A 43,743-nucleotide genomic window follows, 5' to 3' on the forward strand; every position below is an offset into this window, starting at 1 on the left:
GATGTTTTTGGTTAGCTCATCGTCCGGCTGCTGCCTCATGGCGTCCCTTCGCCTCATTTTATGGGTAGGTCAATGGATGGGTAAAACTTTCCTCAAGCCCCCTCAAACAAGCCTGGGCCGAGTCAAAAAGACCGACGTCTTGGCAACGCTGTTTTACCTGATCACCGACCGTGGGCAGATCGTCAAATTCCAGGGGTTGTTTCATCCCCTCCTGCCAATAACGGGCAGGCTTTATCGTCGTAATCGGCCCATCCTGGACTTCCGGTAAAAACAGCAATTGCAGTTTGCCACCCTGACCGTCATTGCCCAAAATAGCAGTATAGAAACCATCTATTGTCTTTGGATCTACTAAAAAAGGGCGCCAGCTAAAACTGATGATAATACTCTTGGCACAAGCTTCAGGATAATTGTAAGAATAATCGGGATAATCCAATTCTGGACAGAAACCAATTCTTATAATCGCTTGCCCCTCATCCCCGCTTTCTCGAACCTGGATACCAATGTTATTGACCAATTGGCGGAATTGTTCTTTGGTTAAAAGTTGTTGTAAAGCGGGGGCAACGCGCGGATGCATAAAAAAACCGCCTTTTTGGATGGCACCTTCATCCCAGCATTGCACCATCATCACACAACTGATAAAGCCTTGTTTATCTTCCATTTTCACCGGTACCGCTTCTTGGGCGTTGAGATTTGGTATCCAACCCAGCAGCCAAAAAACAACCAGGTATTTTTTCATCATCATTTCCTCTATTAACTTCCTTGTTTGAAGAGATTCTATTGATTCGCTTTATTCCAACTAGGGGAAACCTTTACTTAGTTCTTCCATACAATGATGGATGATCTTAAGATCATCTGTTCTCTGACACTTATCCTGCAACAGTTTGCTGACAGCGGGGTCAGCGGACAGGCTGACCATTTTTACCATCCCTTCCTGCCCGTAGGAAAGGTGGGTTTTACTGCCCTTTTCCACCAGCATCACCTGTAATTCGCCACCCTTTTTATTGGCGCCCAAAATGGCCGGTGAAATATCATAAAGCTGGTCACGATCGGTCAAATCCAGGGCCACTGGTTTCCAATGGAAACTGATGATCAGGCTGCGCGGGCATCCGGCCGGCTGTTGCCGTTCCTGCTGGTTGCGGGCAGAACAAAGCCCCAGCTGGATGGTGACCCGCTGCTTATCACCGTCAACTGCGGAACGCAGTTCAACACTATGTTGGACGGCTTGGTAATCAGCCGGGCTTAAGATTTTCTTTAAGAAAGGGTCAATGCGGTCAAGCCTTAAGAAATCCCCGCCTTCCTTTGAGCCATACACACATTGATGGCGGGCGATGCAAACACCGAAATTCACCAAATCCCAATCTTCCTGGGTTAAGCCCCCATCTTCGTCATCACTATGCCATGCCGTATAGGCCGCAGGCTGCCAGTCCGATGACCATATTTCCCTTAAGATCCCCAGGCACGTCGTAAGCTGCGCCTCAAATGAATGCTCAGGGGTATCCACCAAGCTTAAACAGGTTTTCGTTGATAGGTGATCAAGGCCCAAATCTTCCTGAAGGTAAATATATTTTTTCATTCCTTCCTGCCAATATCTCATAGAGGGCCGGCCATCTATTTTTTGATATTTCAGAATCTGAATGAAGCCGCCCCGCCCATCGGCGCCGACCATCGCGTCGTAAAAACCCTCCATCGATATCCTGATCCGGCTGCCTTTTTCCCAAGAAGGCACCCAGGCAAAATTGAAAATATCGACCCCATCGCAATCCTTGAACCATTCAATCGGTTTCTGGTGATCGATATTAACGGGGCAGTAGCCCCAGATATTAATGTTTTGCTGCAGGCGCCCACGGGCTTCGGTACCGGCCCGATCTTCGATATAAAAACGCTTTTGGATGACGCCTTGCCACACACTTCTTACATCGTAATCCCGCGAATAGTCCGGATTCAGCATATGGTTCAAGGCATCCCGCACCCGCAGATTCTTGAAAAAATCGCCCTTGATGTGATCATTCGGCCAGCATTCCCCGTTGTTCATGCATTGCACGAAAGCCTCTTTATCTTCTTTGGTCACTATCGGCGCTTGTGCCAAAGCCAGTGGTGTGATCAGCAAAAATCCAAGAATTGCTAAAATTTTCTTCATGTTATCTCCTAATACATGTTCGCATTTGGCTTATTTTCCTTTTCCAAATGCCTGTTCTAAGGCCTGCATACACTCCGCTGGACTTTTGAGTAGGGGTTCTAAGTCCACTAGGACCTTACTACAGATACCCTTAAATAGGTCAGAGTCTTGTTTTTATGATCATTTTTTCTGCCATGCCCTCTTGCCAATACGCAGCTTCTGTGGGCGAATATACATACAGGATTTGCATCTTGCCACCCTGGCCATCTTTCCCTAACATACCCCTGATAATCGCTCGATAATTAATAGGTCTTTCGGACCTAAAGTCGGTGCCTTCAGCGTCTTTTTCATAGACATCCCAAATTTTCCAGGAACTACCCCAACTGAAAGAAACAACCAGCGTGCGGCCGCAAGGCTGGGGCGGACAAAAACCAAAAGCCACAGCATCAATTCGGTCGTCTCTAGTAAAGAATTCCAATGCCACGCCTTTGTTGTCATCCAGAACGTAAAGCGACACGCCTGTGTTAGCAACCAGGGCTCCGTATTCAGCCGGGGTTAAAAATTTCTTGAGTGCCGGGGCAAAGCGATCCATTTCAAAGAAATTGGGATGCTGGCGCGCTTCCCAACATTGACCACCTATTACACATTCGAAGAACCAGTAGGATTGATACGATGATAAGCCCGTTTGCGCCTGGGCAGAACTGTAAAAAACAGCCCAAAAACCGACAATAATCCAAGTAATATTCTTTTGCATCTGAATTCCTGTAGGTGAATACGGGTTAAGCAAATAAAGCGCTTCTTATGGTAAAAGAACAAAAAATATTTTACCTGATTTGATCAAGCTTAACCAGCGTTTTCTTCGCCCACCAACCACTGCACCTGCCATGGTTCTGCAAGCTGCTGATTGTCTGGCTGACCTTCCCCATCAACCAAGCCATATTTCTTGGGCGCCAAGCGGGCAATCAGCCATTTGCGGGCATCAATCCGCAATTTGGCTCGCTGCACATGTTCGGTGTTAAAAACCAGCTGCTCATCAATTGAGCCGCGTTTAGCTTTTTTCAGCCAATCCTCCTCATTTTGATCGGCGATTGCCAAAATTTCCTCAGCCAGCAAATCCGCCTGAATTTCGCGGGCAGCGGCATATAGCTGGCGAAATTCCTGCTTGTTAGCCAGCCAATACAAAATGGTGCGGCGCACCGCCGGAGGCTCATTGCCCGCGCAAATTTGGCGCAAACTTTCCCCCTGCATCAGACGGTTACAAATATCCTCAGCCAATTTGTCATTATAAGGGCGCGGTTTTTTACCCGTCCTTTTGGTAGGGGGTTGGCCCCCAAACAAATCGGTGGCTGGCAATGGGTCGGTTAACCCTATATTAGCCAGGGGTTTCGTCATATCTGCCAATTTCATCTCCTTGAACGGAACTTTGATCTTAATCTGGGTGTGGCATTCATTTTTTGAGTTTTTACGTAAGCTTTTATTTTTTTTGGGAAGGCAAGCAACAGCCAGACCGCCCGGTTGTGAAAAAACCCGCTGGCAACCGATCATCCTAAAATTTGGCAAGCTTGACCTGGGCAAGTGGGCTAATTTCAAGCAAAATTATACCTTACTGATAAGTTAAGCTTACTTTGTATTAAAAAACGTGATATGAATGGATACTATCCATTTGCTTTTACCCAATTACTTTTAAAAGGATTTTCTCATGCTTGCCATATTATCAACGACGGCACGTTCCCGATTCGCCATCGCCCTAGCCTTATTCCTAGCTTATTTGGGGGTATCGCAGGCCGTTGCCCAACAACCAACCGTACCCACGCCGCCAGTGGTTGCAACCGCCCCAACCATTGCGGACCCGAAAGTTTGGGTAGGAAAATTTTTGCAAACCTTACACAAAAACGGGGTTATCCCGGCGGTTGAAATGCTGATGAATGAAAGTTTATATAATGTTCGCAACAACAAACCTGAAATCCAAAAGCAATTGATCAACGCCTTGAACAATGCAGGCGCCTTGCTTGGGCAAATTGTCCGCACGGAAATGGTGGAAGTGAAAAATTTTGGCACAGGCCTTACCCGTTACCGCGCCCTGGTTCATTACCAACAAGGGCCATTGCTGGTTGAAATCACCTTTCATAAGGCCGAAAAACAATGGGTGTTGATTGGTTATAATATCAATGGCAGCATCTCGGTCAGCGCGTTTTAACCAAAGTTCTCATGATCCCTGCCAACCAACAGGTTGGCAGGGATCAATCCCACTGTTGCCCGTATCATACATGATCCTTTGATTTGCATTGCACCAACCGCATGCAACATGACGTGGTACACGGTGTACCCGGTAATTTGACAGGGAATAAGCTGTCCGGCGCCTACACGAGTGCTAGTGGTCGGCCAATGACCCATCAACGCACTGGGAGGAGATGTTGTGCGAACCGGATCATGATGTTGAAGGTTTGACCAATTGTTTCATCATGCCAGCAAGTTCACACTTGGTCAAGCCAGGGCATGTAGGGGTTACCCGGCATATTAACCGAAAGGCAGCATCCGGGTTGGTAAGTATCTACACCGTGACACATAATGCGCACAACCCCTATTTGGTTGGCAGTACTGATAGATAAGGGTTCAGTCACAAGATGGGTGATAGGAGGCCTAGCAATATTTTGTGCCCCAGACAACAAACACCCGCCAGCTTGAAGGCCGGTGGGTGTTTGTTGGTAAGTACGGGCAACTTAGTTTATCTATAGACTAGTCACTGCCACCCGTGCCATTGGGCGCATTTGGTTGTAGGTTGACATCCGTGGCGGTATTGCCACCCCGGTCTTCCATCACACCCACATCATCCCAGCTATACCCTGTATCCCAGATGTTGAGGATAATCCCCTCAAAACTAACGGTTCCCGATGACTGGGCACCGATAACCACAGCGGTCGTACCAAACCGCCTAGTCTGGTGCGTCCCTTGCAACGTGATATTTTTCAACTCTACCGCCCCGACGTTACCGTCAAGAACGATCCCACGTGAACGCTCGCCAGAAATTTCCATTAACCCATCTTCTATTTTGATCCCCTCTCCGCGCACAATCTCGATACCTATAGAACCACTGATCTGGAAATTTTTGACTAAGATGTCCCGGCTACCCTCAACCACCAAGCCTTTTGACCCTTCTGACATATTAAGTTTAACATCCTCGACCACCACCTGATCACCCTTCAAGATGTTCATACCCACGGAACTTCCGCTTAACCGCAAATGATCAACATACACATTTTTGGCATATTGGACATCAAGCAAGTTTAGCTCAATCGTCCTACCTGCCCCTTCGGTAATATCTCCTAAAGTGCCAGGCGCGGCATATGTAGCGGAAAGCCCACTGGTTACACCTTGGAAAGACAGGTTTGTTCCACCCCCCACCACCCCACTATTATTGGCCGCAATGAGCAGGTTTTGATCGGTAGCCAACGTCACCGGCCCATCGATCAGCAAGATGCCGCCATCGGCCAGCGCGGCTGCTTGCTCATGCGCCAAACTTTGGTTAGCCGCATTGACATAGCGTAATTCGGTAACCACCGCATCCGTCTTATCCCATTTCACCGCTTCTTCAATATGGGTAACCACATTGGTAACCTCAGATCTCACTTCAGGACGGGCACGGTCTTGCAAGGCCATCCTTCTTGGGGCTTGCGATAAGAAGCGTTGACGGGGGTCATTGATAATGGCTGCAGGCCCCAGATTTACCCGCAACCCTAAGCCAAACGAGGCAACCGTACCAATTTCGCGGTCACGCCGCCCATGGGCCGACATCGTGAATTGCACGCCGCCAGCCAACGGCAAGGCCACATCAAGCCCAGCCTCAACCCCCCTCAGCTGTTTGCCGTCACGGTCCATCATATACACCCCAACATTCGGCGTGATATCAATGGATTGGAAAAACGGCAAGCGGTAGGCAATTTGCAGATCAGCGCTCCAACGGTTCCGTTCCGTAACCTGTGTGGTACTGTTGACATTCTCCCCTACCAATATTGGTACGCAAACTTGTGGGTTGCTTGGGTTACAAGAACCCGGCGTTTTGTCACGCAGCGCCAACGCAGTTGTTTGGGTGTTCACGGATGAGGAGGATACGCCCCTCTCTTTCTGCAATACGGGGATATACCCGTTCAGGCTGATCGCAAGACCGCCCGGGATGAAAATTTCCAAGCCTGCGGTGGCCCCGTAAAAACGATTGCGGCTGTCGCTTTGACTGATATCAAAACTGCCGTTTAAGCCGATGCCCACCCCATCAACCCCCGCTGGCAAGAAGCGGTATCCCGCCCCGAACGATCCGACCGGGCTGCCCCCATGGTTGAACCCACCCCTCCACCCTCCCTCAATCATGGTATAGAACATGCCGGTGGGTGCGGAAAACAACGGCATCATCAGGCCAGCATTCGCCCCGAACCCCCCATTGCCTTTCTCATAAATGCTTTCCAAATTTAAGCTGCCCGCGAACTGCGCCTGGGCCCCCCCACTGATTCCGACCGCGCAAACGGTTGCCAGTAGCATCTCTTTCATTCCTAATTGTTTTTTCATAATCATTCTCCTCATTCTGCCTTATATCGTTATATTTATGTGATAGATTGTTGATCTCATCTGTCTGATCCATCCAACCTCACGGAAATCCTGTGATCTACCCTGTGTGTGATCTCGTTCTTCTCGTTACGATTGATTTTTATCCCTGAACCTTTAACAAAAGGTTAACAAAAAATATTTTCTTGATATGGTTTTAGGAATCATTGATAGGTGCCGTTGGTGCCATAGCTTTCAGGTTATCCAACCGAAGGTTTTTTTTAAGGGGAATGGCCCTTAACAACCGTGATCGCCATCGGTCACCAAAATACCGACCGATCTATCATCAGATAAGTTTTCCTAAAATATCCCAAACCCTAGTTTTATGGGTATGTTATAATTGAGCGCGATTGAAAGGATTGGTGCAAAAATACAACAATTATCCCCAATCATGTCTATCATGCTAAAAAACATTAGACCGAATATGATGAATCAGCTACAAGGGGTAAGATTTACTATTAAATTACTTAATAACTGACTCATATCTTAATGAATAAATCTTAAGGAATAATCATGGAAATTTTAAGAAAAGATTTGAAAAAGATGCTGCTGCAAAGTGGCTGTGCCATTGCTTTGCTGGCGGGTGTGGTGGGGTCTGCGAATGCCCAATTGGCAGGTTCCTTAGGCGTTGGCGCCACCGGTATTACCAATGGCGGCGGCTTCGGCATGAATGCGAATGCCTGGGTCCCTTTCATGGGCTTTGGCGCTTATTTGGAGGGCGGTTTCCAAGATGGCAACCCTTACGGTGACGTTGGTTTGGGTGGCAGGTTTATGGTTGGTGGCAACATCGGCCTGGGTGGCTTGGTATCTTTCGCCATGCAAAAGGGTGATGGAAGCGACAAGATGTTCTATGCCATAAAACCCACTTTCGAAGTTGGCTTTGGTGGCTTGACCTTTAGCTCCACCTTGCAAATCCCGGTTGGCAAAAAAGAACGGAATGTTAAAAACTCCGGCTCCGCCCAAGGGGAATTGCTTAACCAACCTGGCAATACCAATTGTAGTGCTCCTCCCATGGGTACGGTTAGCCGCGTTTGTAATTTATGGTTAGTTGGCCGTGAGCAAAGTGTTGAGGAAAACAGTTTTGGGGTTAATTTGAATGCCCAATATGAATTGAATTTAGGCGGCTTTGCCGTGACCCCGAATGTTGGGGTGTATGTGTATGACCGTCAGGGTAAAAACCTGGTTGGGGTGCAGGGCGGCGTGAAAGTTGGCCTTGCCCTTGGCAATGGTTTGGCAATTGAAGGCGGCATTGGTTTCCGCCATGACAACAAAAACCAGAACTATGACAACAACAACCGTACCCAAGCGATCTTTAGCGCCGGGTTAACCTGGCATTTTGGGGGCAATGCCGCCAGTGCTAGTACTAACTTCGTGGATCGTCCGTTCAGCCGTTCGGTGTTTGACCGCGGCATCCATACCCAAGAAAAACTGGGCAATTCTTTTGTTGAACGCGCCCGTTTACAAGACAGCAACAGCAATGCCCCGATTGACCAGGTTGAGTTTGTGGATAGCACCGTTATGAACCCCTGGAATAAGATTGGCAATTTGGGTCCAAACCGGATGATTATCGTTCAAGGTGGGGTTAATTTTGGCAACAACACCTCCAACATTGACAGTAGCAATGTCTATATTATTGGTGGTGACTCCAATGTTGGCTTAGTGGGCATGAATGGACATACCGGCACTTTCCATACCCCCGGCACCCGCCCCACCATTACCGCGGGTAACGTTGCGGCTGTATTTAACATCAACAACCGTAGCAATGTCATCTTCAAAGGCTTTGATATCACCGGCACCGCCTTCACTACCCGTCACTTCCACTTTGAAAACAATGCCCATTATGGCATGGTGGATGATGTGTCGGTGACCAACGGTAACACGCATGTTGCCGAGATTACTTCTTCGGATAATGTTCGCCTCAACAATGTTCGCGGAACCAATATTGGACAGGCTGGTGTTAGTAACATTGCTGTTAACAACAGTATGAGTACCAGCATTACCAATCTGACCCTCCGTCAATTGGCCAACAACAGTTTCGGTGTTACATTCACTAACAGCCGCTACAGTACGATCAGTGGCTTTGACATTGATGATAACGATAATAACTATGACACCGCTATTAGAGTTCTGGGCACATCTGATCATGTGAAGATTGAACATGGGTCCATCAGCAACTTTGATGTCCATGGGATCGTGATCGATGGGGCTGGCGCTAGCTTTGCCAGCGTAGATGATGTCACCATTAAGGCGCACGCAACCGCCACCAATGGTCATGGCATTTTCTTGATGAATGGCCCGGATGATGTCAGTCTGACCAACATCACGGCCACTGGCCGTGGGGCTGCTAATTTCCGGGCCTTGCAGGTTGACAATGGTTCCTTGAGGCTTAGCGTCGGCAACTTCCATGCCGAAAATTGGGAGCGTGGTTTTGGTTTAACCGCTGCTAATACTACTGTCATTGACCTCAGCGGCAATACTTTCAACCCAGGGGCAGCAGGACTAACAGCTTGCGATAACACCAATGATATCGATGCCATGAGCGGCAGTTTGAATGTCACCACCACCACCACCGGTGTTGGAACGCCTTGCCGTTAATTACCATATCTTGATAACCGGAAAAGGGGGGAAGGCAACTTCCCCCTTTTTTATGGTAGAACAGGATTTAACCCCCACCAAACCAATGCTCTCATTTTAACAAGGCCTTATATTTATTGATGTTCCTATGGCCTTATCAAGCAAACTTGCGTCATTTTTTGCCCATTGACTGCCGTTCCGTTATGGTCATATTCTTTAAAAAATAAACCCCTGCCCTCAAAAAACCTACCATCATGAATTATTTTCCTCAACCATTAAAAACTATTGGACAATTCCCAAAAAAAATTAATACTTATCACACACAAATCATCACACATAGGAAAGTTCACATGTTGCAATTCAAGAAATTTTTATCTTATAGCGGTTGTACGGTAGCCCTTGTCAGCGGCCTGATGGGCACATCATACGCCCAGGTCGGCTCAACATTAGGGTTACAAGGGGTATCTGAAACGAGTGGCGGGGGATTTGGCTTAAATGGCTCTGCCTGGATACCGCTTGCTCATGGATTGGGAATATTGGCTGAAGGTGGCAACCAAGATAAAAATCCCTTCGGTTCCCTAGGCCTCAGTTATCGCTTCATGGCCGGTCCGCAGTTGGGGCTTGGGATTTTCAGCACACTGGATATCCAAGAAAGCAGCCATAAAAATACTTTTTACGGCACGACCCTGGGCTTTGAGGCTGGCTTAGGGGCCCTTACTGTACGCAGCAACTTGTATATTCCCCTAGGCGACCACAAAAAAGAAATCAAGAATAGCGGCCATTCCGACGGCGTGTTCGTCAATCAACCTGGAACAAACACTTGTACCAATCCAAACAATACCAACAACCGGGTTTGTGATTTGCATTTGCGCACCTATGCAAACAGCATCGAAAAAACCTATTTCCGTTTTGATGCCAGCACTGAATATGTGTTGAATTTAGGCAAATTCCGCCTGGTACCAAGTGCTGGGATATATGTTGATGACCGCCCCGGCAAAGCTTTGGTTGGGTTTCAAGGGGAGATGGGGGTAGCTTTCAATATCACTGATAGCATGATGCTGAAAGCCAGCGGCGGATTCCGCCATGACCGCGAAGAAAAAACCCGAGGTGTTTTCAGCGTTGGGTTAAGCTGGCAGTTTGGTGGCACAATTGCCCATTCAACCCCTGCCTTTATGGCCAGCGCCCCCAAACATCTGCAACGCCGTAACCGCCCCTATGTTAGCCAAGGCAAAAGCTTCGATGAGCAAGCCATCCTGCAAGACAACACCAGCGGGATTGCTGTGCAACAGGTACAATTTGTTGATGCCAGCAATGAAGGCCTGATAATTGGCAAAATTAATGCGATGGCCGCCAATACCATGGTAATTGTCAACGGCACCGTTCGTCTGCCTGGTAACAATCCGATCATCTTTGGCAATGACCATGTGGCCGTGGTAGGGGGTGGCGCCTCCGTGCACCTGCGCGGTGCCAGCAGTGGCCAGCAGGGAATATTTCATGTTCCCGGTGATCAGGGGCGGATTATTCAACCAGGTACCAATGACCTCTTTAATATTTTTAACAACCGCAATAATATCATGCTGCAGGGGTTGCATCTAGACGGCAACGGCACTGCCAGATCTGCTATTTTTGCCAACAATAATGCCGATGAGTTGCGCTTGCGCGATTTGACCATCGATAATTTGCAAGATGCTGGGATTATCATTGCAAATACCAGTGATAATGCCATTTTAAGTAATATAAGCATTAACCGTGGCGGCCAAGTCCGTGCCATCGCTATTGAATCAGGTTCCACCAACGCCACAGTGGAGCACATATATATCCAAAATGCAGGGGGTGATGGTATTGGCATAGCGGGGGCCAACGGCACGGTGCTTAATGATATTCACATTGATACCGCCGGTGATGATGGGATTGATATCGCCAATTCAGCCAATGTTACAGTGACGGGGGCAGATATTCGCAATGTCGCGAATGATGGTATCGAAGTATTTGGACCAACCACGCAAACCATCACCCTGCAAGATGTCCAGGTGCATAATTCCCAAGGGCACGGCATTCACATCCTTGCCAGCGCTGATAATGTTACCTTAAGAAATATTTTGGTGGTTGGTAATAATACGGCCATGCGACGCGGGGTGAATGTCTCACCTGGCTCAATGAACATTGCGCTTGAAAATGTGCATGCGCAAAACTGGCAAATTGGCTTTGAAATCTTTGGCACTGGCCTTAATCCAAGCTCCGTCACTGATGTAGGCGGTAACCGCTTTACCCCCGGTGCCGCCGGACAAACCGCCTGCGATGGCATGCCCGACGCTGGTGGCAGCTTGCAAATACAAGTCACGGGTAGTGGCGTTGTGACCTGTAATTAACTAATCAATTTGGTAAGAAAAGGGGGGAAGGCAACTTCCCCCTTTTTTGTTTTCCACCTCCATCGGCTTTAGTTAGGCTGTTCTGATTCCAGCCCACCTTCAAGAATCGAAAGCCTCCCGCGTGTATCCCCACAGATGATGGAGGTGCAAGCCACAACCAAAGCCATCGATCATTGGGTTTATTTCTTCCTATTGATACAACTTGCATCCCTTGATTCTAAAGGAAATGTTGACCCGTTGCGGCGTTGCGGGCCATACAATTTTATGATCGCCCAACCTGCCGGAATCACTAAAAATTGGGACTCATGAACTACCCATACCAAGCTTGCCTAACAAAAAAACCCCGCCACAATATTACTTGGGCGGGGTTAAAGGCATCGTCGTTAAGACAATAACCGATAGCGGTTTTAGTTAGTTGCAACTCTCATTCGTGACCATCATCCCAACTGTTCTTTGAACCGCCAAAGTATTCGCAATATCAACGACACCATCACAGGTTTGGGTATCATTGGTGGAGGTATTGCCCGTGCTCATGGCATTAATGTTAGTTATAACCCCTGTTAGAGCATATCCCACCCCCCAATTACTGGTCCGGATATTACGGATCGTAATATTATTGGCAGTGTTGATAATCAGCGCTGCTGTCACCCCTGTCTTCCCCTTCAATTGCAAATCATTTAAGCTGACATTGTCGCTGCTAAATATTTCTACCCCTTGCGCGCCAGCGGTCATCGCAGATTGGTCAATCACCACCTTTTCAAGTTGTACCCAGTCGGATGCCGTCACTTGAATACCCCCCCCCTGCCCCTGGGCATTTTCAATATTGATGTTTGAGGCTTTAGCGTTGGTAGAACCGAAGTTAAAGAACAAGCCGGTAGCACCCGTGTTTTTAATAGTAATCCCATCCAAGACAGCACCCGTAGAGCCAAAGAAAACAATACCGTTACCACCGGTCGTGGTGGTGTCCACCGATACTTCCTTCAGCGATGCAGTTTTAGAATTATTAAAAGAAATACCGTCGGTTGTTCCGGCAACCATAGCCTTGCCGGTGTTACTAACACCCACATCCGCCAACTTTAGGTCGTTTGAATTGGTCACATCAATGCCCTGTCTACCCGTTCTGTCAATACGCACATTGGTAAAATGCCCATTCATGCCAGCATCCGAATCTCTGACCCGAATCCCACTTTGTAAGGCGTCAACAATGGTGACTTTTTCTAATTGCGTTCCGGTAGAAGTGTTGATGATGTTAATACCGTGATCCTTAACAAAGCTAATGTTAGCATTTTGCACCAGGATGTTTTTTGCATTAACCAAATCAATCCCGTTTCCGGTGATATGGGCCATGGCATCGCCACCAATAATAGTGATATTTTTTAATTGGGCATTGTCAGAATTGTTCACGAAAATGCCACGCCCCGGTGCCCGGTCAACCTGCATGCCATCAACCACGGCGTTGTGGGAGCCAGCGTTTAACTCCAAGCCCGCACTAGCGGGACCCGCATTGGTGCTTTTAACATTGGTTAGACGGGCACCCAGTGAACCGCTAAAAACATAACCGCTGCCGACCGTATTGGCACTGGCAATGTCAAACAACTGGGCATTATTGGAGGTTGTAAAGAGAAAACTATTAATCCCGCCCCGAACATCGAGACTGCGGAAAACCACATCATTGCGATTGGTGATAGCAAACCCATAATTCGTTACCACTGTTTGCCGAATAGTTGGTCGGGTGCCATCCATCGTAAACTGATAGGTTTTGCCGTCAACCGCCCCTTTCAGGGTCATCCCCGCACCGCCACCCATAATCAGCACATTGGATTTCATAACACTCAAGGTGTTAGCTACTTCAATCTCCCCCCTGCTGCCATCAAACACCACCACCCCATCCTGCGGTATGCCAACAAGTATATTTTGAGCATTGGCGCGGTTGTCCCGATTGACGAACTGCACCCGGGAAACCACCCTATTAGATGGGTTATCCGTTGAGATTGCCCCTTGCCTGCCGATCACCCCGCCCTCGATGACCTGCTGGCTATAGCTATGGTCCAAACGCCTTGGGGCCTGCAGCAGTTTGCGCTTTAAATAATCCGCCGTGGCCTCGCCAGCCCCGCCCCATTGATAGGTAAAGCCCAGGTTAAATAAGGCATCGGTCCCGCGGCCACCACTGCTTTCCCGCCGCATTTTACCGCTGGCATTCAGGGTAAAATTTTCACCAAGTGGCACAATGAAATCAACCCCACCGGTAAGACCGGTCAAATTCCGCTCCCCCTTGCGGTCAAACATATATCCACCCATCGCCACTTCAATATCAATACTTTCCAAGAAGGGCAGACGGTAGCCCAGCTGGATATCCGCCCCCCAATTGTTACGTTCGCGGTCACGTCCCCAATTCTGAATGACTAAATCACAGTCACGATTGGTTTGGGTTGGATCACAAAAACCGGGGGTGGTTGGCCGGTCCACCAACGCAGGCTTGCTATAGTCCGTTCCTTTCACACTGCGGGTGGTTTTGCCAACGGGCACATACGCATTGGCACTGACCGACACCCCCCCCCACACCACTTCAACCCCTGGCACAACACCGTAAAACCAATTTTTGCCACTGCTGCGCCACGATTCACCCCGTATATTCGCCCCCAACATCATCTCGCCATATCCAGGCGTTACGCGGTATCCTGCCCCTAAGCTGAAAGTCGGGTTACTGTCTTGATATCCCACCCCAACCAATCCGTAAAACATTTGGCTTAAGCCGTCGGTGGCGAAAGGCAGCATCGCATCAGTGCTTAAACCCCAGCCACTGCCGTCGGTGGCTTTCGAACCCTGGCCGCTGACCGAACCGCCAAATTGCCCGTAAGCAACCCCACCCATCATGGCCATCAAGGCGCCCGCACACACACTGGCCTTTAATATGTTGTTGATACCTGAGAAATTGCTTCGGTGGTTTTTCATTTTGATTCCTGACATGTAAATTCACTGTTACTACTGATCTTATTTTCTGATATTTGGGGGATCCCAATTACCAGTTTAGTTGCTGCAAGCCTGGCGGATCATGTTCCCAAGACCCTTATTGCCCAAGGCACCGTCGCTATTTTTTAAAATTATATTTTTTAAAATTCATAGCTTTATTTTTTCGAATTGGTGCTTAGTTGTAGCATAATTCTGGGAAACTGGGCAAGCCCCAAAATATATAGGGATATCCCGGCCAATGCCCGGGATTTTAAGGATCGGTGGTGAGGATTGCGCGGCCTCCCTCAACCAGTCATCCCTATCTAACCGTCCCCTGTGATTGTCAACCGTTGGCAAATACGATCCCCAATCCTTATCCCTTATCCCGTCCCTCATTTCTGCACGCCCACCGGCGATAGCCCTAAAAAAATGCTTGATTGATCCGGGCAACACATCTTAAAATGATGATTAATCAAGGCAACCCCCTGGATCAACGGCTGCCAGGGGAAACAAGTTGGCCACCCTGAACAGGCCGCTGCCAATCAGGAATTTGGCCGAATGGGAATCCTGCCAAAGCCGCTGCCAAAGCCCCTGATCGCCTAAAAATAACCAAGAAAGGAGCAAGGTAACATGATCGCCCCCAAAATCCTTACCTATAAGGATTTAGACCGTTTATCCGTGTTTCTGGATAAGTGCATCAAAAATACCTATGCGGTTAGCGCCCCGCAACAAAAATCATGTCGGCTGCGATCGCATGATTACAAATTCCGGGAAGGGCCTTGGTTCTTTCATGACAGCGCACTCGGGGAGCGGGAATTCGGCGGGCAACAGATCATTTATCACGAAGCCGATCCCGTGTGGGAAATGAGCTATCATGGGGAGTTGCGGATCACCGCTGTGCCAGGGGAAAAAATTTACGGTTTTCTAAAGCGGGCGTTGCTGCGGCGTGACTTCAAAAGGAATTTGCCCCGCGGCCCTCAATGGTTCAAGGAGCCCGGCAAAAAATGGATTTATGTCAATAAATGCGAGGGAAAATTAGAAGAATTTAAGGGTAAGGAATATATTTATATCTCCGGGGGACTGGCCTACCTCATGCGCTATCAGGGCGGTTTGCTGTTGGAATAAGCATGTCCGCCAAATGAACTTGTTATGTCGGGTTATTGATTGTAGCATTTAGGGGTTTTGATCCCCGCCCTCAAGGATAAAAAGCCATAAAGAATAAAAAGGATGCGCTGATGTTTGCCATTGCCCTAATCCGTTACCGCCGCCCCTTTGAGGACGTGTTACCCGTGCTTGATGATCACCGCGCTTACCTAAGGCATTTAGCGCAACAGGGTTATTTGATTGCCTCAGGCCCCTTTTCGCCGCGTTCGGGCGGGGGGCTATTGTTGCATGTGCCGGATGAAAAGCTGCAGTTGCTGGATTATATCCGTGACCACGACCCGTTCACTAAAACCAATGTGGCCCAATATGAAATATTGATGTGGCAACCCAATATCGGTTTGGAGAAGTTGCAATCGCTATTGTCCACGGTCGTTTAACCCGACCCTAGGCTTATAAAATCATCCTCATGACATAGGATCGCCCCAATCCTGACCCTGCGGATAAAAACTCCCACAAAAGAAACCTCTAAAAACCATTGGCACCCCGGTCAAGCGGCTGCTATAAAGGTAGCAATGCCGGTTGGGCCGGTTATTCTGTTTTGGATCAGGAGGACGCGGTGATTACCCTGGTTGCCATGACTTCAGGTGAGTTTGATGCATTTTTAAAAATTTGTATCCCCCAATTCGCCGCCAATAAGGTGCGCAGCGGCAATTGGCCAGAACTAGGGGCATTCGAGCGTTCACGGCAGGAATTTGTCCAATTGCTGCCCCAGGGACTTGCCACCCCCCACCATCATTTTTTTGCCGTTATCCAAACATCCCCGCGTGAACGGCTGGGCTGGCTGTGGCTCATGGTTGAAAAGCCAGAGGCCTTTATCTACGAAATCATCATTGACGAACCCCACCGCCGCCAAGGATATGGTGAAAAAACCATGCAATTGGCGGAAAGGGAAGCCAAACGCCTGGGGGCCACTAAAATGGGCCTGCATGTGTTTGGTTTCAATCATACCGCCCGCGCCCTTTACGAAAAGCTGGGCTATGCAATCACCAATATCAATATGAGTAAAACGCTGGATCCGTAACGAATTTGAAGTTAAGGAAGTATAAGCCGGTTGCGTAAGAGGCGCTGTTTTGCTAACACCGGAATGCCAAGGATAAAAGGGTTCAGGTTTGGGCGAATGACCTGAGGCTGGCCAGATCCCCCTGCCCTGGCTGAGTTTTCTGCCGGTCGCTGCATCCCGCATGGCAAGCCTTACAAAATATCATTCCTTTCCCAACTTTTCCCTTCCGGGTCTTTTATTTTATCCCATGTAGTAATCGGATGGAAATGGATGGATAATCGGATGGTCGGCGATTGTATGCTCCCTTGAACCACACCATGACCGCAATACGCTCTGGTTGCTCATATATCACTCCCGTTATCTATTTTTAACAAAGTAACGAAATATAAGATTTCCGTTACGTTTTTTCTTGCAAGCATCATCCCTGTTACCTATTTACAATAAAGTAACACAAAAGTAACAATTCGTTACTTTAGGAGAAATGTGTGATAAAAAAAGAACGGATCGGTACTTATATAAAAGGATCGGCAATTGGGGGCAAATTTTATCAAGCTTACCTTCCCCCACCGCTCCCCCCTGCTCCTCCCTTAAATATGGAAATATTATATCCCTTTCTGGATCAGGCCAATATCGCCTTGGGCCGTTTGGATGGACTACGCCTATTGTTGCCGGATTCAGGGCTTTTCCTTTACATGTATATTCGGAAAGAAGCGCTTTTATCTTCCCAGATTGAGGGAACCCAATCGTCACTGGCTGATTTATTATTATTTGAAAATGAACAGGCGCCCGGCGTGCCATTGGATGACGTGACCGAGGTTTCCTGTTATGTGGCCGCCATGAAGTACGGGTTGGAGCGGATCAAGGAATTGCCGTTATCCTTAAGGCTTATTCGGGAAATACATGAAAAACTGATGAATAATGCCCGCGGCTGTCATAAAAGCCCAGGTGAATTCCGCACCACGCAAAACTGGATCGGCGGATCACGGCCGGGTAATGCCCGTTTTGTCCCACCCCCACCGGAACGGTTAATGGAGACATTAGATGCCTTTGAGAAATTCCTGCATGATGATACTGTTAAATTGCCAGCTTTGATCATTGCGGCATTGGCGCATGGGCAATTCGAAACCATCCATCCATTTCTGGACGGCAATGGCCGATTGGGGCGGTTATTGATCACCTTGATCTTATGCCAAAAAGGCTTGATGAAAGAACCTTTATTATATTTAAGTCTGTATTTAAAAACCAATCGCCAGCCCTATTATGATCATTTGCAAGCGGTGCGCGAAACCGGCAATTGGGAAGACTGGATCAAGTTTTTTTTGGTGGGCGTCAGTGAAGTTGCAAGCCAAGCCACTGAGGCCGCCCAATCCATTCTGCAGCTGTTTAAACAAGATCATGAAAAAATCAAACAGTCTGAAGCTTCAGGCGGCGGAATTTTTACAGTCCATCATTATTTACAACAAAATCCAGTGGTTGGCACCGGTTTAATCATGCGCAACTGCGCTCTTTCTCGCCCAACCGTGCTGCGCACGATGGCAACCTTGCAAAAATTGGAAATCGTTCGGGAAATCACCGGCAAATCCAGCCACAAGGTTTTTATATATCAAAAATACCTGGATACACTCAGCCAAGGCACTAAGCCATTATCCGCTTAGTTCTTACATAAAAGCCTATTGAAATTTTCAACGATTTGAGGAATTTTAAATGTTTTTTACCAGTGAAAAAATTGAGCAATTGAATTCAAAATATGCAAAAATAAATCATGCTTATCAAGAGATATTATTGAATTATTTATCTTTACATAGTCAATTAAAAGATAAGAAAGCCAAAGAATATATTCGATTAGGTTTCTTAAATAGACTGGGCGTTTTAAGGCGTTGTCTTTTAAATATATGGACTATATGTCCTCCTGAAAATACGAAAAAATTATCGGATGAAGCATTAGAAAATCTATCTATTAATTTACACAGCTTCATTTTTAATATTTATGGATGTTCCGATAATTTAGCTTGGATATGGGTAAAAGAAAAAGATCTTCCAATACCTAGAACTTTAGTTGGCTTGGGATCTAAATGTAAAAAAGTTAGAGACAGCTTTTCTCAAGATTTTCAAGATCACTTGATTGAAATTGACTCACATTTTGAACAATTAGAGAATTTTAGACACGCTTTAGCACACCGCATACCTCTTTTTGTATGTTCACAAATTCTTAATAAACAAGAAGCAATTAATTATCAGAATTTGCAAACCAAAATGATTGATGCAGCCCTTAATCAACCGTTGGAAGAATTCAAGAAATTTATCGACACGATGGAAGACATGGGTAAATTTGCTCCAATTATGACACATTCATTTGAAGAAAATTCCCCTCAGGTGCCATTCCATAAAGTCATAGTCAATTTTTGGGAAACTATTATAGATACTGCCAACAAATTCTTCAGAGAATTAAAGAATTTAAACAATAATCAAATTTTTAAAAAATTATGATTTTTTATCTGCCAATTTCCTAAGACTGTTGACAGATATCAAACACCCTAGAACCTAATCCCCCATTGCTCTCTTCACTTTTGGCATCAACAAAATTTTTCTTCCCGGGCAATACGCAATTCTGATATAATCTGACATAATCAAGCGATGTTTTTTTGATGTCCTTTGATAGAAAAAGGGCTACAGTCGTTTTGTTAACCATTGGATAACTCATGGCAAAAGAATTCATCCCTCGCTTAGGTATCTTGCCGCCCCCCCAACGGCAATTATGGCCTTTATTAAAAGACACACCCGGCTATTTCACTTTGTATGGGGGAACGGCCATTGCGCTCCGCCTGGGCCACCGGCAATCAGTTGACTTTGATTTTTTCAGCAATCAGCCTTTTGATCCGGGCGTTTTGCTGCGCACCATTCCTTATCTCAAGCAAGCCACCGTCCTGCAGCTTGAAGAAAACTCCCTCACCTGCCGGGTCAATTTTCAAGGGACGGTGCAGTTATCCTATTTTGGTGATTTAAGTTTGAAAAAAGTGGCCCAACCAGAAATTGCTGAAGGGCCGCAAATCAAAGTAGCTGCCTTAATCGATTTGGCCGCAACCAAAGCCGATGTTGTGCAAAAACGGGCGCAAATCAAAGATTACCAAGATATCGATGCCCTAATCAAGGCTGGCATCAGCCTAGGTCAAGCATTGCGGGCGGCCCAAATGATTTATGGCCCACAGTTTAACCCACAAATTACCTTAAAAGCCCTGAGTTATTATGGGGACGAACAGTTGAAAAACCTATCCCCCCTTATTCGCAAAAACCTGGAACAAGCAGTTCGCCAGGTTGATTTAGACCATCTGCCCCCGCTATCCTCCTTCGATGGGCCGAGCCAAAGATGAAAAAACTGCCCCTTAATCCAGATTTATTGGTGGTAGCGGAACGGGTGATCTGGTTTCAAAGCCCCGCAGAAGCCCTGGAAGATCCCATCCATTTTATGGCTTATCTGCTGACTTACGGCACCCATGAAGATGTAGGTATAGTCCGCCGTTATATCAGCGACGACGATATGCGCCAGGCGTTAGATCATGCCCCCCCTGGCATTTTTGACCCACGCTCCTGGGCTTACTGGCACCTGATGCTCGATTATCCAACCACCCCGCCTTTTCCTAAAAGGTTTCCATAAAACCCTTTTGTAGGGGGGTGTTCCCCCCCATTCCTACCCTTCCTTCCCTGCTTTGCCGTAAAGTTCCAAGCATCCTTGCAAGCGCTTGGCTGCCGTCTCGTTAACCGGCTGCTCCCCCTGCACCACCACATCAATCACAAAACTGAGGTCACCGGGTGGCAACAGATCGGCCAAGCGCCTAAAGCGCTTAATCAACCGCTCGGCATAAGGGGTGAGCTGACGGGGGTCAATGGGACTTACCCCCGCCCCCATCGGCTGCTGCCAATCGCGCGCCTGCACCAGGCCGCCCGCCGTGATCAGGCGGAAAGCCGAATTGATTTCCTGGGCGGCACGTTGCAATTCTATCCCCCATTCTGCCCAGGGGGCCGGGCGTAATTTCGCCAAGGTTTGCGGGGTGGCCTGGATTTTATCAAGGGACTTACGACCACGGCGGCGATTCCGGCGGCGGGCGGGGAAATTTTCCCCAAGCTTATTGCTTTCGGGCTTGTTTCGGTTAACCCTGTTTGCTTCAAGAATTCGGCTTTGGCCGTTTTTTAGCCGCACAACCCCCGGAACATCCGTTGCGGGATCAGGTGGATTGGCATAGCAGCGATCATCACCGGGGGATAAGGGGGTACCGCGCAAAAATTCATCCATCAACATTTCTCCTGTTGTTTATAGGTTTTGGTTATCTAAATTGCGGATTGGGCGGGGATCCGCTTGCTGGTGATGTTGCCCCACCAAGGAGCCCACCAACCGCGCCATTGGCTGGCCAACCGGTATGGCCGAACCCACGGCAGATAGCGGTTGGGCAAGCGGGTCTGGCCTAAATAACCGGTCAATATAAAGGCGGGTTTCCTCAATCTCCTGCGGGCTGATTTCCACCATCTGATCAAGATTAACCCATGCCAAATGCTGTTGGGCCAACATCCAAGCCTGCTTTTTAGCCGATTGTTCCAATGCCCGGATGAGTTGGGAATTGCGGGGATCATCCGCTGGCTGATGGCGCGTCCTCAGTTGCTGTAGCAGCGGGGCGTTCCGCTTTTGCCAATCGCATACCAATTGTTTGGAACCCGCTTGGGTGTTTTCAAAAAATTCCTTCATATTACGCCCGGGTTTACTATCTTCCGGCAGGTGAAGGGTTGCCTGGCGAATGTCGGCGGGCATGGGGTGACCGGCTTTATTCCAGCCCTGCATCAAATCCTCCCACCCCTGCGCCAAGCGGGCAGGATCAAGGCTGCCCAAGGCGCGCTGATATTCCGCCGCCCAGGCCTCAATCGAAGCAGCGCTTGGGAAGACCCGCGGCCACAAGGCCACCAACCGTGCCATCAATTGCGGCACGGTTAGGATATCTTTGGCCTTAGCCTCCTCCACTTTGGCAACCCCATCCGTTGTAACGACACCCGCATATGATGGCTTTAATAAATTATTGGTGATATGATCATGGGGTAATATAGCTTTTTCCCTCATGCTGCCCCCTTACCCGCCTGTTGCTTGGCGAGATAGGCCACCGGATCAAACCCGGTTTTGGGTGTGTGGGGGGCGGATTGATCCATGCGCCGGATCCAATTCAACCAGGTGGCGCGCCAATCAAGCTTAACCGCCCCCACCCCGGGCTTGGCCAGCCAGAAATCCCGGAATTTAGCGGCTTCCAAATCCAGGTTACCAGGGGAAAGCTTAAACTGGGTGCAGGTTTCTTCTGCCGCTAATCGCCATTCATCCGGCAAAACCCAGTGGGGGGGCAGGCGCGTCCCGCGCCGCTCGAACGTTTTCCCCTCTCCCTCTCTTTTTCTTTTCTTATCTTTTTCCCTATCCTCTCTTGAGAGAGGGAGAGGAGACACAGTATTGTGTTCATGGCTATCAACAGGGTTGTGACCAGGACTGTGCACAGAATTGTGCACAGAACGCATTGAGTTATCTTGCTCATTTGCATCATGAAAGTCATCAGCAGGTACGGCAGCGTTCCCCTGAAGGTCAATCCCACCCTCTGCTGGTATCTGTTCCGACCATTCATTTCCACCTGGCTCGCCTGGCCGTGGCTTGCGCCCCGTACGCACCCGCTGCATGCGGTGGCGATATTCAAGCCGACGCTCCCAAGCCGCCATCGCCTTATCCGTCAAATAGGGGTGATACCAACGGTTATCCGCGCATAAGACAAACCCGTCCATCGCACCTGGTCGGATACGCTGCCACTCACGGCTGTCGCATTGGGCGAGACGCATCAACACTTTATCATGGTTGGGCAAACTGCCAGAGGGGACTTGCCGCCAAGCTTCACACCATAAGGAAAGCATGGCATGGGCAATTTTCGGCTCCTCCGCCGCGGCAATCCACACATGGCTGCCTAGTAGCCGTGCGATATCCAGCGGCATGAAGCGAAAATCACTCAAATCACAATCGGCTGGCAGCGGCGGGGGTGGTAGAGAGGGCAGCGCTGTACCAATCCCGGCATCACCCGGCGTAGCGGCAGTTAAAGCGGGGTCAGCGTTGGGGGCAGCAGGGCTATCAGGCAATGAAACAGGATCGGGCGGCATGCAACAATTCCTTTCATGAATAGAGATAGGGGGTTTGGCGGTGGCTCCACCGCCGTGACGCAGCGGAGATGTGAAGGGATAGGGATTTAACGCTTGGGTTTTGGGGGATATGGGCGCGGAGGGGCAACATCAGCCAGGAATTCCTCTTCCTCGGGGCTGCTGGCCACCGCCCAGTTAGCACTGCTGGCCGTTAAAACAACCGTTTCCGGGCGCGGCATTCGCCAACCCCCTTCAGGCTCACGGGCGCGCTCATCATCTTGGTAGCGTTGCCCTGCCAAACATTTGACGGGGGTGGCCCCTGCCACCCGCCCCCAATTGCTGTGTTCGCCGCAAAGGCGCACTGGGCGCGCGGTATGACCACCTTCTTGATAGGGGGAAAGGTTGTGGAAAATGCCGTAGGCATGGCGGCAATTTTTGATGTAACCCGGGCTGTAACCGGTTTCTTTGGCAATCTCGACATCCTTCAGCCCTTGTTTGACAAACTCGGTTAAAACCAACGCCGTCAAGCGGCTGTTGATCGGGGCCATTTTTACCTTTTTTTGAGGCAAGCGTGTGACCTGACGGGCAGGTAAATGGCTTATGGGTAAAGGGTTAAGGGACAAGGGGTTGGCGGGTAAATGGTTGGTGGAAGTAGGAAAGCTTGAACTTCTGTCGGTTCTTTTGGGTTGCATTCGGTATCCTCCCGATCTTATAATAACAATCTTAAAATGACAAAGTAGGTAATAGCCTGGATCAAAATAGGAATAACCGTCACCCATTGGCGTGAAGGTGGGTACAACAAGTGGTTATCACTCGTAAACCCTGATATATCCCTATCTAGCGCCATTTTCTTATAGGTGATGTTGCTGTTTTTCCTGTATGTGATCCTTTTTTCCTGATCAATTGAAAGGGTTAGCCCCTTATTTGTTCCTCCTATGTTCTATTTAATAGGACTATTGTGGCCTCGTCAAGCGGCATGTTCCTATTTTTTTATTGCATCCCCCTGCTAATCGTTATATCATGAGGGAACGGTTTGATTTGCAGGAATGGCCAGGCGCCTTTTTCGACCTGCCCCCTCTTGACAGGTCCTGACCATTGCCCCCAATACCACCGATGATAAAAATGATAGAGGATATATATTTTAAGGATCCATTTTATGGGAATAGACCGCCTACCACCGCAGCTGCCGCCTTTTCCGATTGCCGACGTGCAAATCATCTATGCCACCCCGGAACTAATCCCCAGTTTTTATCAAACCCTGGTGGTGGTGGCTGGGGAAAAAATCTATTTGGATTTGGTTGAAACCCCTGCGTGGGAAAGGGTATTAAGCTTACAACAGGGGCTGATTAAGCAGAAAACTCCGGTTTATTATGCGGTAGCGGGCGGCCAAGTGATTGGCTGGTGCAGCATTTACCCGGAAACCCACCTGTGCCACGCGCACCGCAGCCGCTTGGTCACGGGGTTATTGCCGGGTTTTCGCGGTTTTGGATTAGGGTCTAGGCTTTTACAAGCGGCCTTATCCCAGGCGAAAATGGACGGGGTGGAGAAAGTGGAATTATATGTCTATACCGACAACTTACCTGCCATCCATCTATACCTTAAAATGGGCTTTGAACAAGAAGGACTGGTGCGGCGATACCGCAAATATCAGGGGGAATATAAAGATGCCTTATTGATGGGCAAATTGTTAGGCTAAAGCTACACACACAGACAATCATAGGACAACCCAGATGATCAAAGAACTTTCCCCACCCCCCAACCCCGCCCAGGAAATCCGCCTGCTGGTGGCAGAACTTACCAAAAGGCAGCGGTTGGATTTGGCCAGCCTATCGAAACGCTTGGGCAAAAATCATGCCTATTTGCAGCAATATATCAAGCGCGGCGTGCCCCATATTTTACCCGAGGAGGTGCGCCCGCCCTTGGCCCGCTTGCTGGGTTGCCGCGCCGACGATTTGCGCCCGCCTTTTGCCTTGGCAGATGGGGGGACAGATATCCCCTCGTCTTTCACCGGGAAGATGGGCACCTTACCTGCCCCTTCCTCCCCTTTCCCTAACCCGCCTGCCCCCGCAAACTTTACCCCCGTTGCAGCCGCTAATCCACGCGGCGGTAAGCGCGGCTTGCCGGTGTTCGGGGCGGCCAAGGGCGGGTGGGATGGCAGTTTGGTGGATTGGGAAAACCCGGCGGAATGGCTGCCCGTACCGCCCGAACTTCTGGGGGTCAATGAGGCTTTTGCCATGTTTGTGACGGGTGATTCGATGGAGCCGCGTTACAGCCACGGCGATATGGTCTATTGCCACCCCAGCCGCCCGGCCACCCGCGATTGTTACGTGGTGGTCGTAAAAAAATCAGGCGATACCCTGATCAAGCAATTCCTGCGGCAGCAAGACAATCACCTGGAACTGCGCCAATTCAATCCGGAATCAACCACCGAGTTACCCCTAACCGATATCACCCATGTCTACCGCATCGTCGGCCAATGGGAACGGGGGTAAGACGCAAGCTTTTTCTTCTTTCTTTTTCTAGGTTATGTCATTTTTAGAAACACCGGTACCCAAATCAACAGAAAATATCATAACGATTGGTTACGGTTTCCTCTCTATTTTTGATGAACAAGCAATAATATCGCTTGACAATATTATATCGGGATACGATAATATCATCATGATAAAAAGCTTTGCTGATAAGAAAACAGAAGAACTTTTTAATCGCTTCCACGTCAAAGGATTGCCCAGCGATGTTCAACGCCCTGCTTTACGGAAATTGATTCAGATTCATCAAGCACACACTCTGAAAGATCTGATGGTTCCGCCAGGCAATCACTTAGAAACATTAAAAGGTGATCGGCAAAATCAGCATAGTATACGCATCAATAACCAATGGCGAATTTGTTTTCATTGGAACGAAAGCGATGCTTTTGATGTGGAAATTGTTGATTACCATTAAGGATACATTATGAAAAAACATGCCCCTATATATCCAGGCGAAATTCTTTTGCATGATTTCTTAGAACCGCTTGGGATGAGCCAATACAGGCTTTCTAAAGAAACGGGCCTAAGTGCCATCAAGGTTAGTGAAATTGTCCGTGGCAAACGAGCGATTACGGCTGAAACCGCCATCAGGCTGGCCAAGTACTTTGGCACATCGGCAGAATGGTGGATGAATATGCAGGCTTTTTATGATTTGGAAGTGACCAGAGATTTGCTGGAAAAAAAGATTAATAAAGAAATTACCCCGCTTAAAAGGGAAGCGGCGTAAGGGCCCTGCCCTGCTGTTTTACGGAGTTGGGTATAGCATCCCTCCTGAATAGGGGAATAAAAGATTTTGCGGTGATCATGGAGTGGTGAAAAAATCAGGCGATACCCTGATCAAGCAATTCCTGCGGCAGCAAGACGGCCAGTTGGAACTGCGCCAATTCAATCCGGAATCAACCACGGAGTTACCTCTAACCGATATCAGCAGTATCTACCGCATCGTCGGCCAATGGGAACGGGGGTAGCTTTGGAACAGTGGGTTTTGCCTAAAAGCCAGTTTTACCTATAAAGTTGAGCGGTTTTACTGAAAAATATTGTTTTCTCCATAGCCTTGGGGTAATATGGGGAAAGGAAAGGTAATCACCATGAATGCCATTGCCGTTTATAAGTTGGAAGAAGCCGGGTTCAAGCGCAACCAAGTGGAAGCTTTGGTTGAGTTTTTGGATACCCAAGCGGTGACCAAACTGGATTTGGAGAAATCCACTCACCAGTTGCAGCAAGAAATTGCTGCGGTACATAGTGGGCTGAAGCAAGAAATTGCCGCGGTTCGCACCGAACTGAAGCAAGACATTGCGGAATTGCGTAGCGAACTCAAGCAAGAAATTGCGGCGGTTAGGCAGGAACTGGCCATATTAAGGGGTGAAATCAATGTGCACCGCTGGATTTTGGGCTTTAATACCGCCATGTTGATTGCCTTGTTATTGAAAGTGTTCCTGGCATAAGTAAGCGAAGAATCGGTGAGCCTATGGGAAACAAGCAGCTAACCACTCATAAAACACCCTATTTAGTCGGAACAAGCATGGCTGATTTTCATCAAATCGTGGCGGCTATTGGGCGCGAACTGCGTTTACAAACCTGGATATTAACCCTGCAAAGCGCGATGTTAATAGCGCTGCTGTTTAAGACGTTTTCGAACTAGCGAACACCCCTTCTACCCTATTTATCCTATCACTCCACATCAACTTAAAAACAGTCCGAAGCTACCCCTGGCCATTGCCCATCAGTCATGCCGTTTGCATCACAGTTCTTCCCTTCCTTGCAACTGATCAGCAGAGCTAATTGCCCATCATCAAACTCCTGGCAACAATGATCAGATAAAAAAAAATGAACCCCCAGACTAACTGGTAGTAGAAGCTAGCCTTCAACATCGGCAGAATGGTGGATGAATATGCAAGCTTTTTATGATTTGGAAGTGGCCAAAGATTTGCTGGAAAAAAAAGATCAACAAAGAGATTACCCCCCTTAAAAGGGAAGCGGCCTAATAGCCCTGCCCTGCTGTCTTACTGCCACTTTATAAGCCAAACCTGCTGAGAAGGAAGCAACGAAAGAAACTAAAGAAAGGGATAATCGGGATTATTTATCAGTTCCGTAAGCCCGGTAAACCTTAAAATTTGTTCATAAAATGGTCGAATGATTTTTTGTTTAATCCCATCATATTTTTGCTGAAATACTTCTTTTTCCGAATTCCAAAAGGTCAATTGAAATTGTTTGGGTAATATCATGTGTGTGAAATAAACTTTCCACCACCTCCGACGTGCGGTCTACCAAATTTATCATGTATTTGAAAACGGGCTCCTTGGCCAACCCCTTTGGTTCCCAAAGTTAATTTTATTATGCCTTTAATTTTTAGATATTTGACTAGAAATTTTAAATACTGCTCGCAATAGCGAATAAGTAACTCCTTCAAAGAATTTAAACTTGGAGGTTCCTGTCGGAAAAATGAGCCATCTATCCCCAAAATACTTCCATCATCATGAACAAGTGTCAACCTGGGAGAGTCACGATAATATTTGGGCTGATTTATAATTAACAAGGCATCCCCAATATCTTTGACATAATTCCTAAGCCCTGGGGGCTGCCCGAAAGGTTCAAGAATAGATTGGGTCGTTCCTTGTGTTCTTAGAATATTAAACAAATCAACAATTTCTAAAGATTTAGAAGATCTTTGCTGAAGTTGAGCGGCAAAAAAAATTGGGGCCCCCCCCCTGCGCCCCCCCTTTGCCCCCGGCCCCCCCCCCCCCCCCGGGTTGGGGGGGGGTTTTGGGCCCCCTTTATCCCCCCCCCCCGCGGGGGAAGGGGGGGGGGGGGGGGGGGGGGGGGCGGCGGCGGCGGCGGTGGGGGGGGGGGGGGGGCCCCCCCCCCGGTTTTGCCCCCCCGGGCGGGGGGCGGGGGCGGCGGCCCCGGGGGGGGCCCCCCCGCCGCGCTGGGGGGGGCCGGGCCCCCGGGGGGGGGGGGTGGGCGCCCGGGCCCCGGGGCCCGCCCCGCCCCCCCCGCGGGGCGGGGGCTCCCTTTGCGCCGGGGGGGGGGGGGGGGGCGGCGGGGGGGGCGGCCCCCCGGGCGCGGGGGGGGGGGGGGGTGGCTTTTCCCCCGGTCCGGGGGGGGGGCCCCCCCCCCCGCCCCCCCCCCCCCCCCCCCGTCTTTCCCCCGGCCGGGGCGGGGGTGGGGTTTTGTTTTTTTTGCGGGCCTTTTTTCCTGCCCGTTCCGGCCGCTGGGGGGGGGGGGGGGGTGTGGGGGGGGGCCCCCCCCCCCCTTGCGGGGCGTGCCCGGGGGGGGGGCGGGGGAAAAAGAGGGGGGAGGGGGAGGGAGGGTGTGGTGGGGGGGGGTGTTGTGGTTCTGGGGCGGGGTTTTGGGGTTGTTGTGGGGTGGGTGGGTTTGTGTTCTTGCTTGTCTGTTCTGCCGTGCTGCTCGGTCTCTGTTGCCCGCTGGCCGGGGGGGGGGGGGGGACGGGGGGGAGGGAAATCCCCCGAGGACCGGGGGGGGGGGGGGAGGGGGTGGGGGGTGGTTTCGGGGGGCCGCCGAGCGGGGCCCCCCCCCGCGGCCCCCCCCCGGGGGGGGGGGGGGGGGTGGGGGTGGGGCGGCCCCGCCGGGGTGGGGGGGTGGGCGGGGAGGGGGGGGACGGGGGGTGGGCGGCGGGGGGGGGGGGCCGGGGGGGGGGGGGGCCGGGGGGGGGGGGCCGGCCCCCGGGGGGGGGGGCGGGGAGGGGGAAGGGAAGAAGGGGGGGTGGGGGGGGGGGGGGGTGGTGGGGCCGGGGGGGCCGGGGGGGGGGGGGAGGGGGGTGGCGGCGGGGGCCCCCCCGGGTGGCCCCGGGGGGGGTTTTGGGGGGAGGGGGGGGGGGCAACCGCCGCCCCCCCTTTCCGGCCCCGCGGGGGGGGGGGGCGGGGGCCCCCGCCGCCCCCCCGGCGGCGGGGGCCGGCGCCGGCGGGGGGGGGGCCGCCCCCCGGGGGTGCCCCGGCCGCGCGGGGGGGGGGGGGGGGAGGGAGGGAGGGAAAAGGTCTCGGGGGCCCCCCCGGGCCGTGCCGGGGGGTGTTCCCCCCCCCCGCCCGCGCCCCCCCCCCCCCCCCCCCGCCGCGGGGGGGGGGGGGGGGGGGGGGGGGGGGCCGCGGGGGGGGGGGGGGGGGGGGGGGGGGGGGGGGGGGGGGGGGGTGGGGGGGGGGGGCCGCCCCCCCGGCCGCCGGGCGCGGGGGGGGGGGGGGGGGGGCCCCCGCCCGGGGCCCCCCCCCCGCCCCCGGCGCGGGGGCCGGGGGGGGGCCCCGGGCCCCCCCCCCCCCCCCCCGGGGGGGGCGGCGCCCCGCCCCCCCGCCGGCCGGCCCCCCCGCCCCCCCGCGGGGGGGGTGGGGGGGGGGGCCCCCCCCCGCCCTTCCCCCGGCGGGCGCCCGGGGGGCCCCGGGGGGTGGGCCCCCCGCGGCCGCGCCCTCCCCCCCCCCCCCCCCCCCCGGGCCCGCCCGCCCCCCCCCCCCGGGCCCGGCCCCCGCGGCCCCGCCCGCCCCCCCCCCGGGGCGCCGCCCCCCCCCCCCCCCCCCCCCCCCCCGGGGGCGCGCCCCCCCCCCCCCCCCCCGCGCGGCCCCGCCGCCGCCCCGGCCCCCCCGTGGGCCTGGGGGTGGTGGTGCTGGCCCCCCCCCCGCCCGGCGCGGGGTGGCGGCCGCCCCGCCCCGGGGGCCCCGGGCCCGGGGGGGTTTTGTGGCCGCCCCCCCCCCCCGCGCCCGGCGGGGGGGGGGGTCCGCGTGCCCCCGGGGGTGGGGGCGCGGCCCGGGGGGGGGGGCGGCCCGCCGGTGGCGGCGCCGGGCGGGCGGGGCGCCGCCGCGGGGGCCCCCCCCCGGGGGGGGCCCCGCGCGGGGCGGGGGGGGGCGCCCCCCCCGGGGCGGGGCGGGGGGGGGGGGGGGGGCGGGTCCCCGCGGGGGGGGGGGCGGGGGGGGGGGGGCCCCCGCCGCCCCGGGGGGGGCGGGGGGGGGGGGGGCGCCCCCCCCCCCGCGGGGGTGGCCTCCGCCGGGGCCGCGGGGGGCGGCGGGGGGGCGCCCCCCCCGGGGGCGCGGGGGGGGGGGGGGGGGGGGCCGGGGCGGGGACCGCCCGTGCGCCCCCCCCCGGCGCGGCGGGGGGGGCCCCCGCCGGCCGGGGGGGGCGGCCGGGCCCCGCCCGCCGCGGGGGGCCCCGCCGCCCCCCCCCCGGGGGCGGCCCCGGCGCGCGGGGGAAGGGGGGGGGGGCCGTGGCCGGGGCCGGGGGGGGGGGGCCGGCCCCCGGGGGGGGGGGGGGCGGGGCGGGGGGGGGGGGGGGGGGGGGGGGGGGGGGGGGGTTGGTTGGGGGGCCGCTTGTGGGGGGGGGTGCGCCCGCTGCGGGGGGGGGGCCCGTGGTGGGGGGGGTTGGTTTTTTGGGGGGGGTTTATTGACATCCCAAATTTTTGTATTATTGGACTGTCTAACCAGCAGATTATTGCTGCCACCCTTCAAATCTAACCCTTGGATGACGGTATGACCTTGCTGGTTAATCAATAAAACAGCCGTTGAGGTATCCGTTTGGGTAATGGTGGGCCTGGTTCCTAGCGTACTGAAATTATAGCGTTGGCCGTCCTTAGCCCCCCATACTTCCAACGCCGCGCCACCCCCAATCAGCGCGACATACCCTTGTTTTACTTCAATCGCCTGGCCATTCGGGGCGGTGATGCTACCCGAGAAAATCACCATCCCGCCATTACCAATATTCGCCACTTTACGGGCGGCATTGCCCTCATTGCTGCCATCCACAAATTCAACCCGGCTGACCGCTACCCCCCCTGGTCCTTCAACGGTAACCTGCTGTTGTCCATAAACCTCCCCTTGCCTTTCTTCATAGGTCATGCCAGGGGTAAGCCTGCGCGGGGCTTGATTCATCCGCCGCTGCAAATAAGTTGATGTGCTGGCGCTGCCGCCAAAATTTACTTGCAACCCCACGGTTAAGATTTTTTCCGTTCCCCGCCGGTCATGACGAATGCGGCCACCACCCGTAATCATCCAGCCCCCACCAAGACCTGCGGTAATTTCTACCCCGCCCTGCCAACCTTTAATCCCATCTTCAAACATATAAACCCCGCCTTGCGGGACAACATCCACCCCATTCCCTAGAAAAGGCAAGCGGTAACTGAGGTTAATATCCCCACCCCTTAAGGCCACGCGCTTGTTATCTTTCTGTCCCTTGATCATCAAGCTGCATTCCCTGGTATCGGTGCTGGTGGGGTTGCTGCAGTTGGTCGATCCTGGTTGGTCTTCAAACCCCACTTGCGGGGCATGGCCCGTCCCGGGTTGCGTTTGTTCTTTCTTCACCGGAATATATAAATTAAGGCCCAAACCCAGGCCATTGCCTAACACCACCTCACCGCCCACCGTCATCCCCCACAATCTTTCTTTATCGCTAAAACCTTGTAAATCGCCGCTTACATACCCCCCCACCATCCACCCACCCAACATAGCGCGGTAGCCAAACCCTAAACTCGCCACATTCTCACCCTGGAAGCGCCCACCCTGTAAGGTTGTATAAAACATGCCCAGCGGGTCTTGGCTCAGCGGCAACACTATATTGCTAAGGGCACCCATTTTGCCAGCACCGTCCACCACCCCTTGCACCCCCATTCCTCCCCATTGGGCCTGGGCCTTGCTTATTATTGCCCCGCCCATCATCCCATCCCCAAGGTGACTGCAGCCACCGAACCGCATAATTTTTGTTTGAAAGAATATTTTGTCCGCAGCAATTGTTGGCGTGACGCATCAAAAACGATCATAGGGGTGTCCTTTCCATCCTCTGTTGATTATAATTAGGAAAGCCTTATATAAATTGCCGATGAACGATCCCGCTTTCCTAAATTCTCCCCCCATATAGGCAAAGAAAAATCCAACATTCTATAAAGCCAGTTACCAAAAATATTAATGCGGGGTATAAAATGGAACGGGGATTTGCCAATGTTTGACAGGCAGTATTTGACAGGCAGTGTTGCACAGCCAGTGTTTGATATATTGAGAATAGCCGATATTTTTACCCCTCTCCTTTAGGATCGCTGGATCAAAAAATAGGAATATGCCTATTGACAGATAGGTTTTATTTGCTATTATGAACATATAAAGAACAATATCTCCTGGATTTTGTTCTTATGCGCGCCACTTGCATGGGCGGATGCGGTTTGGTTCCATACCCCTCTCCCAAGAGGGGGCCTCAATAGGCAATGGTATCCAGCAGCTATTCCATCCTGCAAGCGGCGGTTTTCAGTTGTCATACCGTGATTGGCCTATCCCTGGCCATTTTCATCGCTACCCCTGCCGCATCTATGGTTCATTTTTTCCCGTAGACTACCCCGGTGTTTCTTATTTTTATAAAGGAATTTGGAAAGGATCCCCCTATGCCTGATCTATTGGTGGCTTGCGATGAATTGCCCTCACCCCATTCCTATCAACATTATTTGGCGGAGTGCGGCTATCTGCTTGGCTGGCGGGGCCGCTTGGCACAATTGCATGATGAATTGTTGGGTCTTACCCACACAAAAAGGCCGGATACCCCCAACCACCTGCGCCTGGAGCGGCAGGAACGGTTGGGTGGTTGCCTGGAGTTACTGGGGCAATTGGATGATTGCCTGCTCAGCAACGCCCTACAACCGCTGGAGCGGCAGATCGAACATTTTGAAGAATCGGCCTTACAGCAGGAGCAGGATTATTTGCGGCAAACCATTGGCCAACAATGGGTTTAGGCGGATGAATATACCGCCATTATTTTTAACAACCAGCGGAGGTAAGGATGGGTGAGTTAAAAGAACGTACAAAATACCGAGGAGAGGATGATCCGGCAACTAAAGGCTGGGGGGAGGATAAGGATTCACCCTTTAACCCGAATGGCATCAGCCTTAGCCTCAATAGCGGGTGGGGGCAGGCGGCGGGGTGGGGTAATACCGGCTTTGATGGCGGGATGGATGAGGGGGCATGGATGATTTCACGCTGCATTCCCCCTTGCCCGCCTTAACCCCAAGCCTGCCGCAACCTTGATCAACGCCCATGCCTGGATGTTAGATCATATGATGCAGGGCAAGAAACTGACGGGTACCAAATATCTACCCGGCCAGGTGCTGGAGGATGCGGATTTGTTAACCCACAGCTTGGCCTTGCAGAAACAAGCTGATGAGGCCGCAGGGGTTAACCAATCAGCCGCCAGCCATGTACCCCAATTGTTGCAAAAACATCAAACCCTTGCCTCCTCGGCCACCCTGCCCCAACAGCAAGCCTGGCATCTGCATAAGGGATTGCAATTACTGCAAGACGCTAGGGATGAGGGGATTATCCCCGGGGAGGATGCCGAACGCTTGGGCGATAGCTTTAAACGTTCCTTAGCCCAAGACCAGGCTAACCTGTTATTGAACAACGCCCCCCATAGCATCGCCCAAGCTTTGCATACCAATCCCTTGCTGGTGGGCTTAAACCCCCAAGACCGCCAACGGCTTGAGCAACGGGCCGAACGTCGCTTGCATTCCCTGCCGCTCGATCACCAACGCCAACAGCAACAAGCCTTGTTGCATCAGACCGGCAACCGCCTCAAGAACTGGTTCAGCCGCTCCTATGATTATCTGGGCAAGGCCAGTCAATTACCCCCCTCTGAGCTGGCTGATCTGGAACTAACCCAAGCCTTACCCCAACACACCCTCAATCTATTGTCACAATTAAGCGCCCATGCCGTCACCCAAAGCGCCAAACACCAAGCTTATTTGAACCGTATCCAGCAGGGGTTTAAGGATCAACCCCTTGATCCTCATAACCAAGATGATCTGCAAGCCGCGGATTACCATTTCCTTCTTAATCATGGCAAAGACAGCGATCAACAATTAGCAGGCGCCTTACCTGATCTCTTCCGCTTAACCAAGATTATCCCCAAATCCGCCAAGCCTGCCCTCAACCGCCTGATCCATAGTCGGGATGGCTTGAAGTTCAGCCAACGCCTGGCGGAGGTTTGGCAAACCAACCCATCCCTGGCCGCCCAATTGCCGGAGGAGGTGTTGGCCCATAATTTTGCAGCCTCCACCCTCTTGCCCGATTGGCAATTAGGCGGGGCCGCCGATCCCCACAACCGCCTCTATTACCTCCTCACTTCCCCAACCTTGCCGCCGGTGCCCACCAGCCAAGACCCCACCATCTTGGGGCAGCAAACCGCCCAGCGGATCATTGCCCTGCGGCAATTGCAAGATGACCTTAAAACCTTGGAATACCAAGCCGCCCATCATCCCGATCAGGCGGTGCGGGCCAGGCTGCAGGAATTTATCCAGGCCAGGCGCGATACCTTAGCCCAACTCTCGGCTGACCCCCAGAACAACGTTCCCCAAAACCTCCGCATCATTTCTTTGACCCAGGAACAAATGCAGCGACGCTTAGGCTTTGAACCACCCCGGGAATCCGTGTTTAAGTCCCCAACCCTGGCCTATGCCAGCCGTCATTCCCAAACCCCTGATATCGACATGGCGTTCGGCATCGTCGAATCCATGAAGGCAGGCAAGCTGCCACCCGACTTCTTGCAGAAACTATCCCCGCATTTCCCCCTAGCGTTTGATGAATATGGGCAATTACAGGATCCGGGTGTTAATGGCTTGATTGACCATATCTTAAGCCTTTCACTCGAGCAATTAGCACAAGGCCAAGCCATCACCCGGATGGATGAAGTCTTGAAACTGCCGATCAAAGGCTATGAAGGCAAAGAGATGGATGGGAAGTCCTTGACTTACTTAGCTACCGTGTATGGCGTGCAGGACTTAAATAAACCCGAAATCAGCTCAGACCCCAATGCCGGGGCTTTCGGCAGCATCCGCTCGAATGACCTGCTTTATGATGCCATCTTGCAAACCATTAAAGCCTATCATTCCGGCCAGCTTTCCCGTCAGCAATTCGAAGAGGCGTTGCACAGCCTGCGCACTTTCCGCCCGGATGAAAAACTGGATAATTTGGGCCGCCTGTTCTTACCCGAAGAAGTTACCCCCAACCAGCAATTGGGGCGTGATTTGGCCAATCTGGGGGTTGATATGGCCATGGTAATCCCCGCCATCAGAGCCGTAGGTGGTGCTTTGAAATATGGCAGTATAGGGGTGAAAAAAGCGGTAGAGTTCCTATTCCCCCAACTGGCGGCCAGGGTGGCTGGGTCGAAGATTGCGGCGACTGCCGCCGCCGCCACTGCTGAAGCGATGCAGGGATTGGTTACCGTCACCCAAGCGGTGGATAGGGTTGCAGACACCGCAAGCCTTGTCTCCATCTTCGCCAAACATCCGGCCATTGCCCCTTATGTGCAAAACCTGCTATTCGCCTCCTCAGATGAGCAAGCGAAACGCTATCTTGATGATTTAACCCAAATGGGCTTTCGCGAGCTGGGCTTGATCCTGGCGGGTATCTATAAACCCCGCCGGACACGCGCCATGAATGCGGCCAGCGGTAATGGGGCAAAAACCAACCCAAATATCCACCCAAGCCAGGGCAATACAAATATCCCAACTATCCCCACCAACCCAAGTAATGGCTTGCCCAATACGGCAACCACCCCAGGCCACCCCTCAACCCCAGGCAATCCCGCCACTGCCCTGAATCCTGGCGCTGTCACGCCCGGTAACAACATTGGCAATCAACCCCTTAACCCCGGCAATCAACTAGCCAACCCGAATAACTCCTTAACCCCTGGCCAAGCCAATCTTGCCAACCCCCAAAGTACGGTAACCCCTGGCCAACAGGCCACTACACCCAACTCCTCACAAAACCCTTTACAGAACGTTAAAAGAACAGTATATACTGCTGCTAACCCGCCTTCTATCCATGATACCACTCCGCCACCACCTAGACCAAGCTATAGTTCACAGGCAGAAATCAATCGGCAGCGTAAATTATCTGATTGGGAGGACAGGTTGGGAGACAATGATTGGCAATTGATTGACCAGGATGCTCTAGGGGGCCATGGATATAGGGATCATGTGGATAAAACCTGGAAAGAAGTTGCAGACCGCAGTATTAACCCGAAACCAGGGGCATGGGTTCCTGATATCTCTTCCCTGTTCCAGGACGGGGTGGTTAATCGGTTGGTGCGGGAAAATATGGCTTATAACAGGACAGATATCAAGGCTTGGCTTGCTAAAGCGGATATAGGAGACAAGGAAACCTTTTATTATCAACCGAGCACAGGCGAGATAACGGGTTTTGGGGTTTTCAGAGGCAAAACATATTTTGAACCACTACCCGGTATTACCATCCGCTTTATCAAAACCCAACAGGGTTATCATTTAGACAGTTATTTCCCCGATGTCCCACCCAAACCTTGAACAATGGAGTGAATGATGCAAAAAGGCAAACAACAAATGAATGAAGAATATAAATGGGGTATGCAATATTTAATGTATATCCATGGGTTCATGGAATCGGCAACCCAAGAATATGCCAATTATACGACTTACGACCATCTGGCTGCAGAATATGCCGAACCTAAATCAACCTATGAAGGAGGCATTAAGTATTATTTTCAGACGATCACAGACCTACAAATCATTGCGGAAAAAGAAATGGATTCTTGGGAAACCATTAAGCGACAATCTAACACTTGGATGCCGGATGCGGCGGCCACCAAGAAATGGATTGAGAATGATGTCATTCCTTCTTTGGTTAGAGAAGCCGAAAGGCGGGGTTGGAAAAAACCTTAATTGATTACATATTTTCCTTGATCCATAAAAAGGGCAGCCAAGCTGCCCTTTTTGTCCGCTGTGATCACCAGGAAATCCTGCCACTGCCCTGAATCCTGGCGCTGTCACGCCCGGTAACAACATTGGCAATCAACCCCTTAACCCCGGCAATCAACTAGCCAACCCGAATAACTCCTTAACCCCTAGCACCCAAGCCAATCTTGCCAACCCCCAAAGTACGGTAACCCCTGGCCAACAGGCCGCTACACCCACCCCCTCACAAACCCCTTCTCTTTTAAATAGTGTCAGTAAAACATCTATTCTTTATAATAATTGGCATTATGAACCCCATACTTGGAATCCTCATTTTAATGACCAGTATTTCAAAGCACATACCTTGCGTCACCTGCAAACCCGCGAAAAATTAATTATCAGTTGGCCTGATCCTACGGATAAGAATACCTCGGTTTATCGTTCCAGTTACTATGATGAAGCGACATTAACGCAAGTTACGCGGCAAATTATGAGCGATCATAGAGCAGAAATTGACGCTTGGCTGAAGAATTCTAATGTTGATACAATTATTAAAAAACCTGGGATAAGAATCGAAGGTGATCAATTAACCATATATTCTGTTAATCCCCTGCAGAAACCTATTGGGTTTGGGGTTAAAAGGGGCGAGACAGTTATAGAAGATTTAACAGATGCACAATTAATTTTAAGAAAAGATGATCAAGGCAATTTCTTTGTCCAAAGCAGCTATGCAACCCGCCCTGATATCAGCAGTATTCGTAAAGAACTTAATAAAAAGAAATAGACTTATTGGCAATTTTATGTTAATTCGTACTTTATACGTTCTAGGAGAAATAAAATGATCAACGATACCCAAACTATCCCTAACGAGATTGAAACCTTTGAAGAATTTGAAAAATATTTTCCAGCTGCTTATTCTTTTTTAGAAGATTATTATTGTGAAGCTTTTAATAATTCAGAAAATAAGGGAAAATATAAAACTGCCACTCAAATTGTTCAGGATTACGCTAATGAAAATAAGTCAAAAATTAAAATCTCCAAAAGAATTTTCTGAGATTTTAAAAGATTTGCAGAAAATAAGAAGTATGAAATTTGTACCTACTGGATTTCTTATGGGATTAAGTAATCGTTGGCTTGAAACAGAGGATGATGCAAAAGAATGGCTGGATGAAATAATTAATCAAATGGAAAAAGAAATAAATCAAAGGGGCTGGAAGAATACTGCTGAGAATTAAAAGTTCTGCTTGTTAATCCGTTTAACGAAAGGGCAGCTTTGCTGCCCTTTGTTGTCCAGTCCGATCCCTAGGGTTAAGGCAAAAACCGCAGGTGGACGCATCTTGTACCAAGCGGCGGCCCCCACCACCGGCGGTGGCCGTCCTCATCTTAGCCGATGACTTTTTTTGATTACGCCGCAGAAACCGACGATAATAAGGGTTGCTGGCGCACCAGACGGCTATAATCATCCATCATCATGCGGGTTAGGTTGCCCACCTGGAATTGATGGGTAGTTGGTTCCATCACCAATTCCGCAACGGGCGTGATTTCTGCAGCCGTTCCTGTCAGGAACATTTCCTGGGCTTTGCCAATTTCACGGGGATGGATAGCACGTTCAACCACTTTAATCCCACGCTTCCTGGCCAAATCCATCACAGTTTTGCGCGTAATGCCATCCAAAAAACAATCAGGAGTGGGGGTATGCAATTCGCCATTAAAATTGAAAAAGACATTGGCGCCCGTGGCTTCCGCCACCAACCCCCGGTAATCCAGCATTAAAGCGTCGGCAAAGCCTTGCGCCTCAGCTGCTTCTTTGCTGTGGGTGCAAATCATGTAAAGGCCAGCAGCCTTGCTGGCGGTGGGTGCTGTATCCGGCGCCGGTCGGCGCCAAGCAGCCAGAGTTAAGCGTACGCCCTTGGCCTTGGTTTCCGGGGTAAAATAGGACGCCCATACCCACACCGCAATGGCCAAATGCACGGTTGATTGCGGCGCCGAAACCCCCAGCATTTCACTGCCCCTCCAAGCAATTGGGCGCACATAACAATCCTTGAGTTGCTGAGCAGCAACCACCTGTTTGGTGGCCGCATCAATCTGGGCCACACTGTAAGGGATCTTAAACCCTATAATTTCAGCGGAGCGGACCAATCGCTGGCTATGCTCCGTCAATTTGAACACGTGGCCGTTGTAGCAGCGCTCACCCTCAAATACACTGCTGGCATAATGCAACCCATGCGTTAAAACATGGATTTTGGCATCCCGCCAAGGAATCAACTTACCATCTAACCAAATGGATCCATCGCGGTCATCCATTGGAATTAATTTCATGACTACTCCCCTTCCTATAAAATCCCTACCGGTCTTTATCAATTGTCTGATATCCAGGATTCTGTGTGCTATTTTACCAAAAAACTTCCGTATTATCTTCCAACACCCCCTGTTCTGCAAGATTAATTTTATCACGTCCTCAACCGTTTTGAGGTAATTTTCAGCTGATCTATCTGCCGCATCTAATCAAATATAACCGCCCTTTATAATTACCCTGGTTCATTCGCCCAAATGTTGGATTAAGACAGAAAAAATTTGTTCGCCTTGTTTTATCAAAGCTAATCTACGCCTGAAGCATTAACAAAAGTTTACTATTGCCGAATAAATTTGTATGATTGCAAACGGGAGGGGTTAGGAATGGTTGCAGCCCTTTTGTTACCCTCATATCCCACCTATCAAAAAGGCTTATGGCATGGACAACAGCTTTGCATCTTTAGGTGATACCACACCCCCTCATGTGTTGGTGGTGGATGATGACACCCGCCTACGCCAATTGCTCGAAGAATATCTGACCAGCCAGGGATTTATCGTTTCAGTGGCTGAGAATGCCCACATTGCCCGCCTGAAATTACAAACCTTGCAGTTTGATGCCATGGTACTGGATTGGATGATGCCTGGGGATGATGGCTTATCCTTACTGCAATCCATCCGTCCCACACATTCTTTACCTGTTTTGATGCTGACAGCGCTTGATGATACCGAAAACCGCATCACGGGACTTGCCAAAGGCGCTGATGATTATCTAGGTAAACCTTTTGACCCGCGCGAACTGGTATTGCGGTTGCGGAAATTATTGCAACGCCAGCCAGCGCCGACCCCGCCCAACATCCCCGCTCTGATGCGTTTTGGACGTTTTACCTTTGACCGGGAGCGGCGGTTGCTGACGGATGGGGATAACCCCGTTAAATTAACCACGGCTGAGACTGATTTATTATCGGTGTTAACCAGTCGCAGCGGCCAGCCCATGCAACGGGAGGAGATCGTTGCCCTGCTGGTTGATCAACATCTGACCCCACGCACCATTGATGTCCAAATTAACCGCTTACGCCGCAAGCTGGAACCCGATCCAGCCGCACCACGCTATTTGCAGACCGTGCGCAACCGCGGTTATGTATTGATCGGGGATTAAAACGATGGCTACCTCATTTTTTCGAACTACCCTGCGGAAAATGCAAAGGTACAAACCTGTCATCAGCCGCTTTTTACCTGGCCTTTTTCCGAAAACATTGCTTGGCCGCTCCCTTCTCATTATCATCACCCCGCTGATTTTCCTGCAGGTGACGTCCACTTGGTTTTTCTATGAAACCCATTGGGATACCTTAACTAAGCGCCTAACCTCCAGCGTAGCTGGCGATATCGGCTTAGTGCTTTACCTGATGGATCAATTGCCCACAAGCCAGCTGCCAGAAATTTTTGAGGCGACACATAGCTATACTGACATTACTTTTATTTGGCAACCCGGTCAAAGCCTGCCGATATCACCGCTCTTCATCCGCGATAACCCGGTTGACCGGCAATTGCGGCAATATTTGCAAGACATTACTGAACAGCCTTTTTTGATTGACAGCCGCTCGCTTGAAAAAGCGGTGGAAATTCGCTTGCTTTTGGAAAAGCCCACGGGGGTTTTACAGGTTTTTGTGCCCAGGCGCCGTTTATTCAGCTCCACCACCTATGTTTTTATTTTGTGGATGGTAGGCAGTTCCATGGTTTTATTTATGGTCGCCACTATCTTCATGGGCAATCAAACTAAACCCGTTAAAAAACTGGCCCAAGTGGCCGAAGAATTTGGCAAAGGCCGCGACGTGGTAGATTTCAAGCCAGAAGGCGCCAGTGAAGTCCAGCAAGTTGGCATTGCTTTCCGCCGCATGCGCGAACGGATCCAACGGCAAATCAGCCAACGCACCGATATGCTAGCGGGAGTTTCCCATGACCTGCGCACCCCCCTCACCCGTATGCGTTTGCAACTGGCCTTGATGGCAGGAAGCCCACAGATTACTGCCTTACTGCAAGATATGGATGAAATGTCGCGCATGATTGACGGTTATTTGGCCTTTGCCCGCGGCGAAGGCACGGAAGTGCCTCGCCTGATCAATTTCAGCCGCTTGATTGAAAGCGTGGCGGCGAACGCCCGCCGCCAGCAGGCCTCGCTCCTTGCCGATATCGCGGACAATCTGGTTTTACCCTTGCGGCCAGATGCCCTCAGGCGCTGCCTCACCAATTTGCTGGAAAACGCCCAGCGTTACGGCAACCATATTTGGCTGCAAGCCTATCAACACCGGCAGATGATCCATGTGATCATTGATGATGATGGGCCGGGTATTCCCCAAGACCAGCGGCAAAATGTGTTCAAACCTTTTTTCCGCCTACAGCAAACAGGTTCCGCGGGTGAACCATCCCATATGGGCCTGGGCCTAACGATTGCTCGCGATATTATCCGCAACCATGGCGGCCAACTGGAACTGCATGACTCACCCCATAACGGTTTGCGTATCCACATCCGCCTGCCCATATAAACCCCTGAGCCGTATAAGCAGATCCCTCCCTTTATTTTGATCTGATCAGCGGCTTAAGCAGGCGTTTAACCAAGAAACCGGGGTTTGAAAAACATGCCGTATCTTGCGTGATGGATGATAAAGGGTTATGGTGGGATCATCAAGAAACAAACGAAGCAATATAACAGGTTTTTTATAATCCCCTATCATTGATATTACAAGACAGGGAATTTCCCTGGGGGTTCTTGCAGCTGTTAACAAGAACATATAATGAACATATGTTGATTTCAATGGCAGTCCTATTCAAGTATTTTTAACCGGAGTGGAGGTAAGGATGGGTGAGTTTAAGGAACGTACAAAATACCGGGATCAGGATGATCCGGCAAGTAAAGGCTGGGGGGAGGATAAGGCATCACCCTTTAACCCGAACGGCATCAGCCTTAGCCTCAATAGCGGGTGGGGGCAGGCGGCGGGGTGGGGTAATACCGGCTTTGATGGGGGGATGGATGAGGGGGACATGGATGATTTCACGCTGCATTCGCCCTTGCCCGCCTTAACCCCAAGCCTGCCGCAACCTTTATCAACACCCATAGTTTGATGCTGGATAGCCTGATGCAGGGCAAGAAACTGACGGGTACCAAATATCTGCCCGGCCAGGTGCTGGAGGATGCAGATCTCCTCACCCACAGCTTGGCCTTGCAGAAACAAGCTGATGAGGCCGCAGGGGTTAACCAATCAGCCGCCAGCAATTTAAAGCCATTGCTGCAAAAACATCAAACCCTTGCCTCCTCGGCCACCCTGCCCCAGCAGCAAGCCTGGCATCTGCATAAGGGATTGCAACTGTTGCAAGACGCACGGGATGACGGTATTGTCCCAGGGGAGGATGCCGAACGGTTGGGGGATGACTTTAAAAGTTCCTTAGCTCAAGACCAGGCTAACCTGTTATTGGCTACCGCCCCCCATGCCATCGCCCAAGCTTTGCATACCAATCCCTTGCTGGTGGGCTTAAACCCACAAGACCGCCAACGGCTTGAGCAACGGGCCGAGCGCCGCTTACACTCTTTACCGCTCGATCACCAACATCAACAGCAACAAGCCTTGTTGCATCAGACCGGCAACCGCCTCAAGAACTGGTTCAACCGCTCTTATGATTATCTGGGCAAGGCCGGGCAATTATCCCCCTCTGAGCTGGCTGATCTGGAATTGACCCAGGCCTTACCCCAACACACCCTTAATCTCCTCTCACAACTAAGCGCCCATGCGGTTAAGCAAAGCGCCAAACACCAAGCTTATTTGAACCGTATCCAGCAGGGGTTTAAGGATCAACCCCTTGATCCCCACAACCCCGATGATCTGCAAGCCGCGGATTACCATTTCCTTCTTAATCATGGCAAAGACAGCGATCAACAATTAGCAGGCGCCTTACCTGATCTCTTCCGCTTAACCAAGATTATCCCCAAATCCGCCAAGCCTGCCCTCAACCGCCTGATCCACGGCCATGATGGCTTGAAGTTCAGCCAACGCTTAGCAGAAGCCTGGCAAACCAACCCATCCTTAGCTGCCCAATTGCCGGATGAGGTCTTGGCCCATAATTTTGCAGCCTCCACCCTCTTGCCCGATTGGCAATTAGGCGGGGCCGCCGATCCCCACAACCGCCTTTATAACCTCCTCACTTCCCCAACCTTGCCGCCGGTGCCCACCAGCCAAGACCCCACCATCTTGGGGCAGCAAACCGCCCAGCGGATCATCGCCCTGCGGCAAATCCAAGCTGACCTCCAAACCTTGGAATACCAGGCCGCCCATCATCCCGATCAGATG

Annotated in this window: 41 protein-coding genes and 2 pseudogenes (1 of these 43 cut by a window edge); 28 read left to right on the top strand and 15 right to left on the bottom strand. The window is 51.3% G+C overall.

All coding sequences use genetic code 11. From position 1 onward, the window contains the following. The 5 genes from IPP67_03450 to IPP67_03470 all read right to left on the bottom strand — a co-directional run. Positions 1-39, bottom strand: the 5' portion of a protein-coding gene (locus IPP67_03450) for a hypothetical protein (protein ID MBL0338242.1). The gene continues 504 nt to the left of window position 1, outside the view; 39 of the gene's 543 nt are visible here — the first part of the coding sequence; its start codon is at positions 37-39; its stop codon lies off the left edge, out of view. Between the two features lie 19 nt (positions 40-58). Then, positions 59-742, bottom strand: coding sequence for a hypothetical protein (locus tag IPP67_03455; GenBank protein MBL0338243.1), 684 nt, complete (start codon positions 740-742; stop codon positions 59-61). A 54-nt stretch (positions 743-796) separates the two neighbouring features. Next, complete coding sequence (locus tag IPP67_03460) at positions 797-2,137, bottom strand: hypothetical protein (protein ID MBL0338244.1); 1,341 nt, start codon at positions 2,135-2,137, stop codon at positions 797-799. A 139-nt stretch (positions 2,138-2,276) separates the two neighbouring features. Beyond that, positions 2,277-2,870 carry a hypothetical protein gene (locus IPP67_03465; protein MBL0338245.1) on the bottom strand — a complete coding sequence of 198 codons (594 nt, stop codon included), beginning with the start codon at positions 2,868-2,870 and terminating at the stop codon, positions 2,277-2,279. Between the two features lie 89 nt (positions 2,871-2,959). After that, complete coding sequence (locus IPP67_03470; protein MBL0338246.1) at positions 2,960-3,517, bottom strand: terminase small subunit protein; 558 nt, start codon at positions 3,515-3,517, stop codon at positions 2,960-2,962. A gap of 298 nt (positions 3,518-3,815) precedes the next feature. Between IPP67_03470 and IPP67_03475 the strand changes: the two genes are divergently transcribed. Further along, complete coding sequence (locus IPP67_03475) at positions 3,816-4,313, top strand: hypothetical protein (protein MBL0338247.1); 498 nt, start codon at positions 3,816-3,818, stop codon at positions 4,311-4,313. A 539-nt stretch (positions 4,314-4,852) separates the two neighbouring features. Here IPP67_03475 and IPP67_03480 read toward each other — a convergent pair. Then, positions 4,853-6,673 (bottom strand): hypothetical protein, encoded by a 1,821-nt coding sequence (locus IPP67_03480; GenBank protein MBL0338248.1) that lies wholly within the window; start codon positions 6,671-6,673, stop codon positions 4,853-4,855. 549 nt (positions 6,674-7,222) lie between these two features. On the opposite strand from IPP67_03480, the gene IPP67_03485 reads away from it, so the two are divergent. Together IPP67_03485 and IPP67_03490 are read left to right on the top strand one after the other, a co-directional pair. Then, positions 7,223-9,304, top strand: coding sequence for a hypothetical protein (locus tag IPP67_03485; protein ID MBL0338249.1), 2,082 nt, complete (start codon positions 7,223-7,225; stop codon positions 9,302-9,304). Between the two features lie 329 nt (positions 9,305-9,633). Beyond that, the gene (locus IPP67_03490) at positions 9,634-11,652 is read left to right on the top strand and encodes a right-handed parallel beta-helix repeat-containing protein (GenBank protein MBL0338250.1); all 2,019 of its coding nucleotides are present in this window, start codon (positions 9,634-9,636) and stop codon (positions 11,650-11,652) included. 411 nt (positions 11,653-12,063) lie between these two features. Here IPP67_03490 and IPP67_03495 read toward each other — a convergent pair whose 3' ends face one another. Then, on the bottom strand, positions 12,064-14,604 hold the full coding sequence (locus IPP67_03495; GenBank protein ID MBL0338251.1) for a right-handed parallel beta-helix repeat-containing protein: 2,541 nt from the start codon (positions 14,602-14,604) through the stop codon (positions 12,064-12,066). A 627-nt stretch (positions 14,605-15,231) separates the two neighbouring features. On the opposite strand from IPP67_03495, the gene IPP67_03500 reads away from it, so the two are divergent. The 7 genes from IPP67_03500 to IPP67_03530 all read left to right on the top strand — a co-directional run bounded on the left by IPP67_03500 (position 15,232) and on the right by IPP67_03530 (position 20,417). Further along, complete coding sequence (locus IPP67_03500) at positions 15,232-15,726, top strand: hypothetical protein (protein ID MBL0338252.1); 495 nt, start codon at positions 15,232-15,234, stop codon at positions 15,724-15,726. 110 nt (positions 15,727-15,836) lie between these two features. Continuing rightward, the gene (locus IPP67_03505) at positions 15,837-16,142 is read left to right on the top strand and encodes a hypothetical protein (protein MBL0338253.1); all 306 of its coding nucleotides are present in this window, start codon (positions 15,837-15,839) and stop codon (positions 16,140-16,142) included. A 98-nt stretch (positions 16,143-16,240) separates the two neighbouring features. Further along, a complete protein-coding gene (locus IPP67_03510) occupies positions 16,241-16,786 on the top strand; it encodes a GNAT family N-acetyltransferase (GenBank protein ID MBL0338254.1) in 546 nt (181 codons plus the stop codon). A 464-nt stretch (positions 16,787-17,250) separates the two neighbouring features. Beyond that, positions 17,251-18,420: a Fic family protein gene (locus IPP67_03515; GenBank protein MBL0338255.1), complete on the top strand. Its 1,170-nt coding sequence runs from the start codon at positions 17,251-17,253 to the stop codon at positions 18,418-18,420. 49 nt (positions 18,421-18,469) lie between these two features. Beyond that, a complete protein-coding gene (locus IPP67_03520; protein ID MBL0338256.1) occupies positions 18,470-19,252 on the top strand; it encodes a hypothetical protein in 783 nt (260 codons plus the stop codon). A 212-nt stretch (positions 19,253-19,464) separates the two neighbouring features. Next, positions 19,465-20,133, top strand: a complete 669-nt coding sequence (locus IPP67_03525) for a nucleotidyl transferase AbiEii/AbiGii toxin family protein (protein ID MBL0338257.1) — start codon at positions 19,465-19,467, stop codon at positions 20,131-20,133. Beyond that, complete coding sequence (locus tag IPP67_03530) at positions 20,130-20,417, top strand: hypothetical protein (protein MBL0338258.1); 288 nt, start codon at positions 20,130-20,132, stop codon at positions 20,415-20,417. The genes IPP67_03525 and IPP67_03530 overlap by 4 nt, the downstream gene beginning before the upstream one ends. Positions 20,418-20,450: 33 nt before the next feature. On the opposite strand, the gene IPP67_03535 is transcribed toward IPP67_03530, so the two are convergent. The 4 genes from IPP67_03535 to IPP67_03550 all read right to left on the bottom strand — a co-directional run bounded on the left by IPP67_03535 (position 20,451) and on the right by IPP67_03550 (position 23,601). Beyond that, positions 20,451-21,053, bottom strand: a complete 603-nt coding sequence (locus tag IPP67_03535; GenBank protein MBL0338259.1) for a hypothetical protein — start codon at positions 21,051-21,053, stop codon at positions 20,451-20,453. An 18-nt stretch (positions 21,054-21,071) separates the two neighbouring features. Next, complete coding sequence (locus IPP67_03540; protein ID MBL0338260.1) at positions 21,072-21,866, bottom strand: hypothetical protein; 795 nt, start codon at positions 21,864-21,866, stop codon at positions 21,072-21,074. Then, complete coding sequence (locus IPP67_03545) at positions 21,863-22,930, bottom strand: DUF1376 domain-containing protein (protein MBL0338261.1); 1,068 nt, start codon at positions 22,928-22,930, stop codon at positions 21,863-21,865. Before IPP67_03545 ends, IPP67_03540 begins: the two co-directional genes overlap by 4 nt. A gap of 86 nt (positions 22,931-23,016) precedes the next feature. Continuing rightward, the gene (locus IPP67_03550; GenBank protein ID MBL0338262.1) at positions 23,017-23,601 is read right to left on the bottom strand and encodes a hypothetical protein; all 585 of its coding nucleotides are present in this window, start codon (positions 23,599-23,601) and stop codon (positions 23,017-23,019) included. 464 nt (positions 23,602-24,065) lie between these two features. Here IPP67_03550 and IPP67_03555 point away from each other — a divergent pair, with 464 nt between their 5' ends. The 6 genes from IPP67_03555 to IPP67_03580 all read left to right on the top strand — a co-directional run bounded on the left by IPP67_03555 (position 24,066) and on the right by IPP67_03580 (position 26,882). Further along, positions 24,066-24,605 (top strand): GNAT family N-acetyltransferase, encoded by a 540-nt coding sequence (locus IPP67_03555; protein MBL0338263.1) that lies wholly within the window; start codon positions 24,066-24,068, stop codon positions 24,603-24,605. Between the two features lie 34 nt (positions 24,606-24,639). Then, a complete protein-coding gene (locus IPP67_03560; GenBank protein MBL0338264.1) occupies positions 24,640-25,401 on the top strand; it encodes a helix-turn-helix transcriptional regulator in 762 nt (253 codons plus the stop codon). A gap of 169 nt (positions 25,402-25,570) precedes the next feature. Then, positions 25,571-25,852: a type II toxin-antitoxin system RelE/ParE family toxin gene (locus IPP67_03565; protein MBL0338265.1), complete on the top strand. Its 282-nt coding sequence runs from the start codon at positions 25,571-25,573 to the stop codon at positions 25,850-25,852. Between the two features lie 9 nt (positions 25,853-25,861). Beyond that, positions 25,862-26,164 carry a HigA family addiction module antidote protein gene (locus IPP67_03570; GenBank protein MBL0338266.1) on the top strand — a complete coding sequence of 101 codons (303 nt, stop codon included), beginning with the start codon at positions 25,862-25,864 and terminating at the stop codon, positions 26,162-26,164. A gap of 82 nt (positions 26,165-26,246) precedes the next feature. Further along, the gene (locus IPP67_03575; protein MBL0338267.1) at positions 26,247-26,405 is read left to right on the top strand and encodes a hypothetical protein; all 159 of its coding nucleotides are present in this window, start codon (positions 26,247-26,249) and stop codon (positions 26,403-26,405) included. Between the two features lie 120 nt (positions 26,406-26,525). Beyond that, positions 26,526-26,882, top strand: coding sequence for a hypothetical protein (locus tag IPP67_03580; GenBank protein ID MBL0338268.1), 357 nt, complete (start codon positions 26,526-26,528; stop codon positions 26,880-26,882). 776 nt (positions 26,883-27,658) lie between these two features. Here the strand turns inward: IPP67_03580 and IPP67_03585 are convergent. Beyond that, positions 27,659-28,075 (bottom strand): hypothetical protein, encoded by a 417-nt coding sequence (locus tag IPP67_03585; protein MBL0338269.1) that lies wholly within the window; start codon positions 28,073-28,075, stop codon positions 27,659-27,661. Between the two features lie 1,060 nt (positions 28,076-29,135). Continuing rightward, a pseudogene (locus IPP67_03590) lies at positions 29,136-29,222 on the bottom strand (DUF2497 domain-containing protein). Between the two features lie 1,770 nt (positions 29,223-30,992). Between IPP67_03590 and IPP67_03595 the strand changes: the two are divergent. Beyond that, the gene (locus tag IPP67_03595) at positions 30,993-31,322 is read left to right on the top strand and encodes a hypothetical protein (protein MBL0338270.1); all 330 of its coding nucleotides are present in this window, start codon (positions 30,993-30,995) and stop codon (positions 31,320-31,322) included. Between the two features lie 207 nt (positions 31,323-31,529). Here the strand turns inward: IPP67_03595 and IPP67_03600 are convergent. Further along, positions 31,530-32,120, bottom strand: a pseudogene (locus IPP67_03600) (inverse autotransporter beta domain-containing protein). Between the two features lie 677 nt (positions 32,121-32,797). Between IPP67_03600 and IPP67_03605 the strand changes: the two are divergent. The 7 genes from IPP67_03605 to IPP67_03635 all read left to right on the top strand — a co-directional run bounded on the left by IPP67_03605 (position 32,798) and on the right by IPP67_03635 (position 38,349). Further along, the gene (locus IPP67_03605) at positions 32,798-33,142 is read left to right on the top strand and encodes a hypothetical protein (protein ID MBL0338271.1); all 345 of its coding nucleotides are present in this window, start codon (positions 32,798-32,800) and stop codon (positions 33,140-33,142) included. 47 nt (positions 33,143-33,189) lie between these two features. Continuing rightward, the gene (locus IPP67_03610) at positions 33,190-33,411 is read left to right on the top strand and encodes a hypothetical protein (GenBank protein MBL0338272.1); all 222 of its coding nucleotides are present in this window, start codon (positions 33,190-33,192) and stop codon (positions 33,409-33,411) included. Between the two features lie 19 nt (positions 33,412-33,430). Beyond that, positions 33,431-36,727, top strand: a complete 3,297-nt coding sequence (locus IPP67_03615) for a hypothetical protein (GenBank protein MBL0338273.1) — start codon at positions 33,431-33,433, stop codon at positions 36,725-36,727. Between the two features lie 12 nt (positions 36,728-36,739). Then, positions 36,740-37,102 carry a hypothetical protein gene (locus IPP67_03620; GenBank protein MBL0338274.1) on the top strand — a complete coding sequence of 121 codons (363 nt, stop codon included), beginning with the start codon at positions 36,740-36,742 and terminating at the stop codon, positions 37,100-37,102. 376 nt (positions 37,103-37,478) lie between these two features. Further along, a complete protein-coding gene (locus tag IPP67_03625) occupies positions 37,479-37,898 on the top strand; it encodes a hypothetical protein (GenBank protein ID MBL0338275.1) in 420 nt (139 codons plus the stop codon). Between the two features lie 54 nt (positions 37,899-37,952). Beyond that, complete coding sequence (locus IPP67_03630; GenBank protein ID MBL0338276.1) at positions 37,953-38,168, top strand: hypothetical protein; 216 nt, start codon at positions 37,953-37,955, stop codon at positions 38,166-38,168. Continuing rightward, positions 38,125-38,349 (top strand): hypothetical protein, encoded by a 225-nt coding sequence (locus IPP67_03635; GenBank protein MBL0338277.1) that lies wholly within the window; start codon positions 38,125-38,127, stop codon positions 38,347-38,349. The genes IPP67_03630 and IPP67_03635 overlap by 44 nt, the downstream gene beginning before the upstream one ends. A 169-nt stretch (positions 38,350-38,518) precedes the next feature. Here the strand turns inward: IPP67_03635 and IPP67_03640 are convergent, their stop codons facing one another. After that, positions 38,519-39,433, bottom strand: coding sequence for a branched-chain amino acid aminotransferase (locus IPP67_03640; protein MBL0338278.1), 915 nt, complete (start codon positions 39,431-39,433; stop codon positions 38,519-38,521). Positions 39,434-39,845: 412 nt separating this feature from the next. On the opposite strand from IPP67_03640, the gene IPP67_03645 reads away from it, so the two are divergent. The 4 genes from IPP67_03645 to IPP67_03660 all read left to right on the top strand — a co-directional run. After that, positions 39,846-40,562: a response regulator transcription factor gene (locus IPP67_03645; GenBank protein MBL0338279.1), complete on the top strand. Its 717-nt coding sequence runs from the start codon at positions 39,846-39,848 to the stop codon at positions 40,560-40,562. Positions 40,563-40,602: 40 nt separating this feature from the next. Then, positions 40,603-41,946, top strand: a complete 1,344-nt coding sequence (locus tag IPP67_03650; protein ID MBL0338280.1) for a HAMP domain-containing protein — start codon at positions 40,603-40,605, stop codon at positions 41,944-41,946. A gap of 313 nt (positions 41,947-42,259) precedes the next feature. Continuing rightward, on the top strand, positions 42,260-42,523 hold the full coding sequence (locus IPP67_03655; GenBank protein MBL0338281.1) for a hypothetical protein: 264 nt from the start codon (positions 42,260-42,262) through the stop codon (positions 42,521-42,523). Between the two features lie 14 nt (positions 42,524-42,537). Beyond that, the coding region (locus IPP67_03660; GenBank protein MBL0338282.1) for a hypothetical protein at positions 42,538-43,743 on the top strand (1,206 nt) is incomplete at its 3' end.

The sequence above is a fragment of the Rhodospirillaceae bacterium genome, from assembly GCA_016722635.1.
Lineage (GTDB): Bacteria > Pseudomonadota > Alphaproteobacteria > JAEUKQ01 > JAEUKQ01 > JAEUKQ01.

Bases quoted from the DNA above. Each gene is read 5' to 3' on its own strand.
- IPP67_03655 (MBL0338281.1), top strand. From the start codon at position 42,260: ATGGGTGAGTTTAAGGAACGTACAAAATACCGGGATCAGGATGATCCG.
- IPP67_03545 (MBL0338261.1), bottom strand. From the start codon at position 22,930: ATGCCGCCCGATCCTGTTTCATTGCCTGATAGCCCTGCTGCCCCCAAC.
- IPP67_03465 (MBL0338245.1), bottom strand. From the start codon at position 2,870: ATGCAAAAGAATATTACTTGGATTATTGTCGGTTTTTGGGCTGTTTTT.
- IPP67_03495 (MBL0338251.1), bottom strand. From the start codon at position 14,604: ATGAAAAACCACCGAAGCAATTTCTCAGGTATCAACAACATATTAAAG.
- IPP67_03535 (MBL0338259.1), bottom strand. From the start codon at position 21,053: ATGGATGAATTTTTGCGCGGTACCCCCTTATCCCCCGGTGATGATCGC.
- IPP67_03640 (MBL0338278.1), bottom strand. From the start codon at position 39,433: ATGAAATTAATTCCAATGGATGACCGCGATGGATCCATTTGGTTAGAT.
- IPP67_03555 (MBL0338263.1), top strand. From the start codon at position 24,066: ATGGGAATAGACCGCCTACCACCGCAGCTGCCGCCTTTTCCGATTGCC.
- IPP67_03550 (MBL0338262.1), bottom strand. From the start codon at position 23,601: ATGCAACCCAAAAGAACCGACAGAAGTTCAAGCTTTCCTACTTCCACC.
- IPP67_03630 (MBL0338276.1), top strand. From the start codon at position 37,953: ATGATCAACGATACCCAAACTATCCCTAACGAGATTGAAACCTTTGAA.
- IPP67_03570 (MBL0338266.1), top strand. From the start codon at position 25,862: ATGAAAAAACATGCCCCTATATATCCAGGCGAAATTCTTTTGCATGAT.
- IPP67_03490 (MBL0338250.1), top strand. From the start codon at position 9,634: ATGTTGCAATTCAAGAAATTTTTATCTTATAGCGGTTGTACGGTAGCC.
- IPP67_03500 (MBL0338252.1), top strand. From the start codon at position 15,232: ATGATCGCCCCCAAAATCCTTACCTATAAGGATTTAGACCGTTTATCC.
- IPP67_03460 (MBL0338244.1), bottom strand. From the start codon at position 2,137: ATGAAGAAAATTTTAGCAATTCTTGGATTTTTGCTGATCACACCACTG.
- IPP67_03645 (MBL0338279.1), top strand. From the start codon at position 39,846: ATGGACAACAGCTTTGCATCTTTAGGTGATACCACACCCCCTCATGTG.
- IPP67_03480 (MBL0338248.1), bottom strand. From the start codon at position 6,673: ATGAAAAAACAATTAGGAATGAAAGAGATGCTACTGGCAACCGTTTGC.
- IPP67_03610 (MBL0338272.1), top strand. From the start codon at position 33,190: ATGGGTGAGTTAAAAGAACGTACAAAATACCGAGGAGAGGATGATCCG.
- IPP67_03565 (MBL0338265.1), top strand. From the start codon at position 25,571: ATGATAAAAAGCTTTGCTGATAAGAAAACAGAAGAACTTTTTAATCGC.
- IPP67_03635 (MBL0338277.1), top strand. From the start codon at position 38,125: ATGAAAATAAGTCAAAAATTAAAATCTCCAAAAGAATTTTCTGAGATT.
- IPP67_03525 (MBL0338257.1), top strand. From the start codon at position 19,465: ATGGCAAAAGAATTCATCCCTCGCTTAGGTATCTTGCCGCCCCCCCAA.
- IPP67_03485 (MBL0338249.1), top strand. From the start codon at position 7,223: ATGGAAATTTTAAGAAAAGATTTGAAAAAGATGCTGCTGCAAAGTGGC.
- IPP67_03455 (MBL0338243.1), bottom strand. From the start codon at position 742: ATGATGATGAAAAAATACCTGGTTGTTTTTTGGCTGCTGGGTTGGATA.
- IPP67_03530 (MBL0338258.1), top strand. From the start codon at position 20,130: ATGAAAAAACTGCCCCTTAATCCAGATTTATTGGTGGTAGCGGAACGG.
- IPP67_03605 (MBL0338271.1), top strand. From the start codon at position 32,798: ATGCCTGATCTATTGGTGGCTTGCGATGAATTGCCCTCACCCCATTCC.
- IPP67_03650 (MBL0338280.1), top strand. From the start codon at position 40,603: ATGCAAAGGTACAAACCTGTCATCAGCCGCTTTTTACCTGGCCTTTTT.
- IPP67_03475 (MBL0338247.1), top strand. From the start codon at position 3,816: ATGCTTGCCATATTATCAACGACGGCACGTTCCCGATTCGCCATCGCC.
- IPP67_03505 (MBL0338253.1), top strand. From the start codon at position 15,837: ATGTTTGCCATTGCCCTAATCCGTTACCGCCGCCCCTTTGAGGACGTG.
- IPP67_03520 (MBL0338256.1), top strand. From the start codon at position 18,470: ATGTTTTTTACCAGTGAAAAAATTGAGCAATTGAATTCAAAATATGCA.
- IPP67_03560 (MBL0338264.1), top strand. From the start codon at position 24,640: ATGATCAAAGAACTTTCCCCACCCCCCAACCCCGCCCAGGAAATCCGC.
- IPP67_03620 (MBL0338274.1), top strand. From the start codon at position 36,740: ATGATGCAAAAAGGCAAACAACAAATGAATGAAGAATATAAATGGGGT.
- IPP67_03540 (MBL0338260.1), bottom strand. From the start codon at position 21,866: ATGAGGGAAAAAGCTATATTACCCCATGATCATATCACCAATAATTTA.
- IPP67_03580 (MBL0338268.1), top strand. From the start codon at position 26,526: ATGAATGCCATTGCCGTTTATAAGTTGGAAGAAGCCGGGTTCAAGCGC.